This is a genomic window from Vibrio vulnificus CMCP6 (assembly GCF_000039765.1).
Classification (GTDB): domain Bacteria; phylum Pseudomonadota; class Gammaproteobacteria; order Enterobacterales; family Vibrionaceae; genus Vibrio; species Vibrio vulnificus_B.
In genome coordinates this window covers 807,402-865,072 of record NC_004460.2, presented here as the reverse complement: position 1 = coordinate 865,072, position 57,671 = coordinate 807,402, and the positions used below count along the sequence as shown (strand labels likewise).

The window sequence follows — 57,671 nt, the reverse complement described above, 5'->3', positions numbered from 1 at the left end:
TCAAACTTCTCTATCAGACCGCTCTACTAAAATAGGCAATTACGGCTAAGATGCCGCGAATGGAAAAGGCGCTGAAAGGTGCCTTTTTCTTTTTGCTTTCTTGCCTGTCATCAACTCTCATCTAGACTGATTATGTATGGAAACAGATTTCTCGAGGGGATTATGGCAGGCCAAATCATTCAGGAATTTCATCATGTCGTGTCGGGTACCATCAGCTATGTGGTGTCAGATGTCGGCACAAAACAAGCCATAATTATCGACCCTGTTGCAGACTATTGCCTTGAATCTGGGAGGATCAGTTTTGAATCTGCAGATAAGCTTTTACAATACGTCAGAGAGAATCATCTTCATGTCGTGGCCATTTTTGAAACACACATTCACGCCGATCACCTAACGGGTTCTTTTTACCTTAGTGAATTGTTGCAAGCGCCCATCAATGTGGCTGAAGGGGCAAAGAAAGTCTACGCATGTTGGAAAGATGAGTTAGCTCTTAAAGAGCTGTATGAGTTTGAACACTTTCTTATGGATCAAGAACATCTTGAGTTTGGAGAGTCTGACCTAGAAGTGATCAATACGCCTTGTCACTCGGCGTCTGATGTGACCTTCAAAATTGGTGAGGCAATTTTTATTGGTGACGCGCTTATCCCAGAAAGCGATTGCCAGTTATGGGAAGAGAAAACCAATGTCGACCATCTACTGCACTCTCTTTATAGCCACATTCAAACCAATGGTGTTGAAGTGTATCTAGGGCATGAAGAAGAGTGTCATGGCGAGGATCGGGAGTTGATTGACGAACGTTGTGGTCATGCAGTCAGTGAAGAGCTGGTTGCATCGGCGATCAGCTATAATCTTACGGCGCGTTTGCCCACTTGAGTGAGTAAACATCAAATAGCAAAAAGCCTCATCAAATGATGAGGCTTTTTAAATATGGCTCCTCCTGCTGGGCTCGAACCAGCGACCTGCGGATTAACAGTCCGTCGCTCTACCGACTGAGCTAAGGAGGAACTATTCTGTTGTTGTATCTGGCACAACTTAATAAGTGGTGCCTCGAGGCGGAATCGAACCACCGACACGAGGATTTTCAATCCTCTGCTCTACCGACTGAGCTATCGAGGCAAATTGTTCAGCATCAGCTCAACAATGCAATGTGGCGGAGAGATAGGGATTTGAACCCTAGGTACGCTATTAACGTACGCCGGTTTTCAAGACCGGTGCTTTCAACCACTCAGCCATCTCTCCATGGGCCAAGATAATAGGGGGAACCGTGGTTGATGTAAAGTGGAAAAAGTTCAATCGCTTGATTTGTCGCCGTTTTATGTTTTGTTTGCTCTGTTTTTGCGCGCTCGGTCTCTTTTTTATTCAATCTGTTCTTCCAAAACGAAAAGTAAAAAAGGGCCGTAAGGCCCTTTGAAGAAAGAGTGTGCAGTACACATTAGAACTTGTATGTGGCACCTGCGTAGAATGCGCCTAGGCTGTAAGCAACGTCTTCCGTTACTTTGGTACCATTTAGGTCATATTCGGTACTGATACCAAAAATTTCAGCATCGTAACCCACACGGAACGCTAGGCCGTTCAATGCAGGTGGCGCGTACTCTAAACCCAAACCAAAGTGGATAGCGGCACCACTGTCACTTTCAAGTGTTTTGGTTGACTCGCTAAGATCCAATGCTGAAAGGCCAACAATACCATAAGGACGAAGGCCATTTGCAAAGGTGTAGCCAAGGTTGGCATTCAAAGAAAGAGCAGTCGGAGTCCAAGTATTTTGCGGTGTAGAAAATTTCACATCACCGTATTTGCTGTATTGTGCTTCGATACCAACGATACGGTTGAACTGATAACCGGCGATCAGTTTTAGTGCGTTACCATCGGCTTTACCGGTTACAGACTGGTCACTGTCAAATTCCGTAGAACCAGCACCAGCACCAAGGTAGAAGCCGTTTACTTTCGTGTCTGCGTGTGCTGCTGAAATAGCGCTTAGGCTCAATAACGTCAGAGCGATCGCTTTCATTTTCATTGTTATTTCCTATGTTTTATTAGGATGTCAGGCGCTTTTTATAGTGATATGTATTTCAAATCAGAATGACAGCAAGCATTGAGCTTGCTGTTTCGATTTGTGGTCTTTTTCATGAGCGCTGACAACAGTTTTCTATGCATGGTTTTAAACAACTTAGTTCTTAACTGCTTTGGTCTAGCATTGGTTTTGAACACTGTTTTATAACCGGGTGGGATAATATATAAATTTCATATTTATTGCTAGTGATATATTTGCATTATTGGGAGCTGTCTTTTGTTTTGATTTTGCTTATTTAGATGGCTCTTAATTAACTCTCTCGGTTTGCCTGAAGTGAGAATGCTGGATGAAATGATCGATCTGATCTGGAATATAGCGGCTATATATCATGCTGGTATGGCTATTTTTCGTCAAAACATGGTCAGTCATACCTGATATCTTTGTCTCCTCCACCGTGACCGTCCCATCAGACATTGTCTGTGTATCCATCAGTAAGAAGGGTCTTGCACCCAATGGAATCGTGCCTGCAATACTGCCAAGCTTTTGAGGAAAATCCCAAACATCCTCATGCATATTGAGCCCATGTTTTGGCGAATTGCCAAGCATCGCACCTAAACCAAGCTCCTGAATTTTTGTTACGATGGAAGCGCCTTTGAGCGGTGACCCTATGGCCACCACATGTGAGATTTGCTGAAGGGTAGGGCGACGTGAGGCAAGATAATGTTTGATCATCAAGCCTCCCAAACTATGGCCAACCAACACATTCCCCGTCGTCGTGCTGAGCGCTTTGTCTATGGATTGGAAAACTTTTTCTTCATCAATATTGACCGTGTTGTAGGTGAGCGTTTGTGTTTGATAGCCCAATTTTTTTAGGCGCAAGCTGAGAGGTTGCATGACTAAACCATGCATATATAAACCGTGTAATATAATGATTTTCATCGCTTCACTCTCCATCCCTTATTCCCTAGTTACCTGTAATGCCAAGCTACTTGGGGCGACCTAATATCTAGATTATCTCATCAAAAATAATGGCTTACTGTGAACAGGGTACAGCAACCAACTTTTGTACCTCTTGTTGCAGTTGATGTCGGTTGGCGTCTGTGCCTTCTATCGCTTCACCAACGTTGACGCTGATTTTCGACCAGAATCGACGTGGTAAAGAGGTGAGCGCATGCCCATGTTTATGGCTGAAAAAAGATCCCCATAATCCAACTAGCCCAACGGGAATGACAGGGACAGGATTGTCTCTGAGAATCGTTTCCACACCGGGTCTAAACTCGCCCAAGCTGCCGTCCGCTGTCAGGCGACCTTCTGGAAAAATGCAAACGAGTTCTCCGTTATTTAAGGCTTGAGCAATCTGTTTAAACGCATGTTGATAGGTTTTTTCACATTTTTTCGGAGAGCAGATGGGAATCACGCCTGCATGGCGGAACACATATTTCAGTAGTGGAATCTCTGCTATGCCTTTTGCCATGACGAAGCGAATCGGGCGTGGTGAAATACCCATTAAGATCAGTGCATCAACGTAACTCACGTGGTTCGCAACCAGCAGCGCTGCTCCTTGTTGGGGAATGCAGCTACGACCCTTAATCGTCACTCGATACATGATGTGACTAATCAGATAGCTGATAAATCGCTGGGTAAACTCGGGTACTTGGCGGTAAACATAAATGGCGACTGCCAAGTTCATCAGTGCCAACAAGGCGAACAATTGTACAATGCTCAGCTCTACCACAGTTAAGACGAAGATGGAGAGTGCTGCGGATGCCACCATAAATAGCGAGTTCATGATGTTATTGGCCGCGATAGCTTGCGCACATTCACCATCCTCTGCACGAGATTGAATGAAAGCGTACAGTGGAACAATGAAAAGCCCACCACTGACTCCCACCATAAAAAGGTCCGCCATCACGCGCCAATGCTGAGCGTTCTGGACGAAGTCAGCCGCTTGCCAATAGGCGGATGGAAATTGTGCCGCGTTGGGCAGAGCAAAAAGCAGGTCACCACCAAACACGGTAAGGCCAGCAATGCCAAAAGGTAGAATACCGAGTTCCACTTGATCAAAAGAGAGTTTTTCACACAGCCATGAACCCGTAGCGACGCCAATTGAAAACAGTGCCAGCAACACAGAAACGACTGTACTATCTGCATAGAGGTGTGTTTTTGCGAAGTTGGGGAACTGAGTCAGGTAGGTGGCGCCTAAAAACCAAAACCAACTGATGGCTAAGATCGCCATCCAGATTCCACGATTTTTCTGCGCATTCTTCAGCGTGCTCACTAAGCCAGAAATAGGTTTGAACTGTACTTTTTTAGCAGGTGTTTGCAATGGTAGTGCGGGCATTTTTTGGCTGCTGACAACGCCAAGCAACGCCAACACCAATACTAAGCCTGCGGTAATGTAGAGCCCATTTTCTAGCGCAATCAGCACGCCTGCGGTGAGTGTGCCGAGCAAAATAGAAACGAAGGTGCCCATCTCTACCCAAGCATTGCCTTTGACTAATTCGTTGGCTTTGAGTGCTTGTGGAAGCAGGGAGTATTTCACTGGGCCAAAATAGGCAGATTGAGTCCCGGTGAGAAAGAGCAGAATCAGCATCGCGATGTAGCTTTGCGTTAAAATGGCAATGGCGGCGCAGCCCATCACCAACAGTTCAATCTGTTTAAGGCGCTTAATTAATCGTGCCTTGTCCATATTGTCAGCGACTTGCCCAGCATGAGCTGAAAAAAGAAGGAAAGGTAAGATGAATAATCCTGCTGCGAGATTCACAAATAAGTCAATGGGCAGTGGAAGCTGCTCCACTTGGCTATACGTTACCATCAGCAGTAACACATTCTTATAGACATTATCGTTGAGGGCACCCAAGCACTGAGTGCAGAAGTAAGGGAAAAATCGACGCGATAAAAACATGTTAGCCTCTTTGATGTTGTTTAGTGCCTCGCTGAGTTCATTACAATCATGAAGAAAAGAACGACAGCGCTGCCACAATCCTTTGTGTCTAAATATTCAAAACGAGTACAAAAAATGCCTCGGTTTCATTTGTCTTTTTGAGTCATAGCGGGAAGGTTGTTCCCGCTCATATTGTGCTTTTTAAGCGTTTGTTTTACGGCGTAGCATCAATGCCCCCCCAAGAACAACGATGAGCCACAGAGTCATTGAACCACCACCGCTACCGCCACCACCATGCGAAGGGGCTGGTTGGGTGAACATTGGCTGCTGCTTGTCCGCGCGGCTATCCGTTATACCTCGTTGTTGGCGAAGTTCTCTTGCCGCTTGTTCCTTTTCTACACGTTGTTGGTTTGTTTTACGGATGCCATTTTGCTCAAACACGGTATCTTCGACCACAAGTAACGAGGTGTAGTCCGTGAGCAAGCCATACTCCAAGGCAATAGATTCGATTGCTTGCTCGCTTTCGTTATCATTTTGCTCCAAGTACTGCATCTTGGACTCAATATCTCGAATGGCTGAGAAGGCCCATAAACGCTCAATTTCTGGGTTTTCAAGCTGCTGTTCTGCCAGTTGGATGGTCGTTTGGTACTTGCGTGTGACGCCATCGACTTTAGCTGACAGTGTAATGGTGCTTTTACCCGCTTTGTTATAGTGACCAAAGACCGTAAGTTGCTCACCTCGATAAAGAGAATGGATGTTTTCTGGTGTCAGATCGTTGAGTTTTACCCCATCTACGTCTATGCGGATGTTGCGATACGCTTGGTGGGTTAGTTTACTGGTGACATTCATAATGTGGCCAAGAATGTCATCTGAATTGGAGATACTGGTCGCAAAGCCATTGGATACTTGCGTCATTGGTTCAAGCAGCGGTGTATTGGCGCTGTTACCCATGATGAACGTGTAGAGACGAACATCGTAGCGCTGCATCAGTTTCAGGAACTGTTTTTTCTCTGTTACACCGACATTGGCAACCCCATCGGTGACCAAAATGATCCCGGTAGTTCGGTCACTGTCTAGGCCAGATACTGCGCGTTCCAGTGCATCGTAGAGGTTCGTACCGCCGCCAGTGGCGATTTGATTGATGGTCTCAATCGCTTGTGTCACGTTATTTTGATTGACGGCGATGAAGCCGTTGGTGATCTCTTGTACTCGATTATCGAACATCAAAATTCGGAATCGATCTCCTGAGGGGAGTTTGCCTAAACCACGTTTCACGCCCTCTGTTAGGGTGGCATGCTTGCCTGACATTGAACCTGACTTATCCAGTACAAACACCCAATCTCGACCTTGTTGAATAGCGGAAAGGTCATCGCCAGGGGTGAAGGTCAGCTTGATGGTTCCGCGCTCACTTTGTTGAGGGTCACGATAGCTAACTGCTTCTAAACGACCGGGTAAACCTTCCTGTAAACGCCAATAAACGGTGATGTCTTTGTCGAGTGTAAAGGCGGTTTGCTTGGCATTCGGGCTCTGTTCTTCAGCGTTTTGCTGATTGGTCACACTGGCTTGCCATACAAGATGCTCACCTTGTGGGTTTTGCGAAATGATGGCGTTAGGATGCGCTGGCAGTCTTAAACCATCAATTGGATAGGCCGAACGTACTTCCAAGTTGAAAGAAAAAGCTTGCTCAACGTGGTTATTACGAGACCAAAACGCATCCGCTGCCGCATCGACACCACCTTCTTCCATTGGGTAAACGTAGCGACCGATGCCATGATCGATTAAGGCATCTTGAAGATAAACCAGTTTAATTTTCACGCTTTGGTTTGGTAAAACAGGGAAAACTCGGATATCAAAGCTTTTGAATTCGTTTTTGTCTGTAATGGCGGTCGAGGCCCCTTGCGCTTTTTGCTCCTGATAGAGGGTTTGCGCTTTTTCTTTACTGACGGCTTCTGCAATCACTGGGCGATCATTGATCCAATAGATAAACTCGCCCACCACCGCCTTTTCAGGAATAGGAAAGGAGTAAAGTGCTTCTAAGCTTTGATCGTTAGGGTTAAAGAACTCTTGTTCAATGGATGTCGTAGCGTAACCATCTTCAATGACGACATTAACGTGGTGAGACTGAATGGTTAGTGGTTGAAAACGGCTATCGGCCGGGGTTAACAATCCGCTAGCCAATAAGCTTGGACTAACGAGCACCGATAAGATGATGACAAGGAATGCCAGCAGTTGTCTCAGTGCCGCTTTATGGTGATGTTGAATGTTCATTTTGTTGCCTCCATGAAATAACGGTGTTGCACCGTTCCAATGGCAGGCAGAATGGCAGAAGTGACCTTTTGAGGCGATTCTAATGATGAAAGTAACGTATATTGTTACTTTTGGTGTGATTGGTGTTACTTTTCTTGCACGGTTGGCCTGTTTTCTAACTCAGAAAACATGGGAAAGGTCCAACGTCGGATGGCGAGAACCATCGAGGTGCCGTGACGATCTTCAATCGCGAGTTCACTGTCATCTTGGCAGGCGGCATAAAACTCAGTGATCAATTTTTGCAGTTTCTGCTGCATTTTTTGGTTGGTCGGCGTCGACATCAATCCGGTTGCCATGACCAATTTTTCATCCGAAGCAGAGAAGTAACTGTGGAAAAACGCCTGTTGCACCTGTTGTTGGAAAAATCGTTGGATAGGACCACCTGCAATCCAAGAAAACTCTTTGGAAATCTTAAGTTTAATTCGGTTGTTCGGTTGCAATTCAATGATGCCGAGCCGATCTAACTGAGCGAGTTTTTGAATCAATTCTGGTTGGCTAAACTGGTATTGTTGGCGAATTTCCTCAAAGGTGTAGCCATTCACCACGCAAACAGAGACCAGCAGCAGGGCTTTATCGTCGATAAGTTGCTTTTCTTGCTCATAGGTCAGCGCAACAATGCCTTGATTGTGCTTGGCCACCAGTTTAAAAAGCTCGCTCATTTCCAAGCCTGCCAACTGACAAATACGTTCCAGCCTTTCTAAGCTAATCTGGCTGCCTTCTGCGAGGAGCCGTTTCACGGAGCCTTCACTGAGTGCCAGTGAGCGAGCAATGTCAGAATAGTGAACGCCTTGCAACTTGAGTTGTTTTTTAAGCTCGGCAATCAATAAGTTACATTCTGACATAGGGGCTTTCCTTTGCGTTGGAGAAGGGCTCAGTATGCCTTGATGAAAACTAAATTGCGACAGTGACGAGAGAAAAGGGCTCCAATAAAGGGAGCCCAGAAGAGGAGTGGCTATCCTCGCTATTCTTAACGGGGAGATGAGGCGTCATCAACCAGGTAGAGAATGGATTGATAAGGTATGCCACTGTGATGCGACAAACCAATTTCACACGTGCGGCTATTGCTAAAGCCTCGCTGGCAATCACTGGGCACTTGCGCTTTTAACGGATGAACTGCGGCGGCGTTGAGTTCTGGGGTGGTGAATCCTTTATCGCCAGCCCAGCCACAACATTGAATATGTTCAGGAACAATGACGCGGGATGCGCACGCGTTGGCTAACGTTATCATGGCATTTTCCAGCCCCATGCGTCTTGAACTGCAAGTGACGTGTAACATGACGGTTTCGTTGAGTGGGGTAATGTCGAGATGTGGTAAGAGATACTTGCTGACAAAGCCTGTCGGCTCAAGCACCTCCATGGGTTGGCTAAACTGCTCAATGCTGCGTTTGGCACAAGGGCTGGTATCCATCAGCACAGGATAGGTCCCTTCTCGACTCGCCTGCCACAGTACTTCTTCCAACTGCCTGGCTTTGTTTGTTGCCAATTCGTTCATCCCTTTGCTGTCGTATGGCATGCCACAACATTGATTGCTCAATTGCGCAGGGATGATCACCTCGTATCCTGCTTTCTTTATAAGTGACAATGTCACCTCTGTCAGTGGCCGTTGATCCGGAGCGTCTGCCTGTTGCCCCATGTTACGGCTAGCGCATGAAGGCATGTATACCACTTTCTTCTCTGTTGCAGTGATAGGAAATGCGCTGCTACCAAGTGAGTGTTGATTGGCAGTAGGGTACTCTGGATACCAAATGGGAGTAGACCCTTTGGTCAGTGAGCGTAAGCCATTGGTGAGTTTGCCCACTGTTGGCGCGCCAATCACTTTACTCGCTAACTGGTTAGCACGTAGACCATTTCTGGCAATGGCGGTTGTGGTGCTGAAATGGTCCGCAGTCCATTTGGCAATGGGGGTAAACTTCTGATACTTAGCGGTACGAAGTTTTTTCACCAAATCGCCAGTATTAATGCCAACTGGGCAGCGTTCGGCACACAAACCGGTTGCTGCGCAGGTATCAATACCTTGATATTCAAAAACTTTCTCTAACTCGCTGGCTTGAATTTTTTCACCTGCCCGTTCTCTGCGCTGCAATTCTCGATAGAGCACGATGCGTTGGCGAGGAGAAAGCGTCAGTGTTCTCGAAGGGCAAACGGGTTCACAAAATCCGCATTCAATGCAGCGATCCACCAAGGGATCGGCAGCTGGCATGGGTTTGAGGTTTTCTATATGCGAGTGGGGATTATCATTGATGATGACCCCTGGATTGAGCAGACCTTGCGGATCGAAGATCGTCTTGATCTGTTGCATCAACTGGTAGCCCTCACGGCCCCATTCTAGCTCGACATAGGGGGCCATGTTACGGCCTGTACCATGTTCCGCTTTAAGCGAGCCTTGATATTTGACCGCAACCAACTCCGCAACCTCATCCATGAACTTGCCGTAGCGGTCAATTTCTGTTTGGCTATCAAACCCTTGGGTGAAAACAAAGTGCAAGTTACCTTCAAGAGCGTGGCCGAAAATGATCGCTTCACCGTATTGGAAACGATCAAACAAGGCTTGTAGGTCACGTACGCCGTTAGCTAAGTTTTCCACTGGGAAAGCAACGTCTTCGATAATCACCGTGGTGCCGACTTCACGTACTGCCCCTACGGCAGGGAACATGCCTTTGCGAATTCCCCATAGTGTCGCAACGGTCGCAGCATCGCTGGTAAACGGCACGGATTCAATGATGGTGTACTCTGCCAATGCATCCATAACAGATTTACATTGTAAATCTAACGTTGTTTGGCAGCTTGCATGAGACTCAACCAAAATGGCCGCGGCTTCGAGATCCAACGATTGAATAAAGCTGGGCATGCCCGCTTTGTCGGCAACAGAACGCATTGCGCGCCCATCCATCAGTTCGACGGCTGCCACAGGTAATTTGGATAACGTCGTTACGGCACGACAGGCTTCTTCGATGGTCGCAAAGACCAACAACGCCGAGGCTTTATTGGGGTGCTCAATGACGGTGTTATAGGTGATCTCGGCAATAAAGCCTAAGGTGCCTTCTGAACCGATCATCAAGTGTTCAATGACTTCAATCGGATCTTGGTAATCCACTAGGGCATTAAGAGCGTAACCTGTGGTGTTTTTAAGACGATACTTGTGCTTAATTTTATCTGATAATTCTTTATTATCAGCCACTTGCTGGCAAAGTGCTTCGATGCCGGAGACGAGCGAAGCGTGGCTTTGCTTAAAGGCGGCGATGCTGGCTTCATCTGCGGTGTTCAGTATGGTGCCATCACTAAAAACGATCTTCATACTGTCCACGGTGCGGTAAGAGTTTTGCGCGGTGCCGCAGCACATGCCACTGGCATTATTGGCCGCTATGCCGCCGATTTTGCAGGTATTAATCGAAGCGGGATCGGGGCCAATTTTGCGCTGAAAAGGGGCCAAATATCGATTGGCATCCGCCCCGATTACGCCAGGTTGAAGAATGATCTTATTGCCATCGTCGACAATCTCATGACCACGCCAATCGTCGGTTAGGGTGATGAGCACAGAATCAGAGACCGCTTGCCCAGACAAACTGGTACCCGCGGCGCGAAACGTGCAGGGAACATGGAGCTCGCGGCAACTTTGAATGGCAAAAATGACTTCTTGCAAATCCTTGAGTCGTAAGACGATCTTTGGCACTAAACGATAAAAACTGGCGTCGGTGCCGTAGGCTAAGCGTTTGGCCTCTTGGGTAATGATCCGCTCTTGTTCAATGCGGGTAGCAAACACCGCAGCCAGTTTTTGATAGGTGGCGTTATCTAAGTTATTGACCATCATTGCTTCCTTTGTTTTGCAGCGTTTTTCGGTTTATGTTTTTACATTGCTGCGACGTATTTGCTCTTGATGTTTTCTATTTGGGCTAAAGCATCGTGCCATGTTTGTATGAAAACGTCACAATGGCTGAGAAACAAAACCTCAACGATGAGGCTGAGGTTACGTTTTTCGCTTATTGATCGGTAAGTAATAACACCACGAGTTCACTTGGTCCGTGCGCGCCATAGGCCAGAGTTTGTTGGATGTCAGCCGTTTTAGACGGGCCAGAAATCAACAGTGCATTGGTCGGCATATGATGTGCCCACTCTTGCTCCACCATGACCTCAAGAAAATTGCACTTGAGAGTCGACTGTTTGATCACGGCGATGTGCTTAGGAGGTACCAAGGACAAGGTTCTTGGCTCATATTCGTTTGGCCATAACACCAAAGCACCAGTGTCTGCAATACCGGCTAAAACATGAGTAATACCGACATCGATTTGGTTAAAAAGCTCACTCTTCCATTCTTCAATGTGGCGTTCAAATTCCACCACTTTCACCTGAGCGAGCCCGTTACGAAAGGCGTGAATGTATTCTCCATCCGTGCCAATGGCGGCGGTTTGACACGCTTTGTCTGACACAATACGCGCGATGGTGGATTCGAGTTGTGACGCTTCTATCGTGTGCATTTCGGCGTGGCTGGCTTCCATGGCAGTGATGAAGCGGCGCACTTTTTCATCCTGAGTGACATTCTGTTCGTGTCCCCATGGTTGATAACTCAAGTGCGCAGAACTTTTTTCAATCGCGTTGGCGGCTTTGAGGCGATTGAGTATGTTGTTTTTCGCATGGCTCATGATTCACCTCTTTTGCGTTTTTCTGCCATCAATTGGTGTAAGGATTTTTCTGCCGGTTTTGGCGCAGTGCGGCATTGTGTCCAAGGCCCGAGATTTGCCGGAAGTAGGTTACGCATTTTGCTGGCGATGGCCGTGCCTGCATGGTAGAGCGAGGGATGGCTAGCGGCGTAAGCAAAGCCTTTCATTGCTGCCGTTTCCAACCCACTGTGCGCCGCGTTTTGGCCGCGAAGTGGAGCATGGTTTGGCATGGGATCATTTTTTGCTTCTCGTCGCAGGCGTTGCAACATTTCAGGAATGGGGATGCGTACCGGGCATACTTCTCCACAAGCGCCGCAAAGGCTTGATGCGGTAACAAGATCCTGTGTTTTTTCCAATCCTAGTAAATGAGGAGAGATGATCTTACCAATAGGGCCGGGATAGACGGTGCCATAGGCATGGCCACCAATTTTGGTGTAAACAGGGCAGTGATTCATGCAGGCGCCACAGCGAATACATTGCAGCGTTTTGCGTAACTCTTCATCTTGATAAGCTTGTGAGCGGCCATTATCAAGTAGCACCAAATGCACTTCTTGTGGGCCATCTTTTTCACCATTTTTACGTGGTGAGGTAATCATGTTGAAATAGGTGGTAATGGCTTGTCCGGTCGCACTACGGGTTAATGCGCTGTAGAGCGGCGGTACGTCGGTCAAAAATTCCACCACCTTTTCAATGCCAGTAATCGCAATGTGCACATTCGGCACGGTAGTGGACATGCGCCCGTTCCCTTCGTTTTCCACCAAACACAAGGTACCTGTTTCAGCAACGGCAAAGTTGACGCCAGATAAACCAATATCGGCATCGTGAAATTTTTGTCGTAAGCGCTGGCGGCCAGTTTGAATCAAGGCATCCACATCGGTTGTTGGCGTGAAGTTGTCGAGATTTTTCTCGAAGGTATCACTCACTTCCTGCTTATTTTTGTGGATGGCTGGCATGATGATGTGGGAAGGCTTGTCGCCGTCGAGTTGGACGATGTATTCCCCCATATCACTTTCTAAGCACTCAATCCCCAGTTTCGCCATCTCATGGTTCATCTCAATCTCTTCGCTGACCATCGATTTACCTTTGATGATCATTTTCGCCTGATGAGCGTTAGCAATGCTGGCAATGATGCTATTGGCTTCGTCAGCATTTTCTGCCCAATGGACATGAATACCGTTGCGATAGCAGTTGAACTCAAGCTTTTCTAGCAGTTGCGGTAACTTGCTTAAGCATCGTTGACGAATGGCTTCCGCCAGATCTCGAATCGCTTTTTCCTCGGCAGGATCGGCAAAGGCGAGTCTACGTTTGTCGCGCAGATAATCCATCGCACCACGGAAATTGGCTCTGAGTTGCGGGTCCGCGAGCGCGACTTTGGCTTGCTGATGGAACTGTTGCGGAGTTTGTGACATTAGGCTTTCCCCCCAATTCGTTCGAGTAGAAAACTGGCCAAGTGGCGACCTTTGATCGCTTTACCTTGATATTCAAATGCCCCGTTGATATTGAGCAAGCAGCCCCAGTCTGCGCTAACGAGTGTCTCAGCGGCAGTGGCCTCGATATGGCGAGTTTTGTCTTCCACCATGGCTTGAGAAATGTTGGGATGACGAACAGAGAATGTCCCGCCAAAGCCGCAGCACTCGCTTTCGTAATCTTGCATGCGCAGTTCAATATTATCGAGTTGTGAAAGCAGTTCTGTTGCGGTGACATGCACATTCATTTCCCGACGAGCCGCGCAGGAAGTGTGCATCACCACTGAGGTTGGTTGACCTTGGTCATTGAGCTTGACACGACACACATTGACGAGAAATTCGGTGAGCTCAAAAACTCGGTCACAGAATTGGCTCACTTGGGCTTCGTGCGAATCGCCTTTAAAAAGACGTCGGTAATGATGATGCATCATACCGCCACACGATCCCGATAACACAATCACGGGGTAGCTTTGCGGAAATAATTCAATTTGGCTGAGGGCAACTTGTTTGGCTTCTTCATCGTATCCAGAAGAGTAAGCTGGCTGGCCGCAACAGGTTTGTTTTTCAACAAAGATAACGTCAATGCCTTGCTGCTCGAGTAGTGTCATGGCATCGAGCCCTGCTTCTGGGTCAAACATGTCGACGAGGCAAGTGGCGTAGAAATAAACTTTGTCAGGTTTTGCCGGATAAATACGCATTGGCAGTGCTCCCGTGTAAAGAATGGCGTAGTGGTCAGCGGATAGCGCAGTGACTACGCTATGGTTGTCGGGGTATGCGACCGCTACGCCATATTGGTTTGGCGGCAGGTTGCACCTGCCACTCGTTGTCGTTATGAATCTGGCTATCTACGGTGCCATGAGTGCATCGGTGATCTGCAAACCGTAAATCAGTGTTAAACCGATGATGCCCGTGACTACAAGGTAGTAGAAAGTTGGGATAATGGTTTTGCGCAGCGTCGCACCTTCACGACCGAGCAGCCCAACAGTGGCGGAAGCGGCAACCACGTTGTGAATGGCGATCATGTTACCCGCTGCCGCGCCCACCGCTTGCAGTGCCACCACAACCGCACTGGAGATGGTCAAGGTTTGTGCCACTTCAAATTGGAACTGGCTGAACATCATATTTGACACTGTATTGGAACCGGCGATGAATGCCCCTAAGGCACCAACGGTGGCACTCAACGCCGGGAATGCAGAGCCAACTAAGTCAGCGGCGAAATTTGCGGTGGTGACGGGCATACTGGCGAGATCCGCCGCGTTGACACCCGAGTTGATAAATATGCGAACCATTGGAATGGTGAAGACGAGTACAAAGCCAGCTCCAACGAGGGTTTTACTGGATTCGCCCAGCGCTTTTGCCATTGGTTTGAGGCTGCCAGCTTGAATGAGCACGGCAAGTAACGCGACAAACACTAAGATGCCACCAGGTAAATAAAGTGGTTGGAACGCTGTACTGATACCAGCTTCGCCTAAGATAGTCCCAGAACTGATGCTGATACCCGTTAACAAGGCTTTGAAGTCAGCACTCACGCGGCTGGCGACGAGAATCACTGCCAAAAGCACGTAAGGTGTCCAAGCTTTTACCAGACTCATCGGTTTGCCTTGCACTTGTTCAAGATCGATTTTGAGTGAGCCTAACCATTCTGCTGGCCATTTGTCCTCGGCTTCAAAATCCCATTGTGACTTCGGCACGAGAAAGCCTTTTTTGGCCGCCGTTACTACAATAGCAAGACCGACCAAACCACCAATCAAAGAAGGAAACTCAGGGCCTAAGAACACGCCAGTTAAGGCATAAGGGACAGTGAAAGCGAAACCCGCAAATAGGGCGAACGGAAGAATATCTAACCCTTCACTCCAACTGCGATTTTTGCCAAAGAAGCGTGTCAGCATCATTGCCATCAGCACCGGCATGATGGTGCCAACAGTGGCGTGGATCATCGCCACGCTTGAAGTGATTTGCTGTAGGTAAATATCCCAACTTGAGCCGTGAGCGATCAAGGCTTCGCTGATGTTATGCGTATCAAGACCTTTGTTCACACCGACAATAATGGGTGTCCCAACGGCACCAAAAGAAACCGGTGTGGATTGGATCATCATTCCCATCAGTACCGCCGCAAGCGCGGGAAAACCAATGGCGACCAGAAGAGGTGCGGCAATCGCAGCGGGCGTACCAAAACCAGATGCGCCTTCAATAAAAGAACCGAAACACCAAGCGATAATGATCGCCTGTACGCGGCGGTCAGCGGAGATATCGGTAAAGCCGTTGCGAATAGTGGTGATGGCTCCGGTGTGTTTCAACGTGTTCAGCAGGAAAATAGCACCAAATACAATCCACAACACGGAGACAGTAATGCCAAGGCCTTGCAGCACAGAGGCGATCACGCGGGTGGTGGACATGTCCCAACCAAAGAGTGCAATCACCACAGTGAGTGCGAAGGCAACAGGCATGGCTTTTTTAGCAGGCCAGTTAAGACCGACCAGTAGGATGGCAGCGACCACAATTGGCGAAAAGGCCAAAAGGGCTAACAATGTTTCACTCATAAGTACTTCCTCGTACAGCTTGATCAACCTTGATGGAGTAGGGGTATCAGGTTGGTCTGACTTCCAATTGCAGTGTTCAACTGACACGGATAATTGAAAAAAGCTTATTGTTTTTGTAATGGGCTTGTTAATTTGGCGTGAATTTACCCCTTTATTTTTTATTGATATAGGGAAATAATGAAAATCATTCCTTCCAAAAATGACATAATCCAATGCGTGCAGATGACTTAATCTTATTTAGCCAAGTGGTTGAACAGGGCAGTTTTAGTAAGGTGGCTGAAGAAAATAGCCTTACAAATTCGGTGGTTAGCAAAAGAATTGCGCGACTTGAAGAAGAAATTGGCGCTCAATTATTATATCGAACAACGCGAAAATTGACGTTGACCGAGGCGGGCAAGGCGTTACTGCATAGTGCCAAAAATGTGAAGCAAGCCACTCAGGAGGCTATGGATGCCGTTGCAGGCTTTGGAGAGAATGTCAGTGGCCATATCAAAATGTCGGTACCGACGATTTCGGGTGATTTGATATTGGCGGATGCGGTTGCCGAATTTTGTAACCAGCACCCAGGATTAACCGTCGATATGTCGTTAGATAACCGATTTGTTGACCTCGTGTCAGGCGGCTATGATCTGGTCATTCGCACCGGCTATCTTGAGGATTCCAGCTTGATTGCTAGGCACATTCTCGACTCTCAATGGGTGGTGTGCGCTTCTCCTTCCTACATTGCCAAAAATGGCAAACCAGTAATCCCTTCTGATTTAACTCAACACAACTGCTTGCAGTATGCCTACCAAACCACAGGAGCGTCGGAGTGGGAGTTTAAGGGGGAAAAAGGCAACTACATTGTGCGAGTGGCAGGGTGTTTTTCGACCGACAACGCAACGGCTTTGCGCAAAGCGGCGTTAGGTGGCCATGGTATTGCCTATGTTCCTCGCTGCTTGGTGTACCACGATTTTCGTAATGGTCAGCTGGTGGATATTTTTCCAGAACAAGTTGGTAAAAAATTGGGCATCTATGCGGTCTATCCGTTCACTCGCCAGCCACCGAATAAAGTGCGTTTATTAATTGAGCATATTCGGGAGCGTTATCTGACCATTTCCCACTATTTTTGAGTGTTGCTGATGTTGAGAGGCGCTGACTTTGATTGATGATAAGTAATAAATTGCGATTGAGTCATCATTTCAAGAAATGTTGCAATCTTTACCTTGAAAACCGCGCAGTAAGCCCTAAGTTAAGGGGTGAAAATTATTCTCATTACAACCATAAGCAAACCCTAAAGCATGAAGGCCATTTGGCCTTCATGCTTTTTATAGAAAGTGCTTCACACAAAGAGTCACAAGGACGTTATGCAATACATCAAAACACGTAAAGACCCAATTGTTGATCATTACTTCGGCCATGCGGTGGCCGATCCCTATCGTTGGTTAGAAGACGATCGCAGTGCAGAAACCACAGAGTGGGTATCAGGGCAAAACGCCATCACATTTGACTATCTAGGCCAGATTGGTTTTCGCCAGCAACTCAGAGAGCAAATCGCCGCGAGTCAAGATTACGAAAAATCTTCTCAGCCTTTTGTGCATGGGGAATACACCTACTTCTACAAAAATGACGGCTTACAAAACCAAAGTGTCCTCTATCGCCGCAAAGGTGACGAAGCTGCGCAGGTATTTCTTGACCCGAACGGGTTTTCTGACGATGGCACGACCTCACTTTCTGGCGTGTTTTTCTCAAAAGATGACTCGCTGGTGGCGTACACTATCTCTGAAGGGGGAAGTGACTGGCGTAAGATTTTTGTGCTCAATGCCGAAACAGGTGAGCAAATCGAACCTGAAATTGTCGATGCGAAATTTACCGGTGTGTCGTGGTTGGGCAATCAAGGTTTTTACTACTCGCGTTATGACAAGCCGCAAGGCAGCGAGCTGTCAGCCAGAACAGAACAGCACAAACTCTATTACCATCAACTGGGTACACCACAATCCGATGATGTGTTGGTTTTCGGCGAGGCGGAAGGCGAACTGCATCGCTACGTTTATGGACAGACAAGCGAAGACGATCGCTACTTGGTAATCAGTGGCCACGAGTCAACGTCGGGTAACCGCTTGTTTTATGTCGATCTGCAAAGTGATGAGCGCCAGATTTACACCTTGTTGGATCACGTTGACTCTGATACGCATTTGCTGGATTCGACCGATCGTGAGTTTCTTCTCTACACCAACTTGGATGCGCCAAACGGTAAAGTAGTGAGTGTGGACATTGAAAGTGGTCAATGGCGTGATGTGATCGCCGAGCAAGATCAGCCTCTCGAGGTGGTGGCGGCAGGTGGTTATCTTTTTGCGACCTACATGGTTGATGCGCTGTCAAAAGTCGTGCAGTACAGCTACCAAGGGAAAAAAGTTCGAGAAATTACGCTGCCCGGCGAAGGCACCGCAACGGGGCTCGAAGGGAAGAAGAGCCAAACTACGCTCTACTACACATTCACCAATTACGTCACACCGCCGACGATTTTCTCGCTGGATGTGAACAGCGGTGAGTCTCAGGTGTTCCAAGAGTCAAAAGCGCCTTTCGATCGCACTCAGTTTGAATCACAGCAAGTGTTCTACCCATCGAAAGATGGCACCTTGATCCCGATGATCATCTCTTATAAGAAAGGGATTGAACTCAACGGTAAAAATCCGACGATTCTCTATGGTTACGGTGGCTTCGATGTCAGTTTGACGCCTGCCTTTTCAGGCATGGTAGCCAGCTGGCTTGAGTTGGGTGGCGTTTACGCGGTCGCTAACTTACGTGGTGGCGGTGAATACGGTAAGGCTTGGCACAATGCTGGAACGCAATTGCAAAAGCAGAATGTGTTTGATGACTTCGTTGCCGCCGCAGAATATTTAATTGAACAGCAATACACCAGTTCGGACTATTTGGCGATTCGTGGTGGTTCAAATGGTGGTTTGCTTGTGGGTGCCTGTATGACTCAGCGACCAGAGCTGTTCAAAGTGGCACTGCCTGCCGTTGGGGTGTTGGATATGCTGCGCTACCACACTTTCACCTCTGGTGAAGGTTGGAAATACGACTACGGCACCTCGGCGCAAAGTGAAGAGATGTTCCAGTATTTGTTGGGCTACTCTCCGGTACACAACGTCAAGGAAGGTACAGCCTACCCAGCAACCCTTGTGACCACGGCCGATCACGATGATCGTGTTGTGCCTGCGCACTCTTATAAGTTCATTGCCGAGCTGCAAGAGAAGCACCAAGGCGCGAATCCGGTACTGATCCGAATTGATGTCAATGCCGGGCACGGCGCGGGTATGCCGATGAGCAAAATGATCGATCTCTCTGCGGATATGTATGCGTTTACGTTGTTCAATATGGGAATCACCGCATTAAAGTAATCCGTTTATTCATCTAAGGGATGTAAAAATGCCGCGATATGTTCGCGGCATTTTTGTTTGTGACGCTTATTTTCAGCCCAAGTCACTATTGGGTTGGCGGCCAAGCCAAAGAACAGCCATGTTCTACTTTTTCCATTGACGTTGTAATGTGAACTTGCGAGTTGGTCCTCGTTTGAGTCGACTTAAGCGACTTCTTCAATCTGTGGCTCATCGAGATCAAACGACGCGCTGATGAGTTTTTTGGTGTAGTCACTTTGCGGCTGGTGGAAAATATCGTCAGCACTGCCTTGCTCCATCACTTCACCTTTTTGCATCACTAGGACGCGATCAGACAAGGCTTTAACAACCGAAAGATCATGGCTAATAAACAGATAACCGATGTTGTATTTTTTCTGCAGATCTTTAAGTAAGTCGATGACCGTCAATTGGACAGAGCGATCCAGTGCCGAGGTGGGTTCATCGAGCAGAATAAACGCAGGTTTGAGGATCAACGCCCGTGCAATCGCAATGCGTTGACGTTGGCCACCGGAAAATTCGTGTGGATAACGGTTAATCGACGTCGGATCCAAACGCACTTCTTTCAGCGCTTCGCGTGCCATGCTCATACGTTGCTGCTTGCTTAGCTCAGGGCGGTGAACCGTCAACGCTTCGGTGATGATTTCGCCCACTGTCATACGCGGTGACAACGAACCATATGGGTCTTGAAACACCATCTGTACTTGTTTCTTGAGGTCGAAACGTGCTTTTTCGCTCAATTGAGCAAGTGATTGACCTTGAAATTCGATCTCACCAGTGGAAGGCAGCAAACCGATGAGCGCGCGACCGAGAGTCGATTTTCCAGAGCCCGACTCACCGACGATACCGAGTGTTTCGCCTTGCTTTAATTGCAGCGAGATGCCTTTAACTGCTTCGAAGTATTGGTTTCGACTCGGTAAAAAGTGCGGTTTAACGAGAAACTTAACACGAATGTCTTGCGCTTTGAGCAGCATAGGGGCAGATTCATCAACCGCTTCTTTGCTTCCCTTTGGAATGGAATTGATCAGCATCTTGGTGTAGTCGTGCTGCGGGTTGGAAAACAGCGTTTGTGTGCTCCCTTCTTCAACGACTTCCCCTTTGCACATCACCAACACGCGATCGGCAAAGTGCTTTACCACGCCCAGATCATGGGTGATGAACAATATCGCCATGCCCATCTTGGCTTGAATCTCTTTGATCAGATAGAGTACTTCCGCTTGCACCGTGACATCTAATGCCGTGGTGGGTTCATCTGCAATCAAAATTTCAGGTTCATTGATCAACGCCATTGCGATCATGATGCGTTGCAATTGACCACCAGAAAATTCGTGAGGGAATTTTGAATAAGCCTGTTGCGGATTCGGCAAATGAACGAGTTCGAACAACTCGAGTACTCGGTGTTTGGCCTGTTTTTGCGTCACCTTACGGTGACACATCATTGCTTCTGCAACTTGGATGCCCACACGCATAAACGGATTGAGTGACGTCATTGGCTCTTGGAAAATCATCCCGATGCGATCGCCCCGGACCTTGCGCATCGCTTGCTCTGATTTCTCAAGAATCGATTCCCCTTCAAATAAAATCGAGGAATCCGGATGGACAATCGCGTTATTGGGCAACAGTTTCATCAAAGCACTGGAAGAGACAGACTTGCCAGAGCCAGATTCACCAACAATTGAGAGGGTTTCTCCAGCTTGGAGATCGAAGCTAACATTCTTAACTGCATCGACGATTCCATCGTTGGTCTTAAAACTGACCGAGAGGTTGTTCACCGTAAGAATGGTTCTTGATGACATTGTAATTCCTTGTCTTAGTTAAGGACGCGAGAAGCGTGCTGTGGAGCGCTACCATTAAAAAGCTGTAGCGTTGCAAACTGCGCGTGGGCGCGGTTGACATGATCTAACTCCAGCATCCATTGCGCATTCCGTTGTGCTCGGCAAAACGCCGTCATGTACGAGAGTAAATCATCGCAATGTTTGCTTAACATGGAGTGCACACGTTGAATGAGTTCACTTTGCTCAAGTGCCACAAATTGGAACAGAGCATAGGTGTTGTTGAGGGTAGAAAAAGCGTCTTGATAGAGCCCCAAGCGGTTATACAGTTCAGACTGCATGATACTGGCTTCACGTAATCCGCTGAGCAAACAAACGAGCTGACACGGTTTGAGTTCACAGTCATGTGCGGCTGACTGAATATGGGTAGGCAAGTAAGTGAGCACTTCACTAAATAAGTGATGAGCTTCCGGCCAATGACCTTGTTCCATTAACTCTTGGGCTTTAAGAAAGCGCATCCAGCATTGTTCGATGTTCACTTTACTCTCCTGTCTAAAACGCGATTCTTGAAGTTTAAATGAAAATTATTATCAAATGCAAGTTTATATCATTTGTCTTAATTTGTTTAACAATTGCTGCATTTCTGCTCACTTGCGCTGGCGTGTTGCATAAGTCACTAAAAATTCTATTATTTCCGACTAGACTTGAGGTAGTGTGGAGTAAAGAACCTCCTGAGAGCTCAATATAGCGAAGAATGGATTGAGCTAACTGGGAAGAATGACAAGAACAATAAACAAGGAGGCAGCTATGGCGATTCAAAGATTATCCGCAGCACAACTCTATTCTGTGGCTGAATTAGAACAACTGCCATGTAAGTCAACCAAGGAGTTGGCTCCGATTGACGAGATTGTGGGGCAAGAACGCGCTCAAAAAGCGGTTGAGTTTGCTATGTCAATCAAGGAAAAAGGTTACAACATCTACGCCATTGGCCAGAATGGCCTAGGTAAGCGTACGATGATTTTGCGCTATTTAAACCGCCATCAACATGACGTGAATGCATTGTATGATTGGTGCTATGTCGCGAACTTCGAAGATATTCGCACCCCAAAAGTGCTCAAGTTACCGCAAGGGGTGGGCGTTCAGTTCCGTAATGATATTGAGAAACTGATGACCAAGTTGGTCAACGCAATGCCGCTGGCGTTTGATAATGAAATGTATTATTCACGCGCCGATAAGCTGAAAAACCAACTGGTACAAAAGCAGGAACAAGAACTCGAGCGTATTACGAAAGATGCCAAAGAAAAAGGCATTAGTTTGACCATCACCACACAAGGTGATTACCAGTTTGTCGCGTTGAACGGTGAAGAACTGCATACGGAGGAGACTTTTGATGCTCTAAGCCGTAAAGAGCAGGAGTACTTTGGAGCAAGTATCGACGAACTTGAGGTGAACCTTCGTTCGATGGTGCGTAACTTAACCGAATGGGAAGAGTCTTACAGCGAGAAAATCAAAAAGCTCAATGACGATGTCACTCGCGATGTGATTACGCACTTTATCAAGCAACTTAAGCTCGATTATTCACAATATCCAGAGATCAAAACCTATTTAACGGAACTGCAAAAAGACATCATCGAAAACGCCGATATCTTTTTGGAGGAAACGGGTGAGCAAGGTGAAGTGGCCACCGCTTCTCTTGATAAGAAACTGCCGCGCCGCTACAAAGTGAACGTGCTAGTGAGTCGCAAGACGGGTGAGTTTCCTATTGTGGTAGAAGAAACACCGAACTATCACACGCTGTTTGGCTCAATTGAAACCGCGACATTCAAAGGCACGGTATTTACTGATTTCTCCTTAATTCGTGCGGGTAGCTTGCATAAAGCCAATGGTGGCGTGCTGTTGATGGATGCACAAAAAGTGCTTGAGCAGCCGTACGTGTGGGATGGTTTGAAACGAGCGCTTCGTTCTCGTCAGCTCAGCTTTACCTCGTTAGAAAAAGAGGTGACCTTGACTGGTGCGGTATCACTTGATCCGGAACCGATTCCTCTCGACATTAAGATCATTTTGTTTGGCGACTATCGCACGTATCAGTTGTTACAACACTACGATCCAGAGTTCAGCGAGCTGTTCCGAGTCACGGCCGATTTTGAAGATGAAATGAAGCGTACACCGGAATCTGAACTTCAGTACGCGCGCTTTATCTCCAGTGTGGTGCACGACAATGGCATGCTGCATTGCGATAAGAAAGCCATTGCGCGCATCATTGAGCACAGCTCTCGTCTAGTGGGAGACCAAGGCAAGCTCTCATTGCATTCGGCGCACATTGCCAATTTGCTACGTGAGTCGAACTATGTGGCCAAGCAGTCTAACTCTAACATGATCCGCATCGGTCACGTTGAGGAGGCTCTGAGCAATCAAGAAATGCGAGTGAGCCGATTGCAAGATGCTGTGATGGAAGGATTTATTAATGGCACCACGTTAATTCGTACCGAAGGTAGTGCGGTGGGCCAAGTAAATGCACTTTCTGTTTTGAGTACCAGTGATCACGCATTTGGCGCGCCAAACCGTATTACTGCCACCACTTGTTATGGTGATGGTGAGGTGATCGATATTGAACGTAGCGTGGATTTGGGGGGCAGCATTCACTCTAAAGGCGTGATGATATTGTCGGCTTACCTCTCATCGGTATTTGGCCGTAATGCGAAAGTGCCACTGACGACGACGATTACGTTTGAGCAATCGTATGGCGGTGTGGACGGCGATAGCGCCAGCATGGCGGAGTTGTGTGCCGTTGTGTCGGCGTTTTCTAAACAGCCAAACCGACAGGATATCGCGATCACCGGCTCGATGAACCAATTTGGTGAGTCACAGCCGATTGGCGGGGTAAACGAGAAGATCGAAGGCTTCTTTGATGTGTGTGCTATCAAAGGTCGTCATGATCAACAAGGGGTGATTATTCCACGCTCGAATGTGCATAATCTGATGTTGAGACCAGATATTGTTAAAGCCGTAGAAAAAGGCGATTTCCATATTTGGGCGATTGACCATGTCACTGAAGCAATTGAGATCTTTACCGGCAAATCGGCGGGCGAGCCCACCGATGATGGCAGCTACCCCATTGACACTATCTTTGGTATTGCTCAAGCCAAACTCAACGCGCTGAGAAAGTGATAACTAATAAAATCAATATTTTATGTGTTGATTTTCTAGTAACAAAGACGGCTCCTAAGGGAGCCGTTTAATATTGAGTTATTATCATTGATATGAGAGTTGTGAGTGTGACGTTGTTAGTGAATTCTGAAAATTCGCTATCTCTTTTCAGGTTCACTGGGTTGTCTTAACACTAGTCGTGATTTTTTAAGTGCGCAAATATTCCACAATTTATTATTAAATTACTTAATATTTATGTGAGATTGATTCCATATTAATGGGGTTGAATGAAAAAATTGGCCCGATGGGCCAATTTCGTCTTCAAAGGCATTTATCACCAATGTTAGCGCTGAAAAGTGACTTGTTCACGCTCACCAAGGTGGATGTGCGTTGTCGCAGGTTGCGTTTCCGCAATCACTTTACCGTGACGAACAGAGTAACGAACCGGCACTTGGCGACGCACAGCATCAAAACCATTTTCCGCTGGAAGGATCAGCAAGCTACCAGGTTTACCTGCTTCAATACCGTGCTTGTCTTGAATGTTCAGCGTACGCGCTGAGTTGGTGCTGATCAGATCAAGTGAGGTGTTGATTTGGTCGTATCCCATCACTTGGCAAACATGCAGACCCATGTGCAGCACTTGCAGCATGTTTGCTGTGCCTAGTGGGTACCAAGGATCAAACACGTCATCGTGACCAAAACAGACGTTGATGTTGGCGTTGAGCATCTCTTTTACGCGCGTGACACCACGGCGTTTCGGGTAGTCATCAAAGCGACCTTGAAGGTGGATGTTGACCAGCGGGTTCGCCACGAAGTTGATGCCCGACATGCGCAGCAAACGGAAGAGGCGAGAGGCGTACGCACCGTTATAAGAACCCATTGCCGTTGTATGGCTTGCGGTTACCTTGTGACCCATGTTGAACTTGTGTGCCAGTGCTGCCAGCGTTTCAACAAAGCGCGATTGCTCATCATCAATCTCATCACAGTGCACATCGATCAAACGATCGTATTTTTGGGCCAGTTCAAACACATAATGCAGCGACTCGATGCCGTATTCGCGGGTGAATTCAAAGTGAGGGATCGCACCAATCACATCCGCACCCAATTGAACCGCTTCTTCTAGCAACTCTTTGCCGTTCGGGTAAGACAGAATGCCTTCTTGCGGAAATGCAACGATTTGGATGTCTACCCACTCTTTCATCTCTTCACGCACTTCCACCATCGCTTTTAGCGCGATTAGAGTCGGGTCTGATACGTCAACATGAGTACGAACGTGTTGCACACCGTTGGCGATTTGCCACTTAAGTGTTTGCTTCGCGCGCGATTTGACATCTTCAATCGACAGCGTCTCTTTGCGCTCAGCCCAACGCTCGATGCCTTCGAAAAGTGTCCCGGAGATATTCCAGCTTGGCTCACCCGCGGTTTGCGTGGTATCAAGGTGAATGTGCGGCTCGCAGAACGGGGCGACCGCCATGCCGCCCTCGGCATCAAGAACGTCACCAGTGTAATTGAGTTCGACATTGTTGTTTTCAATACGCGTGAATTGACCATCCTCAATCAAAATTTGCTGGAGACCTTCCTGTCCCTTAAGCGTTGCGTTCTTGATCAATAGTGTTGTCATGATGGTTCCTTACGCTGGCAGTTCGGCCAGTCTCTTTTTATTTAGAATAGGATTGAGAATCAGGTAGCTGATTGTGCCGCCGAGTACCGCATTGACAGGTACTACACCTGGTAGGAAGTGACCTGCAACCACACCAATCGCTACGGCGATAATGCCAGCCCAGTTGACTGTTTGGAACTCTGCTGCGGCGAAATTGGAATAACGTTTACGGTTGATAAAGAAATCCGCAATGATGACGCCACCAATGGGTGGAATGGCAAGCGACAGGAAGGTTAGCCAGCCGACAAAGTTATTGTACAGCCATAGTGCGCATAACGTGCCGACCAAACCGTTCACCATGGAGATGTATTTGCTTGGCAAGCCTGTGATGTTAGAGAAGCCTAGACCGGATGCGTAAAGCGCGTTGTCGTTGGTGGTCCAGATATTCAAACCAAGCACAATGATCGCCGGGATAAGCAGACCTTGCGCAATCATCACTTCGGAGATGTCGGATTGACCAGTGACTGCCGCGCCCGCAGCGCCAAAGATAAACATCAGTGAGTTGCCGATAAAGAATGCCACCATAGTGACCATCACCGCGCCTTTTGGCTTTCTGCCGAATCGTACGAAGTCTGCGGTCAGCGTCCCTGCACTGATGAAAGAGCCAACTACCATGGCGAGAGCCACAGAGAAGTCCAGCGGTTGCGCAGGTTGTACTTTTTGCAGCTCTGCCACACCACCCACGCTGTTTACCGCTTCTACTACCGAGTATCCGCCGAGTAACGCAATTGCTGGTACTGCAATGGCAGATAGCACCATCAGCGCAGAGATACCGAAGTAAACCGTCGCCGTCATTAATAGACCAGAAATGACGATGAGGGTATTGGTATCAATGCCTGTCGCTTTGTTGACTGGAATCGCAAACATGGCCACGCCAACACCAAACCAACCGACTTGTGTACCACCAAGCAGTGCGGAAGGAAGCCAAGAGCCTTTAGAGCCAAAAGAGAAACGAGCAAGAAGGTGAGTAGAGAGACCAGTAGAAGCGCCGATGTAACCTAGGAAAGAAGTGTAAATACCGAGGATGAGGTTACCAATGAGAACAGCGAGGAAGAAATCGTTAAATGAGAGTCCAGTACCGAGTGAACCGCCCGTCCACATACTCGCGGAGAAGAAAGTGAGCCCTAACATCACCATGGTTAAAGACGCAACGCCTTTTCTGGCTGAGTTGGGAACCGGGCCCAAACTGAAGTTATTATCGGCCGCCATTTTTACCTCCACGATACAATAGAATAGTCATTATAGACCCAAATTTTGGGTAAACGGCGCGTATTATGGTGATGAAAACAAGGCTGTCAATGATGTTTTTGTTAATAAAACGTTTGCATTTGACTTTGTTGTTTTTTTTACTTAATAAAAACAAATAGATGTGATTTTCAATAAGTGAAAAATAAAGAGTGGTATCGAGTTTGTTTTATCGCTTATTTTTATGAATTATCTGACATTAATACGTTTTGTTTGTGAGCATGGGTGAGCAACCGCTCACCCAGTTTCGATTTAGGCTGTAACGGCAGTGCAGAAACTGACATCCGCGTGCTGGGTCTGTGGATCATAGGAATGATACAGCTCAAAGCAAGGACGCTCATCCGACTCCAAGCCACGCTCGACAAGCCGTGCCATCAACTCGTCCCACGCGGTGGCATATTGCGCGTTATCGGTAATGGTTTTACGGATGAACGCATACTCACCGCCAGGAAAGTCTTTGATTTCGAGCTCGCCATTTCCCTCCGCATTTTCACAGTTGAGCAAGCAGATGTCCGTTCGACATTTGTCCGCAGGGGTAATCTCAGGGTTATCGTGATAAATGAAAATACAGGTGTTGCCCGCCAAACCACGTGGTCCTGCCCATTGATATAACTTTTGTGTGGCTGATTCGTAGTTTTTGCCGTACTCACCAGTGACACGAATATAAGCAATTTTACTGGCTGGGAATGTTTGAATATCCATTGTGCTACTCCATGTTTGTGATTCCCCTCCAGTGTATGAGGGTTCAGTGAGTGCTTCGTGTCCATTCTTGCGCAGCGTGTGTCCTATCTTGCTCTCTTGTAGCACCAGAGCAAACTGTTCAAGCGTTTCACACTGTCGAATCTGTGAGGGCGTAAGTCCAAAATGCTGCCGAAATGCTTTCGCTAAGCTTTGCGAGCTGGAGAATCCATAGTCTAGCGCCACCTCAGTCACGCTGGGTTTGCTGTAAAACAGCAGATTGGCAATCTTTTCCAGTCGAAGGCGACGCAAGTATTCATTAAGCGTCTCACCAGTGACCGCTTTAAAGATGCGATGGAAATGGTAAGGAGAAAGGTGGGCCAGACGAGCCACTTCTTCTAGGTTTAGAGGCGTGTCAAAGTGGTTCTCGAGATAGCGAATCACAGGGATCAAACGTTGTTGATAATTGGTTTTCATAATCATGACGGATGGATTGCAATGATGGCTTTTGAATAATGAATCTCTCGATAGCCTAAGAGAATTTGACAAAGAAAGGAAAGTGTTTCGTAGGGAAGTTAGAGCGGATAGATAAAAAAAGAGCCAACCGCAAAAGGTGCGATTGGCTTATATACATGTGAACAAATCAAGTTCACTAACAACGTCAGTTGGCTAGGTGACCCTCGGCTTAATAAGGGTCACGTTTATATAAGCAGAAAGCGTGCCAACTTTTTTTAGCGCCAAATTCCGCGTTTTTACCATGGTTTCTGTGACATTGGTTGCTTAGTTTTCTGAGGTGATTGCAAATTGCAATTGCGTTTTGCAATTTATAATTAAAACGCTATTGATAGGGTGGTGTAATAACTAAAGCTAATAATGAATCTATTTATAAATTGGGTGAGGTGTTTAGCCCAGTGAGGGAGTGTGATGTCAGTGTGGTTTGGGTTGATAAAGTCAAAGGCAGAACAACGGAATAAAAAACGGAAGCTTCGAGCTTCCGTTTACTTTCACCTTGAGGTCAAGGTCCTTAATGCGGTGATGGCCGCTTAAAGCAAAACCAAACTGGCAGTGCCAAGAAAGGCAAAGAAACCAACCACATCCGTGACGGTAGTGAGAATCACGGAACCTGCCAGTGCAGGATCAAGATCCAATTTGTCGAGAATGATTGGAATCAGCACGCCAAACATCGCCGCGGTAATAATATTAACGATAATCGCTAATGCGATGGTTCCGCCAAGGAGAGGGGACTGGAACCAAAGAGCCGCAAGCCCGCCGATGATGATCGCCCAAAGCAAGCCATTTATCGCACCAATGCCGAATTCGTTTTTGAACAAGGCAAAGCGGTTACCTGGCGTGATCTGATTGAGCGCCATAGCACGAACCATCAGTGTTAAGGTTTGGCTACCGGCAATGCCCCCCATGGAAGCGACTATCGGCATCAACACTGCCAGCGCCACCACTTGCGCTATCACGTCTTCAAACAGACCAATGGTGACAGAGGCAAGTATCGCGGTGAGCAAGTTAATCCCGAGCCATACACCGCGTTTTTTCGAACTTTTGATGACTGGCGCGAAGAGATCGTCCCCTTCGTCCATACCCGTACCAGCCATTAAACGCGCTTCGTAAATTTCCCTTTGTGTGGTGAGGGCAAACTGCCAATCGACCTCGCCAATCAGTGTTTGGTCTTCATCAACCACAGGAAGTGCAGGTAAGGAGCTGTGCTCGACGGCTTCGACGGCTTCCGCCAGCGCCATCTTACTACTTAGCAGAATGACAGGGTCAATCACTAAATTCTTGAGTACGGTATGGCCTTCGCTACGCAAAATTTCGTAGTAATTCACAACGCCCCGAAACTGTTTCTTTTTATTGATGAGATAGACTTGCTGCGGCGTGTCAAAACTGTATTTTTCCATCAATCGTTTTGCGCGATCAACAGAGATATTAAACGGTAAGGTAATGATTTTTCGCTCAGCCCAACGGCCTAGCTCGTCATCACCGTATTTGTTCGCTAAGTCGAACAGTTCAAGTTCATCTTTTTGAATCAACGACAGTGCTTCGTTGATGATCTCTTCAGGCAATGAATCTGCCCATTCGATCAACGAAAGGTTATCAAGTTTCGCTAAGGTGAGTTTGAGTTCTATCTCAGATAAGGCATTGATGACGGAATAGCGCGCGTCGGCACGCATGTCGGTTAGTACATCAATGTGCATTTCCAATGGCAAAGCACGCCACAAGCGCACACGATCATCAACGGGTTGCGATTCTAAAATCAGTGCAATCGAGCCGGATTCGAGACCATGCTCGATGGAATCGTTGAGCAAAACGATCTGCTCAGCATCTTCTGCTTGTGCAATCTGCTCGATCAGTAAGGGTAGATCCTGATATTCGCTCACAAAGTATCCCCCGAAAAAATAAAAACAATGAAAATTATAATGTTGGATAAGGTACTGGAAACTGCGGGGATTTCAAAGGAGGTCGATAAAATAAAGTGTTGAGAAGGAAAGAGGTAAGACCGCTTAGTGCGGTCTTAATGATTAGATGGAGTAGAAAAAGTACAACTGAGATTTCATGCGGATAATGATGCCGCGAATCACGTCTAAGAAAGCGAGGAAGCCAATGGGCTTTTCTCCGCTGACCCATGCCAAGCCCACTGAACCGACAGGCAAGTCGTAGCCTTCTGGTTCATCAATTTTTAAACGCACAAAGTGATGCTTGTTAGCGAGGTTTTTGCCAGTGGTTATGCGCACTGAGTCATCCCAACCAAGCAGGTTGCCTTGCGCTTCTCCAGTAGCTTCCACAATGCCTTCGACTTCTGCGGAGAAAATTTTTCCGGGGTAGACCGAAGAGGCGAACTCCGCCATTTGCCCTGGTTTGACATTGCGAATGGCTTGGTGATTAACACGCATCAAAACGTACTTTTCGTTGGTGTACATTTGCAGCCTTGGCATCATGGAAACACGTTGCCCTTCACGCAAGATGAAGTTGGTGACAAAGCCATCGGCTGGTGCGTAAACCAATGTGCTGTCAAGATCCCATTGCGCGCGTGCAACTTGCTCTTTCGCCTTGGCAAGATCGGCTGTGCGGGTTTCGACGGCCAACTCAGCCTTGGTAATGTCGAGTTTTGCGCGGCTTGCATCGACTTCTTTCTTCTTCAAGGACGATTGCAACGTTGCAATGTTCTGTTTAGCCAGTTCCACTGCCGTTGTCTGCTTGTCGATGTCATTCTGCGTGATGGTGTTCTTCACCACTCGGTTTTGTTCGACGTATCGCGTTAATGTTTTGGCTTGCAACTGATGATCGGCTTTCGCTGCTGCTAACTGACTTTTTGATGTTTCTAGGTCTTGCAACGCCGCCTCATGGCTTGCTTGAGCAATGGCGATGTCTTCTTGTGCGACTTTAAGAGCCACTTGCGCTGCTTGGCTTGTCACTTTGGCTTGGTTGAGCGCAATTTGATAGGGCGTATCATCCAGTTGGTAAATGAGCTGACCTTTGCTGAGCTCTTGATTGGGCGAAATGTAGATTTTTTCAACTTTACCGTTGACGTTGCTGGAGTCCGGGCGCAATTGAATGTGTGGCGATTGCACCACCGAGCCGCCAGAAATGTCCATCGGCGTGAAATTGATCAACCCAACCCAAACAAACATTAACCAAGAGACGCCGCTCATGTAAGCAAAAGCTTTCGTCCCTTTGTTCCAAGGCATGCCCACCATGCGTAGCAAATAGATGAACAGCGCCCATACCGCTAAACCTTCAATCATTTCGCGTTCTCCTGCTCCTGCTGTTGGGCATCGGTTTCGGGTGTGCCTTTCCAAGTGTCACGTAAATGAATAATCGCCTTGTCCATGTCGACAAAAGCGAGAATAACGGCCAGCACCCAAACCCAGTGCCAAATAAATCCAATCCATGTGAGGGCGGTGATGAGTCCGATTTGATGATGATCTTTACTGTGTGCTTTATTGATGGGGAGCTCGTGAATCTTCCAAAAGCCAAATCCCGCTGCCGCAACACTTGCGACCAATACGACGGTAGCCATCACATGCAAGGCAGTATCCGCGCCCGTTCCAACGAACGGCACACTAAGTAGACTCATTCAATTCTCCTGTATTCGATTTTTGCGCTATTGTGTTCAGGAATTGATAACTCACTTAGTTTGTGACAGATTACTTCATTATTTATTTAAATTTGATGCGATCTGTTTTCGTGGATATTAAATCTGTTCGCTTTGTTCGTGCGATCTCTATTGTTAACTTGCAGCTCAATGCCAAGCGCCTCTACGGCTTGTCTCAGGCACAAATCGGTCTTCCTGATTCCGTATTTCATAACACCATGAACCTGATTCCATTGCCGGAATTGAACCGTTTATACGCGAACTTAGAACGTTTTACTGAGGCGGATTTCATCCTGAAATTGACCAAAGAGGTGGACATTGAAAAGTTGGGTGCTGTGGGGCGTTGGCTTTTCTCAGGCTACGATTTATCGACCACCATTCGACGCATTAACTACGGAATAGGCTGTCTGCAATCTGGTGCGTTTCTCGCTGGCTCGCAAGTCGGGCCGCTGGTTAAATGGACCTACGAAAACCCCTTCATTCATCCCGATGTGAAAGTGCATGACAGCATACGCGTGGCGGTGTTTATGACCAAAATCGTCCGTGAATACTTAGGTGAGGATTTTACCCCGCGTCGAGTGATGCTTTCAGGCTCTCGCACTCATCGTGCGTTATACCAAGAGTATTTTGGCTGCGAAGTCGGGTGGAACCACAATAAAACCGAAGTTTGGTTACATTCGGACGATCGACTGGCCGTCAGACAAAAGAAGCTGGTGGCGAACAAGCGCCTTGCCATGAACTTCTCTGATTTAGATGACTTGCTCAATATGCCTGTGCCGGATGACGAACTGAAATCCATCTATGAGCTGGTTAACTACAGCTGTCATTATGGGTTACCGACGCTGAAACGTGTGGCGGACTTGATGTCCATATCTGAACAACAGTTACAGCGGCGTTTGCATCGTTTGGGATTAAACTTTTCAACGGTTTGCGGCTATGTATTGAGTAACCAAGCGGTTAACTTGCTCGCGCACGGCGCTGAGATTGAGGTGATTGCGCAGCGTTTAGGCTATACCAATGTGGCGAGTTTCAATCGAATGTTCAAAAAACATCGTGGAGTGACGCCAGCGCAGTATCGGCAGCGTTTCCACGATGTCTATTAAAACAGAATATAGGGCCCATCCTGATGTTGATGCATTCAACAGAGGCGAGTGTTTATTCTTGTGGACGCCAGCTTAGTGCTCCGGCGATCGCGCCAATAGCGAGCACGTCTTTTTCATGGCTTGTCAGTTCAGGTAGCCATTGCACCGTCAGCATGCCGTTGGTTTGTACGGCAGCAATTTCACGGCCATTGTGCTTAAAACTGTAGCCAAGCGGAGATTCAAGCGGCATCAGTAGCCCTTCACCCGTATGCACAGTTTCGAGTTCAAAGCGAGTGTGGCCCACTTCAATGTAGCCTGTTTCTTTCTTTTCTAGACCCAAATCGATCACCGCCGATTTCTCTTGCATGATGAACTGACCCACTTGTTCACCTGCTTGGAAAATGGTGCACTGATACGGCTTGTTGCCACCAAATTGAACGCCCATGTAGTTCACGTTCGTGCCACCGCCTGAACAACTCATAGTCCACATCTGGTTATTTTGGGTGTTGGTGATATTGGCAGCCATCTCGCCTTTTGAGGTCGAGATGGTATCAAACCATGAAGAATTGGAAGCATGACGAGAGTATTGGCCGTTATACAAACCGGCGAGATCAAACGTACCTTCTTGGCCTAGCCCCCAAAAATCACCATCCGTTTTGATGATCAATTCAGGTTGTTGTTTCACCAAATCTGATTTGGACATGATGGCGACAGAGCCACACGCAGTAAGCATTGCAGCAACCGAGAATAGCGCTACAGATTGGAGTTGTTTTCGCACAATAGTACTCTCAAATGGAATGGGGAAATGGATGGGTGCGAATCATACCTTGAGTCAATGTAATGTGCAGCTATGCGCTTGGATTCAGTGGTGGCTGGATATTTGAATTTGTAAGCAATAAGCCCGGATTGCTTACAAATTGCCTTGGCATTTAATTCTGAAATTCAATTTATTTTTGGCGTTAAATTTTAACGTATAAGCGATTGGTTGGTTTATTAGGTGTATGATCTGTGTAGATGGTTTGGTTTTATAAAGTCCTCCACTAATGTAAGGTCATGTAAGCGTAACTCGTCTTTTTGACGAGTCAATTATTTGACCTTTTGTTTTTGCCTTCGCCAATCTTTCCTATATACTGCGCGCGGATTTATAGACTGGGTGTATCGTTTTGTTGGATTGCAAAATTCTACTGATTGAAGATGACTTGGAAATCGCGAGATTGACCAAAATGTATTTAGATGCAGAAGGTTATCAAGTGAAAGTCATTCATGAAGGTACTCATGCCGCAGAGACAGTGAAGTCCTATGAGCCGCATATTGTACTACTCGACTTGATGTTGCCGGGCAAGGACGGCGCAACCATCTGTAAAGAAATTCGTCACTTCTATCAGGGCATGATCATGGTGTTGACGGCCTCAGAAGATGAGATGAGCGAAGTGTGCCTATTCAAGTTTGGTGCGGACGATTACGTGACTAAGCCCGTGCGAGGGCATGTGCTGGTGGCTCGCATCGAAGCGCTATTGAGGCGTTTACAGCGAGGCGTTCAATCTCCGAGCGACAGCCCGTCGTATATCAAGCAAGTGTATGGGCTGAGCATTAACGAAAAAATGCAAAGTGCCGCTTATCTTGATAAACCACTTAACTTAACAACGTCGGAATTTGAAATCTTACAGCTTCTTATTGCCAGCATCGATCAAGTGGTAACGCGAGATGACTGCTGTCAGGCTGCACGTGGTATTGAATACAGTTTTAACAATCGTTCTATCGATATGCGTGTCTCGGGCTTAAGAAGAAAGTTACAGCAAGCGAATGTACAAAGTGCGGTGATCAAAACCATCCGCAATCGCGGATATATGCTAGTAGGCACCCATTAATGCGCCGTTCGATGTTCACTTGTCTCTATTTGGAGCTGGTGATTGGGCTGTTTGTCACGGTCGCTGTGTTTCTCTACTTCGCTGAAGATTATATGCGGCAGACCGATCTTGAAATCTTCCTCAATGATGGCAGCTACTTTGTTGATCTCTATACCGAGCAACGCACCAAAGCGGATTCTCAATTTTCCGCACTGGCACGCAATCATTATCAGAAGTTCTACATTTTTGAACTCTATTTGCTCGACAATTGGGATGGCTCTCCCCCCTGTGATGGCTGCAGACTGCTGGATACGTTGCAAGCCGTGCCAATTTATATCACCGAAGAAAACGTCTATCTGGCGGTATTCCCTCTGCCAAACTCTCGCCATAGCTTAGTGTTTAAAGAAACACGCGATTTCTTTAGTCCCAATATCGAGTGGTATGAAGATTCGGAAATCAAATTTTTGCTGATGTTGGTGACCACGATGGCGCTATCACTCGCCTTGTTGGTTTATGTGCCTCTCTATCGCGTGAGAAAGAGGGTAGATCGCTTAGTGGCATTGCAAAAGCGCTTTGGGGAAGGGGAATTGAGTGTGCGCTCAGAGATCTACAACACGTCACCGCTGCATGAAGCTTCCGTCAGTTTTAATATGATGGCGGAAGAGATCGAAAGCCGCGTCAAACAGAGCCAGATTTTTTCTCAGGCAATACCGCATGAAATTCGCACGCCACTCAGCCGTATTCAAATGGCTTCCGATCTCGTGCGCCGAAAAGTGCCCGCCGAGCAGCAGCGACTTTTTGACGATATTGATGAGTACATAGAAGATATCAACGAGCTGACCACTGACGTCATTCAGCTCTCGCGCCTCAATGCGCTGACAAAAGAGTATCGTGAGAGCATGCGCATAGAGAAATCGTTATTGGCGTTTTGCGAGTGTCGCACAAGGTTGATGTCCAACGGTTTGGGAGATGTGAAGACTGACGGCATCCGCCGCAGCGACGTGATGGTGTTTGAATCGACGTTAGCCAAATTGGTGCTCGATAACCTGATTAAAAACGCGGCCCGCTATGGTCATGGCAGAGTAGACGTCACACTACGCGATTTCGATTGCTGCTGGTGTATTGACGTTGAAGATGATGGTCCAGGCATTCCGCTGGATAAACGTGACGAGATCTTCATTGCTTTTGCGCGTTTAGATCAAAGTCGCAATGCCAACTCTGGTGGATTTGGTCTTGGACTGGCGATTGCGTCAAGCGCGGCGAAACGTTTAGGCTGGCACCTTTCTGTCGATGATAGCCATTTGGGTGGGGCGCGATTTAGCATCTTGATCCCTAATCAAAACAATGGTGACAATGCGTCGCCTTGTGATGACGAAGCCTTTAAGAAATATCAAGCTCGAATCGATAAAGCGTTCCATTAACCACAAGAAAAATCGCTGATATTCTGTGGTTAATGGTCAACATGCTTGGCTAAATTAGCCAGATAAAAATCACTGGCAGGTGCAAGCGCGCTCAACGAGAAGCTTGATGCCAACGAGTGCCATAGGCATGACTGTAATCGGGTTGCGCGATACTGCCTTGTTGTTCTTCGACACCCACTAATGGCCCGACAACGGTTCGGTAGGGTAAGATGCCCGCCCAAACGGGGCGATCGAGATCGCTGCTGTCGTCATTGACACCAAATGCACTGATTTTTACTGAAGCTTCTTCCAACCCGATGGCGAGCAGTTCGGTGGCATTGAGCTCTTTTTCGTTACTTAAGCGAACCTGCTCGGTGCGACCGGGGGCAATCTGCTCAATAAAATGATTCAACAAACGATCCTTTTCTGCATTCTCTTCTATCACATTAAATTGACCAAAAACCACCGCGCTTCGGTAGTGGGCACTGTGGTGAAAGGCAGAGCGTGCCAACACCCAGCCATCAAATAAAGTAAAAGTGAGGCAGGTGTTTTGCCCTGATCTCAGCGCTTTGATTAAGCGGCTGTTTCGTGCGCCATGAATATAGACTTGGTTGTCGACACGCCAAGCAAGCATCGGGATGACAATGGGTCCCGAGGCATCCGAAATGGCGATGTGAGCAATCAAGCTTTCATCAATGATCCGATGTAACTGCTCTACATCGTGTACTGCTTTACGTGCCGCTTTTTTAATTTGAGTCCTGTCCGTTGCTGACAACATACTTCTCTCCCTTTCGTGCGAAGTGCTTAGATGACACGAACAATAAAGACAAATTGGTCTAGCTATAAGGTCCAATTTTGATTTATGTTTAGATCCAATTGGAAAAAGGACTGACCATGCTACCGATTGAAATCGGCGATCTGACACTGACGCCAAAAACAGGTGTGTTACAGCAAGATCTTTACAACGCCATTCGAGAAAAAATCACGCACGGACTTTGGAATAAGCAGGGGCGCTTGCCTGCCACACGTAAGTTAGCTCAGGCGCTCAATGTGAGCCGCAACACCGTCATCGCGGCGTACGAGCAACTCTGTGCGGAGGGTTACATTGAAAGTCGTGCTGGCGCGGGCTACTACGTTGTGGTTGAGCTACCAGAGCACTTTCTAGGAGAAATGGCGATTTCACCAGCCCAAGAAAAGAGCATGGCAGCCTTCGCGGCAGAGCCTGAACCCATCAAGATTAACCGAGCTTTTGCGCCCGGCGTGCCGGATCTGGAAAAATTCCCGCTGCCTGAATGGCAAAAATATCTACAACGCCAACATTCGCGGCGCACCATCTTAGGCAATCAAATCGTCAAAGGGGATTACGCCCTCAGGTGCGCTTTGGTCGATTACTTGGCGTCGAGTCGCTCTGTTAAATGCCAAGCTGAGCAAATCATCATTACCTCTGGCGCACAGCAGGCCTTAACCATCGCGCTGATGTGCGCAAAAGAAGCAAGCGATCCACTGTTAATGGAGCAACCGGGTTACCGCCAAATGCGTAAAGTGGCCCGCTTATTGGGCATGCCGATGGAGCCCCTTAACGTCGCAGTGAGAAGTGGCATTGATGTTGCCGATGTGCTCGCTTCTGAATGTCGTTTTGTCTACCTGACGCCGAGCAATCAATACCCAATGGGCACCACCTTAAGCACAGAGCAAAGAGTGCAGATCATCGAGTGGGCCCGAGTGAAACAGTGCTGGATCATTGAAGATGACTATGACAGCGAGTTCCAGTTTGCTCATCGCCCCTATACCAGCTTGCAAGGGCTAGCCAGCCAAATTGGTGCCAGTGATCGCGTTATGTATATTGGTTCATTTAGCAAGATCATGTTTAACGGTTTGCGACTTGGCTACCTTGTCTTGCCCCCTGAGCTGGTGCATAGGGGCTGTGAAATCAAAGATGCCTTGAGTGGCGATTCGCCCACACATACTCAAGCTGCGTTGGCGGAATTTATCGCCGATGGCGCGTTAATGCGTCATATCCGTAAGATGCGCCGCCTCTATGCGCAGAAGTACCAAACGATGGTGGCGGGCATTGAACGTCATTTTTCTCAGCGCTTGGAAGTGATCAGCCAAGCCGCAGGGCTGCATGTGACCGTACGTTGGTTCCAAGGGCCTACGGAGCAACAGTGGGCCGCCGCAGCTTTACGCCAAGGCATTGTGATTCGTCCTTTAAGCTATTATGAAAGTGAAGCCTGCGCGCAACGAGATTGGCAGGGCGCGGTATTGGGATTTGGTAATGTGGCAGAGGAAGAGATTGACGCCAAGCTCGCTCTACTGGCAAGCTTGTTTGTGCAAATGTCGTCCCATCAATAAGGAAGCAAATTTATGTGTCGCTGGTTGGCCTACCAAGGAGAGCCTATCTATCTCGACAAACTGGTTTATGAGCCAGAACATTCATTAGTGCATCAAAGTCTTGAAGCAAGAAAAGCGGTCACCCGCGTCAATGCCGATGGTTTTGGTTTAGGTTGGTATACCGAGCGGGCAACGCCAGGGCAATTCCATGAGGTGCTTCCCGCTTGGGGGGACGAAAATCTGCGTTCATTAGCGCATCACATTCGCTCTCATCGCTTTATGGCGCACGTCCGCTCATCGACAGGCACTTCGGTATCACGCTCCAACTGCCACCCATTTATCCTTGAGCAATGGATGTTTTTGCACAATGGTCAGATAGGTCAATTTGCCGCGGTGAAGTTTGCTTTAGAGCGGTTACTGCCCGAAGCCATTTATCTCAAACGTCGTGGAACCACTGACAGCGAGTTGATCTTTTTGTTGATGATGAAAAATGGGCTTCAGCATGATCCCTTAAACGCCATTCGACAGACGATTGGCGAAGTGAATCAAACCATGCAAGAAAAAGCGATCACAGAGCCGTTTAAAGCGTCCATTTGCATCTCAAACGGTGACGAGTTTTGGGTCATAAGATACGCTTCGGCAGGCGACCCACCGACGGTGTTTATTCAAGATTGCCAAGATTCGATCATCCTCGCGTCGGAACCATTGGACGGCCAGTGTCGCTGGCAAGTGATTGCGCCCCAAACCATCACCCACATTCAAGGTAGCGCGGTGACTAGCTATCCGATCGCGTAACTTATTGGCTGAGTTAAACCGACTCAGCCTTGTTCATTTGCTTTTTCGCTTGTAGAAAAAACAGAGCAAAAACACTCAGTGCATACAGCATTGACCAACCAAGACAAACAAACACCAACGAGCAGAGTATCAATGAGACGCCGGCAAGCCACTTAGCATGGCCGTTCAGCAGTTTGAAGGCGGCCAGCATGGCAAGCAGATAGATCAACACAAAAACGCTGTTGGCTAATTTAAGGAAAAACTCTAAATCGAGCCCAGAGATTTCGCCAACAAGACAGGCGAGTGCCAAAACCAACCCCACCACTAAGGTTGCGTTGATGGGCACGCCGCGACGGGAAATTTTTGCCATTTTTCCACTCGGATTATGTTCTCTCGCTTGCGCCCAGATCATGCGTGAGAGGCTTTGGGTATAGAGATTGATGCTGGCAAAACAGGCCGAAAAGCCAATCAGACTGATCAGTGTTTTGACTTGCGTACCAAACAGTTGTTCACTCAGCCAAGGGATCGAAGCACTGTCAAACTCAGCACTGCCGTAAGCACCGAATTTGAGTATCACCACCGAGCATGCCCAGTACGTCGCACCGGCGACAAAACAGCCAATGACGATGGCAATGGGAAAATCACGTTGTGGATTTTTAAACTCTTCCCCCATATGAGCAAAGGCTTCAATGCCGACAAAGCACCAAAACATCACCGCCAGAGCTGCGCCAATAGGCAGGAGCGAGTCGCTGGTAAAAATGGGCATGTGCAAATCCTCGACACTGACTTCCCCGCGCCATAAGAAAGCACCAACAAGCGCGAAAATAGCCAGAGCAATCAGCGTTTGTAAGTGTCCGGAAGAGCGAGCGCCGAGCAAGTTGACCGCCACTAATAACGCAACGGTGATCAATTGAGCTATCAAGGCGTGATTGAGTGCGCTAGGCAGTAACTGCTGCAAAAAGCCAGCAGCGAGCGCAATCGCAGCGGGAACCCCGACGGGGATCACGGAGACAAACAGCCATGCCACCGCGCTTTCTAAGCGTTTATCAAACGCTTGGCGAACAAAATAAGCCGTACCACCGGCGTTGGGGTAGCGTTTGCCCAGTTGAGCAAAGGTGAGGGCCACAGGGCAAATAAGCACAAACAGAAACAACCAAGCCCAGAGGGAATATTGACCGGCAATACTGGCGGCGATGGCGGGGATCATAAACAATCCGGTTCCCATCAAGGTGGTGGATAACTGGCCAATTCCTGACAACAGTGTAATTTCTTGTTTGAGTTCACTCATGACACGCTCCCTGTGCCGCTTCCATAGAAAATGAATAATTATGAGAATGAAAGCGTTAACCAAGCATATCGACTTTTGCAGAAAATGGCAGCTAGCAAAGTGATGTTGTGCACCGACATTTTGACGCTTTTGTTGTTAATTGCCGTCAAAGTGACGGTTAGGGCAAGCAGAGTCAAATGGATTTTCATTGCTTCACTAATTGAGCGTTGTGAGTAGAATGGGAGAGAGATTAGGGACGCTAACCACAGAGAAGAAATGGATAAATTTGATAAACAACTCCTCACCATACTGAGAAACGATGCACGTAGCTCTGTGACTGACATGGCGAAGGCGGTCAATCTGTCGCGTTCTGCCGTGACGGCCAGAATCAAAAAGTTGGAAAGTGATGGGGTGATCTTGGGTTACCACGCTGATATCGCGCAGGAGAACGCCAGCGAAAAAATTGCCGCCTATCTGGCGTTGAAGTTTGATACTTCGGCTTCGAGCCATCATTGCGAAGCGTATGCCAAGGAAATTTATCTTATCGATGGGGTGAAGTGGTGCCACGCGATCAGTGGTGAAACGGACATGATGCTCTATGTGGAGGTGACGACCATGACACGGTTGAACCAGATCAGAGAGCAGTTACAAGCCTTCCCAGAACTGAAACACGTTATTACTCATACGGTACTGACGGAGTTCTTTAATACCACCAAAGTGTCCTGATTATGCTCAACAACATCAACCTCAATTTACTGCGTTCTTTGCTCGTGTTGCTCGAAGAGTGTCATGTTAGCCGAGCGGCCGACAGATTACACATTACACAGTCCGCGATGAGTCGACAGTTGGCCCAGTTACGAGAGCTGTGCTCTGACCCTCTTTTGGTCAGAGAAGGTAACCGACTTGTTGCTACGCCACATGCCGAAGTGCTACGGCCTAAATTAGTGCAGTTACTGGGTGAGTTTGAACATCTCTTTGATCATCAGGCATTTAACCCGCAAGACTGGCAGGGGCAATTGGTGCTTTCGTCGAGCGATTATGTTGCGCAGTTCATTGTACCGACGCTCTCTCGCGTTCTGATAGAGCAGGCCCCGCGTCTGACATTGTCCTACCGGCTTTGGCAGCCACAATATTTAGACAGCTTGCTCGACACGGGCATTCATTTGGCATCGACCATGTTGCCTTCTCCTCCCAAAGAGCTTTCCTACACGAAAATCGGCGAAGACTACTCGGTGTGTGTGATGCGTCAAGGCCATCCACTATCGGGCAAAGCGGCGTTGAGCTTGGAAGACATGCTGCGCTACTCGCACATTAAAGTGACTGGCGGTGGTGACAAGGACTCCGCGACCGACAGTGTATTAAGAAAGTTGGGCAAAACACGGCACATTGCATTACAAGTGCCTTTCTTTTCCGCTGCGGTGAACGTCCTGATTCAAAGCGATTACATGATGGTGGTGCCTGAGCATATCGCAGTGAACTTGGCGAAGAGCCAACCTATTTGCCATTATCCATTGCCGTTTGAAACGGAAATTCATCAATATTGGCTAATGTGGCATCCCAAATACGATCATGACTCAGCCCATCGATGGGTACGAGAGAGGGTAACCCGCGTCATGCTGAGTTGCGAGTATTCAATCGGTATGATTTCAAATCATGGCAATCATGATTAAGTTTGATTTCAGTTCATTTAAAAATTGGCTTACTGTGAATCATCACAGGAGAAGATTATGACATTCACAGTTTGGTTATCACTTTTTACGATCTGCATTTTGGGCGCGATGTCGCCGGGGCCAAGTTTAGCGATTGTCGCTAAGCATGCGTTAGCGGGTGGGCGAGCGAATGGTTTGGCCACCAGTTGGGCACACGCTTTTGGCATTGGGATATACGCTTTCGTGACCTTAATTGGTTTGGCGGTGGTGTTACAGCAATCCCCACTCTTGTTCAAAACCATTAGTTACGCAGGTGCGGGCTATTTAGCCTACTTGGGTTACAACGCGTTGCGCTCTAAAGGCGGTGTGGCGGCCAAGTTGGAATCGGGGGAGCAAACGACGGTTTTGCAGTCGGCCAAAGAAGGCTTTTTGATTTCTATTCTCAGTCCGAAAATTGCGCTATTTTTCATCGCACTGTTTAGCCAGTTTGTAGCACTGGGGAATGAGTTGAGTAATCAAGTGATTATCGTAGCGACGCCATTTATCGTTGATGGCCTCTGGTATACCTTTATCACCTTGGTGTTATCGAGCTCAAAAGTGGTGGACAAAATTCGCTCCAAAGCACAGTTGATCGATCGCCTGTCAGGCGTGGTGCTGATTTTGCTGGCAGCGCGTGTGGTGCTGACGGTGTAATCGCTGAGTAATCGTTAGCTACCGATGAGCAACCAGATAAAAACGCAAGCGTCAGAGCTTGCGTTTTGTTTTGGACTTATGCGGCTTAAAGCGCGGCAAGAATCGTTTCAGCGTTACTCACTTCAAATGATTTAGGCGCTTCCACATTGAGGGTTGTGACTACGCCATTGTCGATAATCATCGCGTAGCGTTGAGAGCGAAGGCCACCAAAACCAGCGGTATCCATTTCCAAGCCGAGTGCTTTGGTAAAGCTCGCGTCGCCATCCGCCAACATTAGAATTTCTTCCGCATTTTGTGCTTCACCCCAGGCTTTCATCACAAACGCATCGTTGACAGAAACGCAGGCAATCAGATCGACGCCTTTCGCCTTAAGTTGATCGGCCAGTACGATATAACCCGGTAAATGTGCTTCTGAACAGGTTGGCGTGAACGCCCCAGGTACGGCGAAAAGCACGACTTTTTTGCCAGCAAACAGCTCTAAAACAGGGTGGTGGACCATTCCCTCTTTAGTTAGTTGGCTCAGTGTAGCGTTAGGTAAAGTTTGGCCTTGAGCGATCATGTTATTGTCCTTGTTTGACGAATTGAGTTCTCAAGCAGTGTAGTACGAAATCAACAAGTTAAAAACGGATGAAAAGCGGGGTTAATCGAGATAGTGATCTCCGACTCGATGAATGCGTTTATCTCTAGAAACAGACTCTAGAGATCAAAAACAAAAAAATCCGGGCGAGCCCGGATTTTTTAGTCATTGACTGTCCATTAACGTAGGATCATTTGCTCACGACCAGGGCCAACAGAGACCATACTCACTGGAACGCCCATCAGTTCTTCAATGCGCAACACATATTGCTGAGCGGCTTGAGGCAGATCTTCAAAACGACGGCAGGCGGTGATGTCTTCGCTCCAGCTTGGCATTTTCTCGTAAACTGGTGCTAATGCTGCGGTTTGAGGCCAAATTGGGTTCTCACTGTGATCGCCTTGGTAAGCCACACAGATTTTCAGATCGTCAAGGCCAGTCAAACAATCCAGTTTGGTTAGAGCGATCTCGGTTGCCGCTTGTAGCTCAACCCCATTTTGGGTGGCTACGGCATCAAAGTAGCCCATATCGCGAGGGCGACCGGTTGTTGCACCGAACTCGTTCGCCGCTTCACGGAAGGCGTCTTGTTCTTCCATTGCTGTGATCAGCGTACCTGTACCAACAGATGAGCTGAAGGCTTTAGCGACAGCGATAACGCGCTCTGGGCGAAGGGCTGGTAAACCACTGCCAATGCCTGCGTACGCAGAAACCACGTTGGAAGAGGTTGTCCAAGGGTATTCACCATAGACGAGATCACGGCCAGCACCCAGTTGCGCTTCAAAAAGTAGGTTTTGCTTTTCCGCTTGCAGTGCTTTGAGAGGGACGGACACGTTACAAATCGCATCACGCCAAGGGGCAGATACCTCAAGTAGCCAATCGGCCATCTCTTGCGCCGTTTGTTCAAATTTGAACTCAGGGTAGAGTGCACGTAGTTGTGGCAGTTTCCAATCCAACATAAATTGCAGACGCTCGACCAATACTTCAGGTTGTTTTAGCCAGCCCAGCAGAATGCCTTTTTTCATCACACGATCACCGTAAGCAGGAGCAATACCTTGACGAGTGGAACCGTAAGCCTTGTCGCCTAGGCGCTGTTCTTCTAGGGTATCTTCTAGTGCGTGAAGCGGTAGACACAGCGTTGCACGATCAGAAATACACAGATTCACTTTCACGCCAGATTGTTCAACTTCCGCCAATTCCTGAGTAAGCAGCGCTGGGCTAATTACCATGCCAGGGCCAAGCACCGCGAGGCAACCTGGGTTGAAGACACCACTAGGCAGTTGATGAAGTTTGAATGTACCAAAATGGTTCACTACGGTATGACCTGCGTTGTTTCCACCTTGGAAACGTACGCTAGCCGCTGCGTTTTCTGCTAGAAAATCAACGATGCGGCCTTTGCCTTCATCACCCCAGTTTGCACCCACAACAACGATAGACGTCATGACAATTCCTCCGAAATAAGACCAAAGCATCTTAGGGTGATAGTCTTAATAAGAGAAATTAATTATACTCATCAAGTCAATAAGAAACTCATATGGAGTCTGCGGTGTTGGATCTAAATTGGTTGAAGACGTTTATTACCTTGGCGGAAGTGAAACATTTTGGCAAAACCGCCAACGAGCTGCACATGACACAACCCAACGTCAGCCTGCATATCAAACAGCTAGAGCAGACAACCAAAGCAAAATTGATCGAACGAAACCCGGTTCAGTTAACGCCGGCGGGGCGTCGATTGTTAAAGTCTGCCAAGTTGATGCTCAATGAGCTGCAAATTTGCCAATCCGATCTCAATGCCATCAATGAATTAACGCAAGGGACACTCTCGATTGCAGCCAGTGACATTGTTTCGCGTTTGCTGCTGATTGAACCTTTTCAACGCTTCAAAAATGACTATCCGGGTATCGATTTGGCTTTGTTCAATACCACCTCTTCTCAAGCTGTCGAATTGGTCAAAAGTGCCCGTGCTGATATTGGTTTTGTGATCGCACAAAAAGAGAGTCAACCGCTGCACTTCACGCCTTTGACTCAGATTAAATGGTGTGCATTTGGTGATGATTTATTGGAGAAAGCATGGGAGGCGCAAGACAAGCCGACACTCATCTTGCTCGGGCACGATACTCGTACTCGGGAGCTGATTGATGCCTCTTTGCCGAAATTGAATCTGCCTCGTTTTCGAGTGATGGAAGTGGGGAGTGTCGAAGCGCAAATCGACTGGGCGGAGGCCGGATTTGGCACCGCGATTGTGCCGGATTTCTCTTTGCATACCAAAACCACGTTAAGCAGGAAAGTCACGCATTTAGAGGATTTTCCTGCAACCGACTTTGGCTATATTGTTCGACAAAACCAAGTTCTGTCGAAAGCGGCGAAGCAATTACTTGGGTGGGTTGAAGAGTATGCACAATCGACCGATTGGCATTAACGTGAGACTTCTTCGAACTCACCATCGATGACTCGATGCTGCTGGCCGTCATCGTGTTGTGTGCGTTGTGCTTGCGCTTGTTGTGCGGCTTGTTTTAGCTGCTTTTCGATTCTTTTACCAGTGATCAGCGCGACGATGGTCAACGGAATTGCCAAGAGCAAGCTGAACATGAGCGTGAACAGAGCGGTAATCGCAGTCAATGCAGTCATAATAATGCGGTTCATAAATATTGCCTCTTTGGTGGTTCTATGGAGTCATACTGCGGTGGTGAAGATGAACGAAATATGAATATGATTCAAAAAGTACAAAGCGCTGACATTTGACCAAGTTGCTTGGTGGATGAGGAAAGCCGATGTGTGCTTCGACGGTCACAAGGTAAGATAAATACAACGATATGATGGTTAAAAGGCGCCTGTATCAGGGGTACAGGCGCAATGGGGGAGAGATTATTATTGTCGTTATAAGAGAACAAATATTTGAACCAGCGGCTTTGCCGTAGGTAAACAAACCCGCTGGTGGTTTCGTTACCAAGGTGTCGTTAGTTGTGGAGCAAGCTAATTACACACGAGGGAAAGTTTGATAACGAACGCCCATCATTTGTTCCATACAGTGAACAACTTGGCAGCTATAGCCAAACTCGTTGTCATACCATATATACAGCACTGCGCGGTTATCTTGCGCAATCGTCGCTTGACCGTCTACAACCCCCGCATGACGTGAGCCGACCAGATCGCTAGATACAATCTCTGTCGAATCGGTATAGTCAATTTGTGCAGAAAGTGGTGAAGCCAGCGCCATTTCACGCAGATACTCGTTAAGTTCTTCTTTTGTCGTACCTTTTTCAAGGTTGAGATTAGCGACTGCCATCGACACGTTCGGGGTTGGAACGCGAATCGCATTGCCAGTTAAACGCCCAGCCAGCTCAGGCAGTGCCTTCGCTACTGCTTTGGCTGCACCCGTTGAGGTCAATACCATGTTCAGTGCAGCGCCTCGACCACGACGATCGCCCTTGTGGAAGTTGTCGATCAAGTTTTGATCGTTAGTGTAAGAGTGCACTGTTTCGATGTGACCTGAGATGACGCCATATTTGTCGTTAATCACTTTCAGCACCGGTGTAATGGCGTTGGTGGTACAACTTGCGGCAGAGATGATGGTGTCGTCTGACTTAATTACATCTTCGTTCACACCAAATACGACGTTTTTGATATCGCCTTTACCTGGCGCGGTCAGTAGGACTTTTGCGGCGCCTTGGCATTGCAAATGTTGGCCTAAGCCTTCTGCATCACGCCACACGCCAGTGTTGTCGACCACTAAGGCGTTTTGAATGCCATATGCGGTGTAGTCGACCTCTTCAGGTTTGTTCGCATAAATGATCTGAACGAAATTGCCGTTGATCACCAATGCGCTGTTTTCTTCATCAATGACGATACTGCCGTTGAATTGGCCGTGTACAGAGTCGCGACGAAGCAAGCTTGCGCGTTTTTGCAAATCACCATCTCGTCCACCACGGACAACAATGGCCTTCAGTTTTAACGGGTAACCTGGGCCACTCTTTTCAATAAGAAGGCGGGTTAATAGACGGCCAATTCGGCCAAAACCGTACAACACAACATCTCGTGATGCGAGTGAAGAACCTGCATCTAATGCGCCAATTAATGCGGTTTGTAAGTAGTCATCCAGTGCAGACACATCGTCGTGGCTTTCCCAATATTGATGAGCAAGTTGGCCAACATCAACACGGCAAGCAGAAATGCTCATTTCACAAACTTTTTCAATAATGGGGAGGGTTTGCTCAAGCGAAAGTGGTGTACCGGTGTAGTGTCGAGCGACACGGTGAGTTTTGAGAATGTCGATGGTGGTTGCATTAATCAGGGTTTTACCAAAAAGAATGATTTCGACACCTTTTTGGCGGTACAGCTTGCCGATAAGTGGAGTGATGGATTCCGCAATCGTTTGGCTGGTTTGCCAGTCTTGGAGATATTTCTCTGGACTCATGTTTGTATTAGACCTTTCACGTTTTTGGGGCTGACCTTACTTTCTGAATGTAGGGGGAACAGAAAGCAGGGATAAGGGTTGTAATAGTCTTGTAATATTTATGTGGCGGGAGTTTACACGGCAAGTTGTTATTCTGCTAGGAAAAATAAAACAGATAAAATGGCTGTAACTGATTGAATTTAAGTCTTAATGTGGTTGATTTAAACAACGAAATACGTATTGACATTTTCATTCTCAGAAACTTATTTTGTGAAAATAATGTATAAAAGCACTCGTGAGTTGTAACATGATTCAATCATTGCACTGTAAATAAGACATGCATCAACTTTAACACTCAAAAAGTAAACGATAAGCCTAAGCTAAATAGGTTTACCTCACCAACCAACTCGTTTGGTGGGAGTTGAGGCTGAGTAAAGTGGCCGCTAATCACACTTTTGGCGCTTTGTATGTAAAGCCATTCGCCATAAACACTTAAATTAGGCAATAGAGAGTATTTCAAGCCTACGCTGTATGTTTCGTTTTCGACGGATTTTCTCCTTTGGCTGTAGGTAATATAGGGTGTGAGATCGTTCCATTGATAGTTAACGCTGACATACCAATTAGAGTGATAGCGACTGCTTGTGAGCAACTCAGCAATAAATTGCCACTGTTGCCAGTTGTAAATGGTACCTAGACTAAACAAGGTTAACGATTGTTCCCCCCCGGGAATAATCGTGGTTGCAGCGTATGTCTGTTCGAACTTCGTGTGCATCAGTGCGGCACGGACAAGATTTTCATCAAAGTCGATTTCGGTGGTGATGCCATAAGAAATATCGGTATCGATGGTCAGTGGCTGTCCATACAAGGAGTAATCGTCGCTGCTGGATTTGGCAACAAAAGTGGCGACTCGCACTGGAATATCAGAGGTTATCCACTTCTGTACATCGAGAGAAAGCCCATCATAATTTGAAATGCCTAACACACTATCGTACACATCAATAGGCGGGCGAAACCAAGGGTAGGCTTGTGACACAAAGAGATATTCCGACATTAAGAAAAGCGGAATGCGTTGGCGGCCTAATTTTGTACTCCAGTCGTCGCCGCGATATTCAACAAATGCCCAAGCCAGCGTCGGGTCGGAGAAATCGTCATGAGGTTGTTTGACCACCTGCAAAGACGCTCGCCAGTTCTCGTTCATTGCCCAGTCTAGCTGTACTCCAAGTGTGGTTTCGCAATCCCAACACCACTCATCGGTAAATTCTTTTTCTTGGATGCTCGGCGTCGCTTGATCGCTTTTACTCGCAGAAAGTGAGCCAAATCCACTGATGGTGAGTTGGTCCGACAGTGTCCACTCTCCGTATACCGGAGAGCAGAGTAGGCACAGGGGTAAAATAAATTTAAGCCTCATTTATTCTTCCTCAGTCGTAAATTGGTAGAGCACATGCACGTCACTGGGAACCTCATTCGCTGGAAAATAAGCAATGCCGGAAGGAGTAATGGCTAGCCATTCCATTACCTCTTTAATGCTTTGTTCGGATAGCTGAAAAGGTTGTTTTGTGCGTCCTGAAAAGGTTTGTTTGGCCCAAATGGCAGCCATTTGTGACGGTGTTTTGTTCAATAAAATTTGATAAAACTGATTACGTTGTTGCGACGAAGCGGGCAAATCGAGCAGTTCAAAAGGAATGCCATCGATTTGCGTCATTTTGCCGCGATAAATCATCTTAACTTGGCTGGTGCTTAAGGTGGGTAGCTGAGGGTTGAGCGAAAAAATGATGTACTGGTCTGCGGCTCTCACAGATAAGGATGAGAGCACACTAATTAATACAACAACGATCACCAACAGACTGAATTTAGGCATTAACCTCACACCGTTTCACCGGTTTCCCGCGATTTAATTAACTTTTATTTTGTTGCTATGAAATTGGTCTAGTATTAAGGATAGGCTAGGTCCCAATGCTTGCAAGGACGAAACAAATATGATGAAGATTTCTATAAAAACTCGTCTCGCCCTGCTTTCGCTGCTACCCGCTATTTTTATATTGGGTTTTACAGTGCAGGAGTTATTAAATAACCGTCGTCAGTTAGACTCTCTTGATAAAACCATCAGTCGAATACACATACAAAATGGGATTGCTGAAACGGCTTTTAGGATTTATCAGGGGGTTCAAGGAGAAATGCGTTATTTGGATGAGTTATCGCAAAGTGACTCATTCAACCAGTTTATGTATTCGCTAGATGTTTCATCGGAATTAAGTGGGTTAAAAAACGATTTAATTGAAGCGTTGTCGGAAATAAAAAGCCAACCAGCGCAAGAAAGATTGATTTCATCAGAGTGGGGGTTTGATGTTTTGCGGGAGATGTTGGAGGCCATCGAAAATGAGCATCTTCATTTGTCTCTCAATGATGCAGAAATGACGGAAAAGCTCATCACTCAGCTCATCTCCCTTTCCTATTGGGCGCAAAAAGAAGCGCTGCTCACGTACAAATTACAAACACAAGGAACGTACGGTTTTGATTATGCTGCTTTTTATCAGGCAATTGAAAGGCAACAGCAAGCGCTTGAGCGTTTTCTTGATTTAGGCGCAAGTCATCATCAAGTTGAAAAGCTATTGCAGTTTTTTTCATCAGAACGTTATCAAAGCAGTGTGCAATATCGAGACAGCATTGCCGCAGGAACGCTCTCTTTGGATCAGCTCAAAGCGTACAGTGTTGAGCTAGATTATCGTTTACAAACGCTACTATTGTTAATCAATAGCTTTTCAATTCAAGCGGAAACCAGCCTGCGCAGTCAAATAGAGCATCAACAATGGTATTTCACGGGCATGACTGGTGCCGTATTTGCCATGCTATTCGTGTTGTTTATGTTGGGTACTTCCACATGGCTAAGGGTTTACAATAAGCTCAATGCCATTTTGAATGCATTACAAAGTTTGACCAAAGAGGATGAGCAAAGTCAGCAAACACGAGTAATCCCTGACGGCAATGACGAGTTCACCGTGTTTGCCAAACAGATAAACCAAATTATTGATGAGAAGCAGCAGCAGATGGTGGAGATTATCCATGCGAAAGAGTCGGCCATTTCTGCTAACCGAGCGAAATCGGTCTTTTTAGCCAATATGTCTCATGAAATTCGCACGCCTTTGAACGGGATTATCGGGATGACTGAAATCTTGTCTCAAAGTGAACTTAGTAGCCAACAAAAGGAGATTTTAGGAGATATTGATACTTCCTCACAGTCTCTGCTTATCTTGTTGAACGATATCCTTGATCTATCCAAGATTGAATCGGGTAACTTAAACATTTCGCTTCAGGAAGCGGATATTCGAGAAACGGTCTACCAAGCCATGACTCTGTTTCAATCGAAGGCGACAAGCAAAAATATCGAACTGCACATCACAATGGGAGAGGACATTCCTGCCAAAGTAATGGCGGATGATCACCGAATCAAGCAAGTTCTGACCAACTTAGTCGGTAATGCAATCAAGTTCACCAAAGAGGGTTACATCTCTACATTCGTCAACTATCAAGCGGATGAACATGATCACCAAGGCTATCTGACCTTCAAAGTGACGGACACTGGTATTGGCATCGATCAAGCAAAACTAGAAACGATTTTCGAGCCATTTACGCAAGAAGACGACAGCATCACGCGGCAATTTGGTGGAACTGGCTTAGGTTTAGCGATTTGCCGTCAGTTGGTTGCCATGATGGGAGGGGAGTTAACGGCCACGTCAACCAAAGGCCTAGGAAGCTGCTTTTCTTTTACGATCCCAGTGGAAACTCTCGATACAGAAAACTGGCGTTCACCAGTGATTAAGAAAGGCTTATTGATCGCGGATAACTATGGTTATACCAACCAACTTATTAATGAATGTCGGTTATGTGGTATTGAGTTGACGATCGCGGAAGGAGTGGAGCAAGTTCAGTTATTGAAACCCGATTTTGATGTGGTTTTCTATTGCCACAGCCTGCATCAAAATGCGACCCGAGACCTAGAGCAACTTGAGCAAGTGATCCCGCTTCAACGTGTCGTGGTGTGCCAGCATCATTTGTTCAGCAGTCATATCAACATCGAACGAGTTCACGCTCTTTTGACTCAGCCATTCTTAGGGAAACGATTCAAAGCGTGCATAGAGAGTTTGGCACAAAACCTTTCACAGCCTACCGCTTCCTCAAGTACGAGAATGCCAGCCAAACAGGAAGTTTGTTTCGACACTCGAGTGAGCCCGTCATACGGCCGCAACCATCGCCGAATACTGATTGCGGAAGACAATCTAATGAATCAAAAAATTGCCAGTTTTTTCTTAGAAAAGGCCGGGTTTGACTATTTGATTACCAGTAATGGGCAAGAAGCGCTTGATGCCATCACGCAAGGCGGAAAATTTGATGCAGTCTTGATGGACTGCATGATGCCAGTGATGGATGGCATTACCGCAACAAGAGAAATCCGACGTTGGGAAACGGAACAAGGCAGTGGAAAAACGCCAATTATTGCCTTAACAGCGAGCGTTCTTGAAGAGGATATTCAAAGCTGCTTTGAGGCCGGGATGGACGCCTACCTACCCAAGCCATACAAATCTAACCAGCTTTATGACTTGTTTAGTGAACTGAAAATAGCTTAGGCGTCTCGCCTATTTATAAAGAGGCCAACCCATGGGGTTGGCCACTTCGTATCAAGAGCGGAGTGATTCCAACTCAGCCAACTGATTGATGGCGGAGCGATACGTTAACCATGCAACAAGCCCTGCCAAAACATTGCCAATCGCAGCGCCAATAAAGAGACCTTGGATTCCGCCTAGTTCTGCGCCTAACCAAAGCGCAGGAAGGAAAAAGGCAAACAAGCGCAATGCGGAAATACGCAGTGCAGTGTAGGAGCGTCCTAGCGCGTTGCAAATCGAAACCATCAACATGCAGATACCCAAAGCTCCAAGGCTGATAGGGATAATGGTCAGATGAAGGTTGAGGATCTCTTCGACTTGATGATCGCTGGTCATCAAAGAAGACAACCAAGCAGACACTAATAGACTGATAATGGCTAAGCTGGTTTGAAAAAACAGAATAAAGCGACAAGCAATGGAGACCAAGCTGCGAATATCGGCAAAGTTCTTTGCACCGAGAAGTCGGCCGATCATTGGAGGCATGGACATCGTTAGGGCCAATACTGAGACCAGCGTGAAGAATTCAAAACGAGACCCTAGCGCCCATGATGCAATTGCTGCTGTGCCAAAACCCGCGATGAGTTTGGTCGCCAGCATCGAAGAGAGAGGCGGGAGCAACTGGCTGATCATCGCTGGTCCCATAATATGGCCAACGGCTTTCACACTGTTAACGACATCCAGATCATGACGATCAAAGCTGACCCATGAGTGACGATGCACTTTCGGAGCGACGATCATAATCCCTATACCAAAAGCTACAATAGTTGCCAGAGCGGCGCCATTGATACCGAGATCGAAAGTAAAAATAAACAGCGGATCTAGCACTAGGTTTAAGCCGCTGGTGAGCATCATCATGGTGCCTGGCAGCATAGTATTGCCATTCGAGCGGCAGATACTGTAGAAAAAATAAAGCATAGCGCCGACCCAAGCGCTGATAAGCCAATAGGGCCAATACGCGTCGATGACGGCATAGACACTTTCAGGTGCCCCAAGTAGCGACAAAATCACATGTCGTAAAAACCAGATGATCACACAGACCAGAGCCACACCTACGGCACCAATGAGCAAAATAAGCCCTGCGAGTTGACGAGCGTACTGAAGTTTTTCTGCACCTAGCGCTTTGGAGATGACGGCAGTCGTCGCAATACCTAAACCCACTTGAATACCGATGATGACCATCTGCAGCGGTAGGGTAAACCCTTGTGCAGCCAAAGGAAGTATACCTAATTGCCCGATGAAGGCACTGTCAACCAATTGAAAGCTCATTAAAGAGAGCACACCAAATAACATTGGCCATGTCATAGTAAAAAGTTGGCGAGCGAGAGAAGTGTTAGAAGTTGTCATATCGAATGTTTGAATCAGAACCCATCGCTAGTCTAGCGCAAGATAAATTAATAACCTAATAGTTAGGAAAGGTATTCATTGGGGGATGAATACCTTTTGGGGGTAGCAAAACGCGACAAAGAAAAAGCCCCGCAAATGGCGAGGCTGAGATGTTATCGCTGAAGCTGTGGCTTATTTCTTGCCACTTGCTTGCTTGTCTTCTTCGGTGAGTTCGCGAATACGACGGCTGATGTCACGGCGTGCTTTAGAAATCTCTGCACTTTTGATGATGTGGTCATCAACGCGATCTTCGTAATCGGCTTTCATGTTCTTAATAATGGTCATGATCTCATCTTGAGACATGTTTGGCTTGATGTAGTCCAGTAGGTTCTCAAGTAGCTCAACACGCTTGCGGTTATCGCGAACTTTCTTTTCATTGTCTAGTAGTTCACGTTTCAATTTGTTCTTACGGCGCGCCTGAGAAACAATTTCAAATACGGTATTCATAGGTCCCTTACCTTCAATAAAAGTGAATGATAAATTGCAAAATAACTTCAGGATGCGTGTTTGATCATTCTTATCAGCATCTTGAAGTGATTCTCGAACATACCCTGCAGAGATTAAAGCACATCATACATACTCATAACAGTCTTTAGATCAATCGAATGCTTGTCTGGTCAAGAAAAAGCCACTTCAAAACGAGGCAATTGTCTTTCTGACCCATAAAGAGATATTATCTGCGCCAACTTAGTAAACCTGCATGATAGACAAGTAGTATGAAGTCCGATGGTTCCCAACTTGATGAGCAAATCTTCGATGAGCAAGTGCTCGAAGAGTGCCCCAAAACCAGCTTCAAGCTCAAATCTGCTTACATCGATGAAAGAGTGAAGCTCGAAACCATCGAAGTCGAATTGAATCGTTCCAAAATTGTCGTTGTGGATGAAAACGGCAAATTGACCAAGTTCACTCTCATATCCGAGCATTAACCCATTGCAATGTGGGGTTAGAAACGTGCTATGGTGAAGCAAGAAAATATATAAGGAGAAGCAACATGAGAACTGAGTTGACCCCCATTGAAGCCCGTGTCATTGGTTGTTTAATCGAAAAAGAAGTCACAACGCCAGACCAATATCCATTGAGCTTAAATGCATTGACCAATGCCTGTAATCAGAAGAGTAATCGCGAGCCTGTGATGTCCTTGTCGGAATCTGAAGTTCTTGATGCTGTCGACCAACTGATTTCACGTCGTCTAGTCAGTGATGAAAGTGGCTTTAATAGCCGTGTGAGCAAGTATCAACATCGATTCTGCAATACGGAATTTGGTGATCTCAAGTTGTCTGCGCAAGAAAAAGGCATTGTTTGTTGTATGTTGCTGCGTGGGCCACAAACACCGGGAGAGTTGAGAACGCGCACCAATCGTTTGGCGACCTTTGCAGATGTTAAAGAAGTCGAAACCGTATTAGATAAGTTGGCGAGCGAAGAGCGTGGTCAGCTTGTGGTTAAGCTACCTATTGAGCCTGGTAAGCGTGAATCACGTTATATGCATCAGTTCTGTGGCGAAGTGGATCTCGATGCATTTCAAGGTTCGGCTCTAATGACAGCATCAAGTACTCCGCAGTTTGATGATGAGCGTGTCGCTCATTTAGAAGCAGAAGTGGAAGCATTGAAGCAAGAGCTTGCTGAACTGAAGTCACTTGTGAACTCACTTCTCTAATGTCTCTTCCCGAACCGTGCCCTGATTGGTCCGTTTATCTGATCAGGACACGACTTAACGCGCTCTATTGCGGCATCAGCAATAATGTAGAGCGACGCTTTTGTATGCACCAACAAGGCAAAGGGGCAAAAGCGCTGAAAGGCAAAGGCCCATTAGAATTGGTTTGGAGTGTACCTGTGGGCAGCAAAAGTATGGCACTGAAACTAGAGCGCCACATCAAAACTTTGCGCAAACAAGATAAAGAGCGCCTAGTAAAAGGTGATCTATTACTGCAATTAGATAAATTTTGCGATTGATATCATTAATCTGAATGTAATTTTGTTAAGTCTTTACTAATATTTAGACGACAAATAACTACAAGGATTGAATACAATGCAACGTCTGAACAAAATTGCAGTGGCAGTCGGTTTGTCTATGATGGCGCTCCCTTCTTTGGCAGCGAATCATGTCGCAGATGGACGCGGTAGTGGTATGGGAAATACCCGGTGTCGCCTCCGCTGATTATCTTACCGCCCCCTTCTATAATCCCGCTTTGGTCGCCAGTTTTGAAGAACATGATGATTTTGGCCTGCTTTTGCCAGCTATTGGTGTCAATGTTCGAGACAGTGATGAAAGCTTGGCAACCATTGACGATCTCCAAGACTCAATTGACGAATTTGAGGCGGCCCTCATACCTTCTCCAGGCCAAATCGACCAGTTAAACCGTTATCTTGACGATCTTCAAGGAAATGCTCCTCTTACCGCAAGCAGTAGCTTAGGGTTGGCAGTGGCGATTCCCACCAAACGATTCTCAACCAATCTATTTGCACGTGGCTATTTGGAGTTGATAGCGAGGCCAAACATCGCTGATTACTTAAGTACAGGGCCTGGGAATGAGGTCGCAGATACTAAAAAAAGATACGAAGACTCATCGGTGACGATGGCGGCTTTCGGTTATGTTGAGTACGGTGCGGCTTTGGCAAAAGAGTTCGAGATTAAAGAGCAACGAATCTCTTTCGGTGTCACACCCAAAATCCAACAATTGACTACCTACTATGTTGTTCCAACCGTGGCTGACTTTGAGTTAGATGATTACGAAGAGAGCGAGCATAAAGAAAGTGCTTTTAACTTGGATTTCGGCGTGGTGTGGTTAAAGGATAAATTTCAGGTTGCGCTTGCGGTGAAAGATTTATTGAGCCAAGAGATAGATTTGAAAGACAAAAATGGCCAAAAGCAAGATGTGTATGAGCTGAATACACAAGTTTCTGCTGGCGTGGCTTACCGCTCAGATTTCTTTACCGCTGCGATGGATTTGGATTTGACCAAACAAGAGCGTTTTAAGTCGCTTGATGATGAAACCCAATTTGTGCGTTTTGGGGTGGAAGGCAACGCATGGGGCTGGGCTCAGTTGCGCGCGGGTTACGAAATTGACCTAGAAGACACGGTCGAAAACGCCTTCACAGCCGGTATTGGTATTAGTCCCTTTGATGTCGTTAGCCTCGACATTGCGGGTAGCTATGCAGGTGAAAACCAATTTGGTGTATCGGGTAATTTAGCGTTCACTTTCTAAGCAAATTTATGGGTGAGAGCCGCCGAGCAAAACCGTCAATATTTGGCGGTTTTGTTTATTGATAACACTAAGCGTCAAAAACGCAAAAGTTTTGAAACCCAACTGAAATCCAATCTGGTATCGGCTCACAATTCGCGATACTCTTTACACGGTCAGGCTACACAGAAAAACAAAAAAGATAATTAAATGAAAAAGATATTACTAACTTGTTTATTAGCGTCAGCAAGTTTTCAAGTAAGCTCACATACGTCAGAAGTCCTCAGTGGGTACTGGGCTTATCAAGAATTTTTGGAAAAATTTCCTCAACAAGGCGTGCTCACACGAGAACTGTCTGAGGTGGTCAGGAATGCGCCTGTACCTTTAAAGCGTCATCAATCCAAACCGATTCGAATTTCAGTGGTATTTCCTGGTCAGCAGATCTCCGATTACTGGGTAAGAAATCTTTCCGCGTTTGAGAAACGCATGGATAAGCTGCAGATAAGTTACCAAATCAATCAGGTTTTTACGCGGCCAAATGCCGATGTTAAACAGCAAAGCGTCTCCTTGATGGAA

Annotated in this window: 47 protein-coding genes, 3 tRNA genes and 1 pseudogene (1 of these 51 only partly in view); 19 read left to right on the top strand and 32 right to left on the bottom strand. The window is 47.1% G+C overall.

From position 1 onward, the window contains the following. Window positions 1-162 precede the first annotated feature (162 nt). Complete coding sequence (locus VV1_RS18875; protein ID WP_011081728.1) at window positions 163-873, top strand: MBL fold metallo-hydrolase; 711 nt, start codon at window positions 163-165, stop codon at window positions 871-873. Between the two features lie 55 nt (window positions 874-928). On the opposite strand, the gene VV1_RS18870 is transcribed toward VV1_RS18875, so the two are convergent. The 13 genes from VV1_RS18870 to VV1_RS18810 form a co-directional block, all read right to left on the bottom strand. After that, a tRNA-Asn gene (locus VV1_RS18870) sits at window positions 929-1,004 on the bottom strand. Window positions 1,005-1,040: 36 nt separating this feature from the next. Further along, window positions 1,041-1,116: transfer RNA gene (locus VV1_RS18865), tRNA-Phe, on the bottom strand. Window positions 1,117-1,148: 32 nt separating this feature from the next. Further along, a tRNA-Ser gene (locus VV1_RS18860) sits at window positions 1,149-1,239 on the bottom strand. Window positions 1,240-1,432: 193 nt separating this feature from the next. Continuing rightward, window positions 1,433-2,014, bottom strand: a complete 582-nt coding sequence (locus VV1_RS18855) for a porin family protein (RefSeq protein ID WP_011081726.1) — start codon at window positions 2,012-2,014, stop codon at window positions 1,433-1,435. A gap of 303 nt (window positions 2,015-2,317) precedes the next feature. Beyond that, the gene (locus tag VV1_RS18850; protein ID WP_172572757.1) at window positions 2,318-2,950 is read right to left on the bottom strand and encodes a PGAP1-like alpha/beta domain-containing protein; all 633 of its coding nucleotides are present in this window, start codon (window positions 2,948-2,950) and stop codon (window positions 2,318-2,320) included. Between the two features lie 94 nt (window positions 2,951-3,044). Then, complete coding sequence (locus VV1_RS18845) at window positions 3,045-4,916, bottom strand: MFS transporter (protein WP_011081724.1); 1,872 nt, start codon at window positions 4,914-4,916, stop codon at window positions 3,045-3,047. Between the two features lie 180 nt (window positions 4,917-5,096). After that, complete coding sequence (locus VV1_RS18840) at window positions 5,097-7,163, bottom strand: VIT and vWA domain-containing protein (protein WP_011081723.1); 2,067 nt, start codon at window positions 7,161-7,163, stop codon at window positions 5,097-5,099. Window positions 7,164-7,288: 125 nt separating this feature from the next. Continuing rightward, a complete protein-coding gene (locus VV1_RS18835; protein ID WP_011081722.1) occupies window positions 7,289-8,044 on the bottom strand; it encodes a helix-turn-helix domain-containing protein in 756 nt (251 codons plus the stop codon). A 125-nt stretch (window positions 8,045-8,169) separates the two neighbouring features. Continuing rightward, complete coding sequence (locus VV1_RS18830; RefSeq protein ID WP_011081721.1) at window positions 8,170-11,010, bottom strand: FAD-binding and (Fe-S)-binding domain-containing protein; 2,841 nt, start codon at window positions 11,008-11,010, stop codon at window positions 8,170-8,172. A 169-nt stretch (window positions 11,011-11,179) separates the two neighbouring features. Beyond that, window positions 11,180-11,839: a LutC/YkgG family protein gene (locus VV1_RS18825; protein WP_011081720.1), complete on the bottom strand. Its 660-nt coding sequence runs from the start codon at window positions 11,837-11,839 to the stop codon at window positions 11,180-11,182. Further along, window positions 11,836-13,266, bottom strand: a complete 1,431-nt coding sequence (locus VV1_RS18820; RefSeq protein WP_011081719.1) for a LutB/LldF family L-lactate oxidation iron-sulfur protein — start codon at window positions 13,264-13,266, stop codon at window positions 11,836-11,838. The genes VV1_RS18825 and VV1_RS18820 overlap by 4 nt, the downstream gene beginning before the upstream one ends. Continuing rightward, window positions 13,266-14,021: a (Fe-S)-binding protein gene (locus tag VV1_RS18815; RefSeq protein ID WP_011081718.1), complete on the bottom strand. Its 756-nt coding sequence runs from the start codon at window positions 14,019-14,021 to the stop codon at window positions 13,266-13,268. The genes VV1_RS18820 and VV1_RS18815 overlap by 1 nt, the downstream gene beginning before the upstream one ends. A gap of 147 nt (window positions 14,022-14,168) precedes the next feature. Beyond that, window positions 14,169-15,863, bottom strand: coding sequence for an L-lactate permease (locus VV1_RS18810; RefSeq protein ID WP_011081717.1), 1,695 nt, complete (start codon window positions 15,861-15,863; stop codon window positions 14,169-14,171). Window positions 15,864-16,075: 212 nt separating this feature from the next. Here VV1_RS18810 and VV1_RS18805 point away from each other — a divergent pair, with 212 nt between their 5' ends. Further along, window positions 16,076-16,975 (top strand): LysR family transcriptional regulator, encoded by a 900-nt coding sequence (locus tag VV1_RS18805; protein ID WP_011081716.1) that lies wholly within the window; start codon window positions 16,076-16,078, stop codon window positions 16,973-16,975. A 234-nt stretch (window positions 16,976-17,209) separates the two neighbouring features. Next, the gene (locus VV1_RS18800; protein ID WP_011081715.1) at window positions 17,210-19,246 is read left to right on the top strand and encodes a prolyl oligopeptidase family serine peptidase; all 2,037 of its coding nucleotides are present in this window, start codon (window positions 17,210-17,212) and stop codon (window positions 19,244-19,246) included. Window positions 19,247-19,428: 182 nt separating this feature from the next. Here the strand turns inward: VV1_RS18800 and VV1_RS18795 are convergent, their stop codons facing one another. Further along, complete coding sequence (locus tag VV1_RS18795) at window positions 19,429-21,057, bottom strand: ABC transporter ATP-binding protein (RefSeq protein ID WP_011081714.1); 1,629 nt, start codon at window positions 21,055-21,057, stop codon at window positions 19,429-19,431. A 14-nt stretch (window positions 21,058-21,071) separates the two neighbouring features. Continuing rightward, window positions 21,072-21,572, bottom strand: a complete 501-nt coding sequence (locus VV1_RS18790; RefSeq protein ID WP_011081713.1) for a hypothetical protein — start codon at window positions 21,570-21,572, stop codon at window positions 21,072-21,074. Window positions 21,573-21,840: 268 nt separating this feature from the next. Here VV1_RS18790 and VV1_RS18785 point away from each other — a divergent pair, with 268 nt between their 5' ends. Next, a complete protein-coding gene (locus tag VV1_RS18785; protein WP_011081712.1) occupies window positions 21,841-24,201 on the top strand; it encodes a Lon protease family protein in 2,361 nt (786 codons plus the stop codon). Between the two features lie 322 nt (window positions 24,202-24,523). On the opposite strand, the gene VV1_RS18780 is transcribed toward VV1_RS18785, so the two are convergent. From VV1_RS18780 to VV1_RS18755, 6 genes are all read right to left on the bottom strand, one after another. Beyond that, window positions 24,524-25,801 (bottom strand): cytosine deaminase, encoded by a 1,278-nt coding sequence (locus tag VV1_RS18780; protein WP_011081711.1) that lies wholly within the window; start codon window positions 25,799-25,801, stop codon window positions 24,524-24,526. A 9-nt stretch (window positions 25,802-25,810) separates the two neighbouring features. Continuing rightward, window positions 25,811-27,049 (bottom strand): cytosine permease, encoded by a 1,239-nt coding sequence (codB, locus tag VV1_RS18775; RefSeq protein ID WP_011081710.1) that lies wholly within the window; start codon window positions 27,047-27,049, stop codon window positions 25,811-25,813. A gap of 288 nt (window positions 27,050-27,337) precedes the next feature. Further along, window positions 27,338-28,240, bottom strand: a complete 903-nt coding sequence (locus VV1_RS18770) for an AraC family transcriptional regulator (protein ID WP_011081709.1) — start codon at window positions 28,238-28,240, stop codon at window positions 27,338-27,340. Between the two features lie 566 nt (window positions 28,241-28,806). Next, window positions 28,807-30,153, bottom strand: coding sequence for a magnesium transporter (locus VV1_RS18765; RefSeq protein WP_011081708.1), 1,347 nt, complete (start codon window positions 30,151-30,153; stop codon window positions 28,807-28,809). 141 nt (window positions 30,154-30,294) lie between these two features. Continuing rightward, window positions 30,295-31,518 carry an HlyD family secretion protein gene (locus VV1_RS18760; RefSeq protein WP_011081707.1) on the bottom strand — a complete coding sequence of 408 codons (1,224 nt, stop codon included), beginning with the start codon at window positions 31,516-31,518 and terminating at the stop codon, window positions 30,295-30,297. After that, a complete protein-coding gene (locus VV1_RS18755; RefSeq protein ID WP_011081706.1) occupies window positions 31,515-31,850 on the bottom strand; it encodes a hypothetical protein in 336 nt (111 codons plus the stop codon). The genes VV1_RS18760 and VV1_RS18755 overlap by 4 nt, the downstream gene beginning before the upstream one ends. Window positions 31,851-31,960: 110 nt before the next feature. Between VV1_RS18755 and VV1_RS18750 the strand changes: the two genes are divergently transcribed. After that, the gene (locus tag VV1_RS18750; protein ID WP_043921256.1) at window positions 31,961-32,971 is read left to right on the top strand and encodes an AraC family transcriptional regulator; all 1,011 of its coding nucleotides are present in this window, start codon (window positions 31,961-31,963) and stop codon (window positions 32,969-32,971) included. A 52-nt stretch (window positions 32,972-33,023) separates the two neighbouring features. On the opposite strand, the gene VV1_RS18745 is transcribed toward VV1_RS18750, so the two are convergent. Then, window positions 33,024-33,728 carry a VV20781 family protein gene (locus VV1_RS18745; protein WP_011081704.1) on the bottom strand — a complete coding sequence of 235 codons (705 nt, stop codon included), beginning with the start codon at window positions 33,726-33,728 and terminating at the stop codon, window positions 33,024-33,026. A gap of 385 nt (window positions 33,729-34,113) precedes the next feature. On the opposite strand from VV1_RS18745, the gene VV1_RS18740 reads away from it, so the two are divergent. Together VV1_RS18740 and VV1_RS18735 are read left to right on the top strand one after the other, a co-directional pair. Then, on the top strand, window positions 34,114-34,818 hold the full coding sequence (locus tag VV1_RS18740; protein ID WP_015728181.1) for a response regulator transcription factor: 705 nt from the start codon (window positions 34,114-34,116) through the stop codon (window positions 34,816-34,818). Continuing rightward, window positions 34,818-36,218 carry an ATP-binding protein gene (locus tag VV1_RS18735; RefSeq protein ID WP_011081702.1) on the top strand — a complete coding sequence of 467 codons (1,401 nt, stop codon included), beginning with the start codon at window positions 34,818-34,820 and terminating at the stop codon, window positions 36,216-36,218. The genes VV1_RS18740 and VV1_RS18735 overlap by 1 nt, the downstream gene beginning before the upstream one ends. Before the next feature lie 91 nt (window positions 36,219-36,309). Here VV1_RS18735 and VV1_RS18730 read toward each other — a convergent pair whose 3' ends face one another. Then, on the bottom strand, window positions 36,310-36,975 hold the full coding sequence (locus VV1_RS18730; protein ID WP_011081701.1) for a pyridoxamine 5'-phosphate oxidase family protein: 666 nt from the start codon (window positions 36,973-36,975) through the stop codon (window positions 36,310-36,312). A gap of 116 nt (window positions 36,976-37,091) precedes the next feature. Between VV1_RS18730 and pdxR the strand changes: the two genes are divergently transcribed. Beyond that, complete coding sequence (pdxR, locus tag VV1_RS18725; protein WP_011081700.1) at window positions 37,092-38,549, top strand: MocR-like pyridoxine biosynthesis transcription factor PdxR; 1,458 nt, start codon at window positions 37,092-37,094, stop codon at window positions 38,547-38,549. Window positions 38,550-38,561: 12 nt separating this feature from the next. Beyond that, window positions 38,562-39,323, top strand: a complete 762-nt coding sequence (locus tag VV1_RS18720) for a class II glutamine amidotransferase (RefSeq protein ID WP_011081699.1) — start codon at window positions 38,562-38,564, stop codon at window positions 39,321-39,323. A gap of 13 nt (window positions 39,324-39,336) precedes the next feature. Here the strand turns inward: VV1_RS18720 and yjeH are convergent, their stop codons facing one another. Beyond that, on the bottom strand, window positions 39,337-40,590 hold the full coding sequence (gene yjeH, locus VV1_RS18715; RefSeq protein ID WP_011081698.1) for an L-methionine/branched-chain amino acid transporter: 1,254 nt from the start codon (window positions 40,588-40,590) through the stop codon (window positions 39,337-39,339). A 255-nt stretch (window positions 40,591-40,845) separates the two neighbouring features. On the opposite strand from yjeH, the gene VV1_RS18705 reads away from it, so the two are divergent. The 3 genes from VV1_RS18705 to VV1_RS18695 are packed head-to-tail and all read left to right on the top strand — an operon-like array spanning window position 40,846 to window position 42,911. Further along, entirely contained in the window at window positions 40,846-41,295 is a 450-nt protein-coding gene (locus tag VV1_RS18705; RefSeq protein ID WP_011081697.1) for an Lrp/AsnC family transcriptional regulator, read from the top strand. Between the two features lie 2 nt (window positions 41,296-41,297). Further along, window positions 41,298-42,239, top strand: a complete 942-nt coding sequence (locus VV1_RS18700) for a LysR family transcriptional regulator (RefSeq protein ID WP_011081696.1) — start codon at window positions 41,298-41,300, stop codon at window positions 42,237-42,239. Between the two features lie 57 nt (window positions 42,240-42,296). Continuing rightward, window positions 42,297-42,911, top strand: coding sequence for a LysE family translocator (locus VV1_RS18695; RefSeq protein WP_011081695.1), 615 nt, complete (start codon window positions 42,297-42,299; stop codon window positions 42,909-42,911). An 85-nt stretch (window positions 42,912-42,996) separates the two neighbouring features. Here the strand turns inward: VV1_RS18695 and VV1_RS18690 are convergent, their stop codons facing one another. Together VV1_RS18690 and VV1_RS18685 are read right to left on the bottom strand one after the other, a co-directional pair. After that, window positions 42,997-43,470 (bottom strand): peroxiredoxin, encoded by a 474-nt coding sequence (locus VV1_RS18690; RefSeq protein ID WP_011081694.1) that lies wholly within the window; start codon window positions 43,468-43,470, stop codon window positions 42,997-42,999. 197 nt (window positions 43,471-43,667) lie between these two features. Further along, window positions 43,668-44,924 carry an adenylosuccinate synthase gene (locus VV1_RS18685; RefSeq protein WP_011081693.1) on the bottom strand — a complete coding sequence of 419 codons (1,257 nt, stop codon included), beginning with the start codon at window positions 44,922-44,924 and terminating at the stop codon, window positions 43,668-43,670. A gap of 104 nt (window positions 44,925-45,028) precedes the next feature. On the opposite strand from VV1_RS18685, the gene VV1_RS18680 reads away from it, so the two are divergent. Then, the gene (locus VV1_RS18680; RefSeq protein WP_086016971.1) at window positions 45,029-45,901 is read left to right on the top strand and encodes a LysR family transcriptional regulator; all 873 of its coding nucleotides are present in this window, start codon (window positions 45,029-45,031) and stop codon (window positions 45,899-45,901) included. Here the strand turns inward: VV1_RS18680 and VV1_RS18675 are convergent. From VV1_RS18675 to VV1_RS18660, 4 genes are all read right to left on the bottom strand, one after another. Continuing rightward, window positions 45,898-46,125, bottom strand: coding sequence for a hypothetical protein (locus VV1_RS18675; RefSeq protein WP_011081691.1), 228 nt, complete (start codon window positions 46,123-46,125; stop codon window positions 45,898-45,900). The two genes, VV1_RS18680 and VV1_RS18675, sit on opposite strands and share 4 nt — an antisense overlap. A gap of 334 nt (window positions 46,126-46,459) precedes the next feature. Continuing rightward, window positions 46,460-47,896, bottom strand: a complete 1,437-nt coding sequence (locus VV1_RS18670) for a glyceraldehyde-3-phosphate dehydrogenase (protein WP_011081690.1) — start codon at window positions 47,894-47,896, stop codon at window positions 46,460-46,462. A 334-nt stretch (window positions 47,897-48,230) separates the two neighbouring features. Further along, on the bottom strand, window positions 48,231-49,283 hold the full coding sequence (locus tag VV1_RS18665) for a porin family protein (RefSeq protein WP_011081689.1): 1,053 nt from the start codon (window positions 49,281-49,283) through the stop codon (window positions 48,231-48,233). Beyond that, entirely contained in the window at window positions 49,284-49,742 is a 459-nt protein-coding gene (locus VV1_RS18660) for a hypothetical protein (RefSeq protein ID WP_011081688.1), read from the bottom strand. A 109-nt stretch (window positions 49,743-49,851) separates the two neighbouring features. Between VV1_RS18660 and VV1_RS18655 the strand changes: the two genes are divergently transcribed. Then, entirely contained in the window at window positions 49,852-52,497 is a 2,646-nt protein-coding gene (locus VV1_RS18655) for a hybrid sensor histidine kinase/response regulator (RefSeq protein ID WP_011081687.1), read from the top strand. Window positions 52,498-52,548: 51 nt separating this feature from the next. Here VV1_RS18655 and VV1_RS18650 read toward each other — a convergent pair whose 3' ends face one another. Further along, a complete protein-coding gene (locus VV1_RS18650; protein WP_011081686.1) occupies window positions 52,549-53,877 on the bottom strand; it encodes an MATE family efflux transporter in 1,329 nt (442 codons plus the stop codon). 171 nt (window positions 53,878-54,048) lie between these two features. Further along, window positions 54,049-54,363, bottom strand: a complete 315-nt coding sequence (locus VV1_RS18645) for a DUF496 family protein (protein ID WP_011081685.1) — start codon at window positions 54,361-54,363, stop codon at window positions 54,049-54,051. A gap of 269 nt (window positions 54,364-54,632) precedes the next feature. Here VV1_RS18645 and VV1_RS18640 point away from each other — a divergent pair, with 269 nt between their 5' ends. The 5 genes and pseudogenes from VV1_RS18640 to VV1_RS18620 all read left to right on the top strand — a co-directional run. Further along, on the top strand, window positions 54,633-54,842 hold the full coding sequence (locus VV1_RS18640; protein WP_011081684.1) for a hypothetical protein: 210 nt from the start codon (window positions 54,633-54,635) through the stop codon (window positions 54,840-54,842). A 65-nt stretch (window positions 54,843-54,907) separates the two neighbouring features. After that, window positions 54,908-55,570 (top strand): YceH family protein, encoded by a 663-nt coding sequence (locus VV1_RS18635; RefSeq protein WP_011081683.1) that lies wholly within the window; start codon window positions 54,908-54,910, stop codon window positions 55,568-55,570. Continuing rightward, entirely contained in the window at window positions 55,570-55,866 is a 297-nt protein-coding gene (locus tag VV1_RS18630; RefSeq protein ID WP_011081682.1) for a GIY-YIG nuclease family protein, read from the top strand. The genes VV1_RS18635 and VV1_RS18630 overlap by 1 nt, the downstream gene beginning before the upstream one ends. A 76-nt stretch (window positions 55,867-55,942) precedes the next feature. Further along, a pseudogene (locus tag VV1_RS18625) lies at window positions 55,943-57,119 on the top strand (conjugal transfer protein TraF). 186 nt (window positions 57,120-57,305) lie between these two features. Further along, a protein-coding gene (locus VV1_RS18620; protein WP_011081680.1) for an autoinducer 2-binding periplasmic protein LuxP crosses the window boundary here: on the top strand, window positions 57,306-57,671 show its beginning. The gene runs 735 nt beyond the window's last position; the window shows 366 of its 1,101 coding nt (coding positions 1-366); its start codon is at window positions 57,306-57,308; the stop codon falls past the right edge of the window.

Coding starts and splice junctions, on each gene's coding strand:
- VV1_RS18630 (WP_011081682.1), top strand. CDS start 55,570: ATGTCTCTTCCCGAACCGTGCCCTGATTGGTCCGTTTATCTGATCAGG.
- VV1_RS18840 (WP_011081723.1), bottom strand. CDS start 7,163: ATGAACATTCAACATCACCATAAAGCGGCACTGAGACAACTGCTGGCA.
- VV1_RS18805 (WP_011081716.1), top strand. CDS start 16,076: ATGCGTGCAGATGACTTAATCTTATTTAGCCAAGTGGTTGAACAGGGC.
- VV1_RS18655 (WP_011081687.1), top strand. CDS start 49,852: ATGATGAAGATTTCTATAAAAACTCGTCTCGCCCTGCTTTCGCTGCTA.
- VV1_RS18825 (WP_011081720.1), bottom strand. CDS start 11,839: ATGAGCCATGCGAAAAACAACATACTCAATCGCCTCAAAGCCGCCAAC.
- VV1_RS18730 (WP_011081701.1), bottom strand. CDS start 36,975: ATGTTGTCAGCAACGGACAGGACTCAAATTAAAAAAGCGGCACGTAAA.
- VV1_RS18800 (WP_011081715.1), top strand. CDS start 17,210: ATGCAATACATCAAAACACGTAAAGACCCAATTGTTGATCATTACTTC.
- VV1_RS18760 (WP_011081707.1), bottom strand. CDS start 31,518: ATGATTGAAGGTTTAGCGGTATGGGCGCTGTTCATCTATTTGCTACGC.
- yjeH (WP_011081698.1), bottom strand. CDS start 40,590: ATGAGTGAACTCAAACAAGAAATTACACTGTTGTCAGGAATTGGCCAG.
- VV1_RS18820 (WP_011081719.1), bottom strand. CDS start 13,266: ATGTCACAAACTCCGCAACAGTTCCATCAGCAAGCCAAAGTCGCGCTC.
- VV1_RS18690 (WP_011081694.1), bottom strand. CDS start 43,470: ATGATCGCTCAAGGCCAAACTTTACCTAACGCTACACTGAGCCAACTA.
- VV1_RS18755 (WP_011081706.1), bottom strand. CDS start 31,850: ATGAGTCTACTTAGTGTGCCGTTCGTTGGAACGGGCGCGGATACTGCC.
- VV1_RS18635 (WP_011081683.1), top strand. CDS start 54,908: ATGAGAACTGAGTTGACCCCCATTGAAGCCCGTGTCATTGGTTGTTTA.
- VV1_RS18850 (WP_172572757.1), bottom strand. CDS start 2,950: ATGAAAATCATTATATTACACGGTTTATATATGCATGGTTTAGTCATG.
- VV1_RS18670 (WP_011081690.1), bottom strand. CDS start 47,896: ATGAGTCCAGAGAAATATCTCCAAGACTGGCAAACCAGCCAAACGATT.
- codB (WP_011081710.1), bottom strand. CDS start 27,049: ATGGCGGCCGATAATAACTTCAGTTTGGGCCCGGTTCCCAACTCAGCC.
- VV1_RS18705 (WP_011081697.1), top strand. CDS start 40,846: ATGGATAAATTTGATAAACAACTCCTCACCATACTGAGAAACGATGCA.
- VV1_RS18645 (WP_011081685.1), bottom strand. CDS start 54,363: ATGAATACCGTATTTGAAATTGTTTCTCAGGCGCGCCGTAAGAACAAA.
- VV1_RS18720 (WP_011081699.1), top strand. CDS start 38,562: ATGTGTCGCTGGTTGGCCTACCAAGGAGAGCCTATCTATCTCGACAAA.
- pdxR (WP_011081700.1), top strand. CDS start 37,092: ATGCTACCGATTGAAATCGGCGATCTGACACTGACGCCAAAAACAGGT.
- VV1_RS18770 (WP_011081709.1), bottom strand. CDS start 28,240: ATGAAAACCAATTATCAACAACGTTTGATCCCTGTGATTCGCTATCTC.
- VV1_RS18810 (WP_011081717.1), bottom strand. CDS start 15,863: ATGAGTGAAACATTGTTAGCCCTTTTGGCCTTTTCGCCAATTGTGGTC.
- VV1_RS18640 (WP_011081684.1), top strand. CDS start 54,633: ATGAAGTCCGATGGTTCCCAACTTGATGAGCAAATCTTCGATGAGCAA.
- VV1_RS18785 (WP_011081712.1), top strand. CDS start 21,841: ATGGCGATTCAAAGATTATCCGCAGCACAACTCTATTCTGTGGCTGAA.
- VV1_RS18685 (WP_011081693.1), bottom strand. CDS start 44,924: ATGACGTCTATCGTTGTTGTGGGTGCAAACTGGGGTGATGAAGGCAAA.
- VV1_RS18675 (WP_011081691.1), bottom strand. CDS start 46,125: ATGAACCGCATTATTATGACTGCATTGACTGCGATTACCGCTCTGTTC.
- VV1_RS18695 (WP_011081695.1), top strand. CDS start 42,297: ATGACATTCACAGTTTGGTTATCACTTTTTACGATCTGCATTTTGGGC.
- VV1_RS18735 (WP_011081702.1), top strand. CDS start 34,818: ATGCGCCGTTCGATGTTCACTTGTCTCTATTTGGAGCTGGTGATTGGG.
- VV1_RS18875 (WP_011081728.1), top strand. CDS start 163: ATGGCAGGCCAAATCATTCAGGAATTTCATCATGTCGTGTCGGGTACC.
- VV1_RS18665 (WP_011081689.1), bottom strand. CDS start 49,283: ATGAGGCTTAAATTTATTTTACCCCTGTGCCTACTCTGCTCTCCGGTA.
- VV1_RS18780 (WP_011081711.1), bottom strand. CDS start 25,801: ATGACAACACTATTGATCAAGAACGCAACGCTTAAGGGACAGGAAGGT.
- VV1_RS18855 (WP_011081726.1), bottom strand. CDS start 2,014: ATGAAAATGAAAGCGATCGCTCTGACGTTATTGAGCCTAAGCGCTATT.
- VV1_RS18830 (WP_011081721.1), bottom strand. CDS start 11,010: ATGATGGTCAATAACTTAGATAACGCCACCTATCAAAAACTGGCTGCG.
- VV1_RS18700 (WP_011081696.1), top strand. CDS start 41,298: ATGCTCAACAACATCAACCTCAATTTACTGCGTTCTTTGCTCGTGTTG.
- VV1_RS18835 (WP_011081722.1), bottom strand. CDS start 8,044: ATGTCAGAATGTAACTTATTGATTGCCGAGCTTAAAAAACAACTCAAG.
- VV1_RS18650 (WP_011081686.1), bottom strand. CDS start 53,877: ATGACAACTTCTAACACTTCTCTCGCTCGCCAACTTTTTACTATGACA.
- VV1_RS18795 (WP_011081714.1), bottom strand. CDS start 21,057: ATGTCATCAAGAACCATTCTTACGGTGAACAACCTCTCGGTCAGTTTT.
- VV1_RS18815 (WP_011081718.1), bottom strand. CDS start 14,021: ATGCGTATTTATCCGGCAAAACCTGACAAAGTTTATTTCTACGCCACT.
- VV1_RS18845 (WP_011081724.1), bottom strand. CDS start 4,916: ATGTTTTTATCGCGTCGATTTTTCCCTTACTTCTGCACTCAGTGCTTG.